General features: G+C 34.4%; 59 protein-coding genes and 2 tRNA genes (2 of these 61 cut by a window edge). 38 read left to right on the plus strand and 23 right to left on the minus strand.

Features of this window, described 5'->3' with window-relative positions; all coding sequences use genetic code 11:
* The 7 genes from fbp to LI_RS02065 all read right to left on the minus strand — a co-directional run.
* On the minus strand, nucleotides 1-873 hold the 5' portion of the coding sequence (fbp, locus tag LI_RS02035; RefSeq protein WP_011526454.1) for a class 1 fructose-bisphosphatase. The gene continues 135 nt to the left of window position 1, outside the view; 873 of the gene's 1,008 nt are visible here — the first part of the coding sequence; it begins with the start codon at nucleotides 871-873; the stop codon falls past the left edge of the window.
* Between the two features lie 113 nt (nucleotides 874-986).
* On the minus strand, nucleotides 987-1,856 hold the full coding sequence (locus LI_RS02040; RefSeq protein WP_011526455.1) for a hypothetical protein: 870 nt from the start codon (nucleotides 1,854-1,856) through the stop codon (nucleotides 987-989).
* Nucleotides 1,857-1,885: 29 nt separating this feature from the next.
* A complete protein-coding gene (locus tag LI_RS02045; protein ID WP_011526456.1) occupies nucleotides 1,886-2,767 on the minus strand; it encodes a tetratricopeptide repeat protein in 882 nt (293 codons plus the stop codon).
* Between the two features lie 22 nt (nucleotides 2,768-2,789).
* Complete coding sequence (locus LI_RS02050; RefSeq protein ID WP_011526457.1) at nucleotides 2,790-3,101, minus strand: FtsB family cell division protein; 312 nt, start codon at nucleotides 3,099-3,101, stop codon at nucleotides 2,790-2,792.
* 11 nt (nucleotides 3,102-3,112) lie between these two features.
* Entirely contained in the window at nucleotides 3,113-3,655 is a 543-nt protein-coding gene (pgsA, locus tag LI_RS02055) for a CDP-diacylglycerol--glycerol-3-phosphate 3-phosphatidyltransferase (RefSeq protein ID WP_041817078.1), read from the minus strand.
* Between the two features lie 165 nt (nucleotides 3,656-3,820).
* Nucleotides 3,821-4,639, minus strand: coding sequence for an Mrp/NBP35 family ATP-binding protein (locus LI_RS02060; protein WP_011526459.1), 819 nt, complete (start codon nucleotides 4,637-4,639; stop codon nucleotides 3,821-3,823).
* An 80-nt stretch (nucleotides 4,640-4,719) separates the two neighbouring features.
* Entirely contained in the window at nucleotides 4,720-5,400 is a 681-nt protein-coding gene (locus tag LI_RS02065; RefSeq protein ID WP_011526460.1) for a protein-L-isoaspartate(D-aspartate) O-methyltransferase, read from the minus strand.
* A gap of 424 nt (nucleotides 5,401-5,824) precedes the next feature.
* Between LI_RS02065 and LI_RS02070 the strand changes: the two genes are divergently transcribed.
* The 14 genes from LI_RS02070 (at nucleotide 5,825) to LI_RS02135 (ending at nucleotide 20,057) form a co-directional block, all read left to right on the plus strand.
* Nucleotides 5,825-7,138: a M23 family metallopeptidase gene (locus LI_RS02070; protein WP_011526461.1), complete on the plus strand. Its 1,314-nt coding sequence runs from the start codon at nucleotides 5,825-5,827 to the stop codon at nucleotides 7,136-7,138.
* A 248-nt stretch (nucleotides 7,139-7,386) separates the two neighbouring features.
* Nucleotides 7,387-8,262 (plus strand): 30S ribosomal protein S2, encoded by an 876-nt coding sequence (gene rpsB, locus LI_RS02075; RefSeq protein ID WP_011526462.1) that lies wholly within the window; start codon nucleotides 7,387-7,389, stop codon nucleotides 8,260-8,262.
* 25 nt (nucleotides 8,263-8,287) lie between these two features.
* Nucleotides 8,288-9,172: a translation elongation factor Ts gene (gene tsf / locus LI_RS02080; protein WP_011526463.1), complete on the plus strand. Its 885-nt coding sequence runs from the start codon at nucleotides 8,288-8,290 to the stop codon at nucleotides 9,170-9,172.
* 101 nt (nucleotides 9,173-9,273) lie between these two features.
* The gene (locus LI_RS02085; protein WP_011526464.1) at nucleotides 9,274-10,254 is read left to right on the plus strand and encodes an NAD-dependent epimerase/dehydratase family protein; all 981 of its coding nucleotides are present in this window, start codon (nucleotides 9,274-9,276) and stop codon (nucleotides 10,252-10,254) included.
* 3 nt (nucleotides 10,255-10,257) lie between these two features.
* Nucleotides 10,258-11,412: a DegT/DnrJ/EryC1/StrS family aminotransferase gene (locus tag LI_RS02090; protein WP_011526465.1), complete on the plus strand. Its 1,155-nt coding sequence runs from the start codon at nucleotides 10,258-10,260 to the stop codon at nucleotides 11,410-11,412.
* Nucleotides 11,413-11,418: 6 nt separating this feature from the next.
* Nucleotides 11,419-12,222 carry a glycosyltransferase family 2 protein gene (locus tag LI_RS02095; protein ID WP_011526466.1) on the plus strand — a complete coding sequence of 268 codons (804 nt, stop codon included), beginning with the start codon at nucleotides 11,419-11,421 and terminating at the stop codon, nucleotides 12,220-12,222.
* A gap of 20 nt (nucleotides 12,223-12,242) precedes the next feature.
* Entirely contained in the window at nucleotides 12,243-12,959 is a 717-nt protein-coding gene (gene pyrH / locus LI_RS02100; protein WP_011526467.1) for a UMP kinase, read from the plus strand.
* A 3-nt stretch (nucleotides 12,960-12,962) separates the two neighbouring features.
* Nucleotides 12,963-13,529, plus strand: coding sequence for a ribosome recycling factor (gene frr, locus LI_RS02105; RefSeq protein WP_011526468.1), 567 nt, complete (start codon nucleotides 12,963-12,965; stop codon nucleotides 13,527-13,529).
* Nucleotides 13,530-13,564: 35 nt separating this feature from the next.
* Nucleotides 13,565-14,287 carry an isoprenyl transferase gene (locus tag LI_RS02110; RefSeq protein WP_011526469.1) on the plus strand — a complete coding sequence of 241 codons (723 nt, stop codon included), beginning with the start codon at nucleotides 13,565-13,567 and terminating at the stop codon, nucleotides 14,285-14,287.
* A complete protein-coding gene (locus LI_RS02115; RefSeq protein ID WP_011526470.1) occupies nucleotides 14,284-15,081 on the plus strand; it encodes a phosphatidate cytidylyltransferase in 798 nt (265 codons plus the stop codon). Before LI_RS02110 ends, LI_RS02115 begins: the two co-directional genes overlap by 4 nt.
* 62 nt (nucleotides 15,082-15,143) lie before the next feature.
* Nucleotides 15,144-16,352, plus strand: coding sequence for a 1-deoxy-D-xylulose-5-phosphate reductoisomerase (dxr, locus tag LI_RS02120; protein ID WP_011526471.1), 1,209 nt, complete (start codon nucleotides 15,144-15,146; stop codon nucleotides 16,350-16,352).
* Nucleotides 16,352-17,476 (plus strand): RIP metalloprotease RseP, encoded by a 1,125-nt coding sequence (rseP, locus tag LI_RS02125; protein ID WP_011526472.1) that lies wholly within the window; start codon nucleotides 16,352-16,354, stop codon nucleotides 17,474-17,476. The genes dxr and rseP overlap by 1 nt, the downstream gene beginning before the upstream one ends.
* Nucleotides 17,473-18,267, plus strand: a complete 795-nt coding sequence (gene tsaB, locus LI_RS02130; RefSeq protein WP_011526473.1) for a tRNA (adenosine(37)-N6)-threonylcarbamoyltransferase complex dimerization subunit type 1 TsaB — start codon at nucleotides 17,473-17,475, stop codon at nucleotides 18,265-18,267. Before rseP ends, tsaB begins: the two co-directional genes overlap by 4 nt.
* Nucleotides 18,268-19,010: 743 nt before the next feature.
* Complete coding sequence (locus tag LI_RS02135) at nucleotides 19,011-20,057, plus strand: DNA cytosine methyltransferase (protein ID WP_015353729.1); 1,047 nt, start codon at nucleotides 19,011-19,013, stop codon at nucleotides 20,055-20,057.
* A 107-nt stretch (nucleotides 20,058-20,164) separates the two neighbouring features.
* On the opposite strand, the gene LI_RS02140 is transcribed toward LI_RS02135, so the two are convergent.
* The 3 genes from LI_RS02140 to mnmL all read right to left on the minus strand — a co-directional run bounded on the left by LI_RS02140 (nucleotide 20,165) and on the right by mnmL (nucleotide 23,175).
* A tRNA-Lys gene (locus tag LI_RS02140) sits at nucleotides 20,165-20,240 on the minus strand.
* Between the two features lie 190 nt (nucleotides 20,241-20,430).
* Complete coding sequence (locus tag LI_RS02145) at nucleotides 20,431-22,158, minus strand: proline--tRNA ligase (protein ID WP_011526475.1); 1,728 nt, start codon at nucleotides 22,156-22,158, stop codon at nucleotides 20,431-20,433.
* Nucleotides 22,159-22,278: 120 nt separating this feature from the next.
* Nucleotides 22,279-23,175, minus strand: a complete 897-nt coding sequence (gene mnmL / locus LI_RS02150) for a tRNA modification radical SAM protein MnmL/YtqA (RefSeq protein WP_011526476.1) — start codon at nucleotides 23,173-23,175, stop codon at nucleotides 22,279-22,281.
* A gap of 88 nt (nucleotides 23,176-23,263) precedes the next feature.
* On the opposite strand from mnmL, the gene LI_RS02155 reads away from it, so the two are divergent.
* The 18 genes from LI_RS02155 (at nucleotide 23,264) to dxs (ending at nucleotide 40,609) form a co-directional block, all read left to right on the plus strand.
* Nucleotides 23,264-24,304 (plus strand): rod shape-determining protein, encoded by a 1,041-nt coding sequence (locus LI_RS02155; protein WP_011526477.1) that lies wholly within the window; start codon nucleotides 23,264-23,266, stop codon nucleotides 24,302-24,304.
* Between the two features lie 113 nt (nucleotides 24,305-24,417).
* Nucleotides 24,418-25,299 carry a rod shape-determining protein MreC gene (mreC, locus tag LI_RS02160; protein WP_011526478.1) on the plus strand — a complete coding sequence of 294 codons (882 nt, stop codon included), beginning with the start codon at nucleotides 24,418-24,420 and terminating at the stop codon, nucleotides 25,297-25,299.
* Nucleotides 25,296-25,766, plus strand: a complete 471-nt coding sequence (locus LI_RS02165) for a hypothetical protein (RefSeq protein ID WP_011526479.1) — start codon at nucleotides 25,296-25,298, stop codon at nucleotides 25,764-25,766. The genes mreC and LI_RS02165 overlap by 4 nt, the downstream gene beginning before the upstream one ends.
* Complete coding sequence (gene mrdA, locus LI_RS02170; protein WP_011526480.1) at nucleotides 25,750-27,543, plus strand: penicillin-binding protein 2; 1,794 nt, start codon at nucleotides 25,750-25,752, stop codon at nucleotides 27,541-27,543. Before LI_RS02165 ends, mrdA begins: the two co-directional genes overlap by 17 nt.
* A gap of 24 nt (nucleotides 27,544-27,567) precedes the next feature.
* Entirely contained in the window at nucleotides 27,568-28,683 is a 1,116-nt protein-coding gene (gene rodA / locus LI_RS02175) for a rod shape-determining protein RodA (protein ID WP_011526481.1), read from the plus strand.
* A gap of 24 nt (nucleotides 28,684-28,707) precedes the next feature.
* The gene (locus tag LI_RS02180; protein ID WP_011526482.1) at nucleotides 28,708-29,055 is read left to right on the plus strand and encodes a bactofilin family protein; all 348 of its coding nucleotides are present in this window, start codon (nucleotides 28,708-28,710) and stop codon (nucleotides 29,053-29,055) included.
* A gap of 94 nt (nucleotides 29,056-29,149) precedes the next feature.
* Nucleotides 29,150-29,572: an ATP synthase F0 subunit B gene (locus LI_RS02185; protein ID WP_011526483.1), complete on the plus strand. Its 423-nt coding sequence runs from the start codon at nucleotides 29,150-29,152 to the stop codon at nucleotides 29,570-29,572.
* Nucleotides 29,573-29,592: 20 nt separating this feature from the next.
* Nucleotides 29,593-30,168: a F0F1 ATP synthase subunit B family protein gene (locus tag LI_RS02190; protein ID WP_015353730.1), complete on the plus strand. Its 576-nt coding sequence runs from the start codon at nucleotides 29,593-29,595 to the stop codon at nucleotides 30,166-30,168.
* Nucleotides 30,165-30,731, plus strand: a complete 567-nt coding sequence (gene atpH, locus LI_RS02195) for an ATP synthase F1 subunit delta (protein WP_011526485.1) — start codon at nucleotides 30,165-30,167, stop codon at nucleotides 30,729-30,731. The genes LI_RS02190 and atpH overlap by 4 nt, the downstream gene beginning before the upstream one ends.
* Nucleotides 30,721-32,241, plus strand: coding sequence for a F0F1 ATP synthase subunit alpha (gene atpA, locus LI_RS02200; RefSeq protein WP_011526486.1), 1,521 nt, complete (start codon nucleotides 30,721-30,723; stop codon nucleotides 32,239-32,241). Before atpH ends, atpA begins: the two co-directional genes overlap by 11 nt.
* A 4-nt stretch (nucleotides 32,242-32,245) precedes the next feature.
* Nucleotides 32,246-33,115, plus strand: coding sequence for a F0F1 ATP synthase subunit gamma (locus LI_RS02205; protein WP_011526487.1), 870 nt, complete (start codon nucleotides 32,246-32,248; stop codon nucleotides 33,113-33,115).
* A 23-nt stretch (nucleotides 33,116-33,138) separates the two neighbouring features.
* Nucleotides 33,139-34,554 (plus strand): F0F1 ATP synthase subunit beta, encoded by a 1,416-nt coding sequence (atpD, locus tag LI_RS02210; protein ID WP_011526488.1) that lies wholly within the window; start codon nucleotides 33,139-33,141, stop codon nucleotides 34,552-34,554.
* 10 nt (nucleotides 34,555-34,564) lie between these two features.
* The gene (locus LI_RS02215; protein ID WP_011526489.1) at nucleotides 34,565-34,966 is read left to right on the plus strand and encodes a F0F1 ATP synthase subunit epsilon; all 402 of its coding nucleotides are present in this window, start codon (nucleotides 34,565-34,567) and stop codon (nucleotides 34,964-34,966) included.
* Nucleotides 34,967-35,101: 135 nt separating this feature from the next.
* On the plus strand, nucleotides 35,102-36,544 hold the full coding sequence (gene xseA / locus LI_RS02220; RefSeq protein WP_011526490.1) for an exodeoxyribonuclease VII large subunit: 1,443 nt from the start codon (nucleotides 35,102-35,104) through the stop codon (nucleotides 36,542-36,544).
* 24 nt (nucleotides 36,545-36,568) lie between these two features.
* On the plus strand, nucleotides 36,569-37,438 hold the full coding sequence (locus LI_RS02225; protein WP_011526491.1) for a M23 family metallopeptidase: 870 nt from the start codon (nucleotides 36,569-36,571) through the stop codon (nucleotides 37,436-37,438).
* Nucleotides 37,439-37,453: 15 nt separating this feature from the next.
* Entirely contained in the window at nucleotides 37,454-37,723 is a 270-nt protein-coding gene (xseB, locus tag LI_RS02230; RefSeq protein ID WP_015353731.1) for an exodeoxyribonuclease VII small subunit, read from the plus strand.
* Entirely contained in the window at nucleotides 37,720-38,622 is a 903-nt protein-coding gene (locus tag LI_RS02235; protein WP_011526492.1) for a polyprenyl synthetase family protein, read from the plus strand. The genes xseB and LI_RS02235 overlap by 4 nt, the downstream gene beginning before the upstream one ends.
* A gap of 73 nt (nucleotides 38,623-38,695) precedes the next feature.
* On the plus strand, nucleotides 38,696-40,609 hold the full coding sequence (gene dxs / locus LI_RS02240; protein ID WP_011526493.1) for a 1-deoxy-D-xylulose-5-phosphate synthase: 1,914 nt from the start codon (nucleotides 38,696-38,698) through the stop codon (nucleotides 40,607-40,609).
* Nucleotides 40,610-40,631: 22 nt separating this feature from the next.
* On the opposite strand, the gene tilS is transcribed toward dxs, so the two are convergent.
* Nucleotides 40,632-41,657 carry a tRNA lysidine(34) synthetase TilS gene (gene tilS, locus LI_RS02245; protein ID WP_011526494.1) on the minus strand — a complete coding sequence of 342 codons (1,026 nt, stop codon included), beginning with the start codon at nucleotides 41,655-41,657 and terminating at the stop codon, nucleotides 40,632-40,634.
* Nucleotides 41,658-41,784: 127 nt separating this feature from the next.
* On the opposite strand from tilS, the gene LI_RS02250 reads away from it, so the two are divergent.
* Nucleotides 41,785-41,876, plus strand: a tRNA-Ser gene (locus tag LI_RS02250).
* Between the two features lie 52 nt (nucleotides 41,877-41,928).
* Here LI_RS02250 and LI_RS07510 read toward each other — a convergent pair.
* The 11 genes from LI_RS07510 to LI_RS02300 form a co-directional block, all read right to left on the minus strand.
* On the minus strand, nucleotides 41,929-42,084 hold the full coding sequence (locus LI_RS07510) for a hypothetical protein (protein WP_155800196.1): 156 nt from the start codon (nucleotides 42,082-42,084) through the stop codon (nucleotides 41,929-41,931).
* Nucleotides 42,085-42,415: 331 nt separating this feature from the next.
* Nucleotides 42,416-42,730 carry a ribose-phosphate diphosphokinase gene (locus LI_RS02255; protein ID WP_041817040.1) on the minus strand — a complete coding sequence of 105 codons (315 nt, stop codon included), beginning with the start codon at nucleotides 42,728-42,730 and terminating at the stop codon, nucleotides 42,416-42,418.
* A 338-nt stretch (nucleotides 42,731-43,068) separates the two neighbouring features.
* Nucleotides 43,069-43,848, minus strand: coding sequence for a tryptophan synthase subunit alpha (gene trpA, locus LI_RS02260; RefSeq protein WP_011526495.1), 780 nt, complete (start codon nucleotides 43,846-43,848; stop codon nucleotides 43,069-43,071).
* Nucleotides 43,849-43,858: 10 nt separating this feature from the next.
* Nucleotides 43,859-45,028 carry a tryptophan synthase subunit beta gene (trpB, locus tag LI_RS02265; protein ID WP_011526496.1) on the minus strand — a complete coding sequence of 390 codons (1,170 nt, stop codon included), beginning with the start codon at nucleotides 45,026-45,028 and terminating at the stop codon, nucleotides 43,859-43,861.
* Nucleotides 45,018-45,581 (minus strand): phosphoribosylanthranilate isomerase, encoded by a 564-nt coding sequence (locus LI_RS02270; protein WP_015353732.1) that lies wholly within the window; start codon nucleotides 45,579-45,581, stop codon nucleotides 45,018-45,020. Before LI_RS02270 ends, trpB begins: the two co-directional genes overlap by 11 nt.
* 31 nt (nucleotides 45,582-45,612) lie before the next feature.
* Nucleotides 45,613-46,335, minus strand: a complete 723-nt coding sequence (locus LI_RS02275) for an indole-3-glycerol-phosphate synthase (protein ID WP_011526498.1) — start codon at nucleotides 46,333-46,335, stop codon at nucleotides 45,613-45,615.
* Nucleotides 46,336-46,388: 53 nt separating this feature from the next.
* A complete protein-coding gene (gene trpD, locus LI_RS02280) occupies nucleotides 46,389-47,375 on the minus strand; it encodes an anthranilate phosphoribosyltransferase (protein ID WP_011526499.1) in 987 nt (328 codons plus the stop codon).
* Entirely contained in the window at nucleotides 47,372-48,508 is a 1,137-nt protein-coding gene (locus tag LI_RS02285) for an aminotransferase class V-fold PLP-dependent enzyme (protein WP_011526500.1), read from the minus strand. Before LI_RS02285 ends, trpD begins: the two co-directional genes overlap by 4 nt.
* Before the next feature lie 2 nt (nucleotides 48,509-48,510).
* The gene (locus LI_RS02290) at nucleotides 48,511-49,329 is read right to left on the minus strand and encodes an ABC transporter permease (protein ID WP_011526501.1); all 819 of its coding nucleotides are present in this window, start codon (nucleotides 49,327-49,329) and stop codon (nucleotides 48,511-48,513) included.
* The gene (locus LI_RS02295) at nucleotides 49,319-50,053 is read right to left on the minus strand and encodes an ATP-binding cassette domain-containing protein (protein ID WP_011526502.1); all 735 of its coding nucleotides are present in this window, start codon (nucleotides 50,051-50,053) and stop codon (nucleotides 49,319-49,321) included. Before LI_RS02295 ends, LI_RS02290 begins: the two co-directional genes overlap by 11 nt.
* A gap of 3 nt (nucleotides 50,054-50,056) precedes the next feature.
* Nucleotides 50,057-51,028: an ABC transporter substrate-binding protein gene (locus LI_RS02300; RefSeq protein ID WP_011526503.1), complete on the minus strand. Its 972-nt coding sequence runs from the start codon at nucleotides 51,026-51,028 to the stop codon at nucleotides 50,057-50,059.
* Nucleotides 51,029-52,714: 1,686 nt separating this feature from the next.
* Between LI_RS02300 and LI_RS02305 the strand changes: the two genes are divergently transcribed.
* Nucleotides 52,715-53,551 carry an SDR family oxidoreductase gene (locus LI_RS02305; protein WP_011526504.1) on the plus strand — a complete coding sequence of 279 codons (837 nt, stop codon included), beginning with the start codon at nucleotides 52,715-52,717 and terminating at the stop codon, nucleotides 53,549-53,551.
* Nucleotides 53,552-53,597: 46 nt separating this feature from the next.
* Here the strand turns inward: LI_RS02305 and bioB are convergent, their stop codons facing one another.
* Complete coding sequence (gene bioB / locus LI_RS02310; protein WP_015353734.1) at nucleotides 53,598-54,548, minus strand: biotin synthase BioB; 951 nt, start codon at nucleotides 54,546-54,548, stop codon at nucleotides 53,598-53,600.
* 34 nt (nucleotides 54,549-54,582) lie between these two features.
* Between bioB and LI_RS02315 the strand changes: the two genes are divergently transcribed.
* The 4 genes in view from LI_RS02315 to bioD are tightly spaced (at most 19 nt apart) and all read left to right on the plus strand, a layout consistent with a single transcriptional unit that may run on beyond the window.
* The gene (locus LI_RS02315; RefSeq protein ID WP_011526506.1) at nucleotides 54,583-55,728 is read left to right on the plus strand and encodes an aminotransferase class I/II-fold pyridoxal phosphate-dependent enzyme; all 1,146 of its coding nucleotides are present in this window, start codon (nucleotides 54,583-54,585) and stop codon (nucleotides 55,726-55,728) included.
* Nucleotides 55,725-56,363, plus strand: a complete 639-nt coding sequence (locus LI_RS02320) for a hypothetical protein (protein ID WP_011526507.1) — start codon at nucleotides 55,725-55,727, stop codon at nucleotides 56,361-56,363. The genes LI_RS02315 and LI_RS02320 overlap by 4 nt, the downstream gene beginning before the upstream one ends.
* Before the next feature lie 19 nt (nucleotides 56,364-56,382).
* Nucleotides 56,383-57,126 carry a methyltransferase domain-containing protein gene (locus tag LI_RS02325; RefSeq protein ID WP_011526508.1) on the plus strand — a complete coding sequence of 248 codons (744 nt, stop codon included), beginning with the start codon at nucleotides 56,383-56,385 and terminating at the stop codon, nucleotides 57,124-57,126.
* Nucleotides 57,126-57,671, plus strand: partial view of a dethiobiotin synthase gene (gene bioD / locus LI_RS02330; protein WP_011526509.1) — the 5' portion only. Its footprint extends 66 nt past the window's final position; the window shows 546 of its 612 coding nt (coding positions 1-546); the start codon lies at nucleotides 57,126-57,128; the stop codon falls past the right edge of the window. The genes LI_RS02325 and bioD overlap by 1 nt, the downstream gene beginning before the upstream one ends.

Raw genomic sequence — 57,671 nt, forward strand, 5'->3', positions numbered from 1 at the left:
AGCATTTTCAGCTACAAAAGCAAGTGGTGAAGCTTCACATAAATAGCGTAGCTTTCCATGCATTTTCCCCTTACGATTATCAGATGGATACATGAAGACTCCACCATAAAGAAGCGTTCTATGAAAATCTGCGACTAAAGAGCCAACATATCTTGCTGATCGTACTTTTTCTTTAGAAGATGGCTGCTTAAAATACATTACAGCTTCACGAGTGGGTGTATCCCAATAATCCCAATAACCTTCGTTTACTGAATATATAAAACCTTCGTCTGGTATTTTAATATCAGTATGTGAAAGTAAAAATTCACCAACACTAGGATCTAATGTAAATCCATGAACACCTTGTCCAGCAGTATAAACAAGCATTGTTGATGTACCATATAAAAAATATCCAGCAGCAATTTGTTCTGAACCTGGCTGTAATACTTCATCAAGTTCAACATCTCCAGTTTTACCAGGCTTACGACGTAATATAGAAAAAATAGTCCCAACATTAATATTTACATCAATGTTAGAAGAGCCATCTAAAGGATCAAATATAAGGATATAATCACCACGAGGGAATGCAGCTGAAACTTTGATCAACTCTGCGTGTTCCTCAGAAGCCATAGCACATAAGACACCTGAGCGTTCCATTCTATACAGAAGGACTTTATCTGCAAATTCATCTAACTTTTGTACTTTCTCTCCCTGTATATTAATATCACCTGTCCCCCCAAGTACATCAAGTAATCCTGCTTTATTTACACTTCGAGAAATAATTTTAGCTGATAAAATTAAGTCATGAAATAAAGATGTAAAATGTCCTGTTGCTTGAGGAGCCCTCTGCTGCTGCAAAAGGAGATGTTCGGTCACAGTAACTTCAGAAGACATGTCTTCTCCTAATAAAGACGACAAATTAAATTACACATACAGATTATGTAATGGAATACTACCTATTACGTAACAGAACAACCCCCTGCTTACTCATATTTTAACTGAATTAGCTATGGATTTTCTGAGTTTTCTAATAACGTATTTTGAGCCTCTATTTCTGTATTTTCTTGCAAATCAACAAGGAAACACTGATTAGTTTCTTCAAAAAACTTTCCAGATACAGGTGTTGCAAAAACTATTTCTTGATTACCTATAAAGTGAGATAACCAAAAAAATTCTCCATTTTGGTTAGATACCCTACCACTAACCGAATTTTTTAGTAATGATTCCCAATTTTCTTTAGCAAGGGGGGTATCTTCAAATGAAAACTGCCCTGACCATAATACAGCTTCTGGAGAAAAGATAACTAGAGCCTTACTATATGGTGAATATAATGATAACTTCTCTATGTCAAAATATACAACAAAAAGTGCTTTCATATCTGAGTCAACATATACAGGTACAGAAAAAAATACTTTGGGTCCAATACTTGTTTCTTGAACTGCTGCTCGAATATCACGCAACATCTTTCCTCTTGGCTTAGCCTCTATAATTTTGGCTAAATCAGATTTTTCTAATAGATTCTCTGGCTCTTGTGCTATTAGTTCTCCGTTTGGTTCAATAAGAACAACTCCAGATAACCAAGGAAATGTATTTAATAATGCTATAATACTTTCATCAGATGGGGGTTTGTCTGAGTTTTGAAGGTACCGTTGAAGAGCTTCAAGCTGTGTATCAATACCCATCATTCTTGAAGCTAGAATAACATCTTTTTCATCTAACTTATCAGTATCTGAGTAATTAATACAAGCTGGTTTATTAATATAGCTACCATAGAACTTTTTTGTCCTTTTCCATGAATTTGAAACACTCTGAATACCACAACCTGTGATAATAATTGTTAGTCCCAGACAAAGAACTATAAAAATATTACGGGACATTAATAACTCCTGATCCCTAGAATATAAATTTAACCTTTTGCTCTTTTTTCAAGACGTGTTACTAAGGCCTCTAACATAGCAATAACTTCAGCCTGATGATTGATATTATAACTGTTCGTAGTAGAACTACTAAAACTAGACGCATTCCTAGCCTGTGCTAACATTTCACTAAGCTCTACTTTTCTTGCATGTAAAGAAACTATCTCTTCATGATTAGTAGCTTGAGACTCTAATTCTTGATAAATTTTTATTGCACTTACAATATCTCCTTGTTCAGCAAGGACTTCTGCCATTGAACGTGTACAAACTGGAAAAGAATCATCCTTAGATTTAGATACTACTGCCATATCCTCCGGACGATCAAAAAAAAGCTCTTCACTATCACCGACTTCTTCTATGTCAACTATATCATTACTAGACTGAACTATACCAGATGACTGTGAGCTTGTCTGTAGTGAGGCAAATGACTGTTTAGTGTTAGAATAATGTGAAAACTCTGTTGATTTTCTTTCAGATAATCCTTTTAAACCATAAGATAAAAATTCTTTTAGCGTCAAATCTGGGTATAATACAAGAGCTGATATTAAACCCATATAAAGACCAAAGTCACCTCCAACCTGTGCACCAGATTGTCCCCATGCTGCCCAAAAATCAGGATATTGATTAAAAAGATTAGCAATTAAAATGCTTTCAGATGAGCAACCTTCCATATCTCCAATACTATATAGAAGATGTATTAAAAAAAGTCTTGCTTCAAGAAAATCTGGATGATGTTCAAGACCATGTCTTAGTGTCTCAAGTGCTTTTGTAACATCTCCAGACTCAAATAAAAGCTTTGCAAGAGGGAAAAAAACTCTAGAGCTTGGTTCTTGTTCTAATATTTCCTGAAACCATTCGATTTTGGGGGTCATTTAGGTGACTCCTAGGACCTAATTAATCTTTTTTTATTGTAATTAAATATAATATTTCATTATCTTTTACAAAATTTAGATGTTGCCTTATCATCTTTTCAATATAACTGGGATTACTATGCAATAATTGTATCTCATGACTTAACCTTGCAATAGTATCATCATATTTCTGTAACTCTTGAGTAATAGATTTATGTTGCAAAATCAATTCCCGATAAGAAATAAGACTGTGAGCACCCCAAACTAGTCTAACTACAAGTATAATATTTAATAAGATAGCTATCGATAATACTCCAAGCTTTAAAAAAGCTGATCTACTAGATACACTATACACACTTGTTATCCTTATTTATATTGCCAATTTTTATAAAAACTATAGAAATACTTTACTCCTGAAAGTACAGTGAGAATAAGGGCTATGTAAAGTAAAAAAAGTCCTATCTTATAAAAATCTATACCAAATAAGGAATAGTGTAAAAGAAGAGGAACAATAGCGACCATTTGAAGAATTGTTTTAATTTTTCCATAATTATCTGCTGCAATAATAATTCCTTCATCTGCTGCAATAGCTCTTAGGCCTGTAACAGCAAGTTCACGACCAATGATAATAATAGTTACCCATGCAGGAACCCAATCTAACTTCACAAACATAATAAGAATAGAACAAATAAGAAGTTTATCAGCTAATGGGTCAAGAAATTTACCAAAACTTGTCACCATATTTTCTTTACGAGCTATATGACCATCAAGATAATCTGTAACAGAAGCAATACAGAAAAGTAATGTAGCTAAAAAACAAGTTATTGGACCTTCAAAATAAAGTAATACTATTATGGGAATAACAAAAACAGTCCTGACTAAAGTAATAGAGTTTGCTAGATTAAGTATTATCTTCATCCAAATCATCCTCTTTCACATTGCTCTGATGTTTTAGCAAAACTTTTTCCTCAATCTTCGTTATCTTAACTCTACTAATATACTAGCAACTATTAACAACATATTATAATAATTAAGTTATTACCTACTGTTACTAATACAAAAACAGCTTTAATATTAAATGAGCCTTAATGCGTTTAATGTAGCTTCTGTAAGCTGCAAAAATTTTTCTTTAGCTTCTGAATGTTCTTCCATACAAACGACTGGCTTCCCACAGTCAGCTGCAACTACTGTTAAAGGATCAAGAGATATTTGACCTAATAAAAGAAGATTTTCCTTATCAGCAAGTTGAACACCACCATCTTTTTTAAAAATTTCAATTTCATGACCACAGTTAGGACAAGAAAGACCACTCATATTTTCTACAATACCTAAAATAGGTGCTTTAATTTGACGTAAAAAATCCAAAGCTTTTCTTACATCTGCCAAAGATATTTCTTGTGGAGTTGTAACAACAATACACTTTGCGTCTGGAATGGAATTAAGGACAGCCATATGCTCATCTCCTGTTCCTGGAGGGGAATCAATAAGAAGAAAATCAAGATTTCCCCAATAAACTCCACTTAAAAACTGCCTAATAGCTCCTACTTTTTTAGGTCCTTTCCAAACAATAGCTGTATCTTCTTTTTCTAAAAAAGAATCCATTGAAACTACACATAGCTTATCATTATAAAAAACAGGAATCATACGTCCTTGCTCATCAACTTCAACATGTCCTGAAAGACCTAATAAACGTGGGATGCTAGGACCATGAAGATCAACATCCAAAATACCAACACGGAAACCTTTTTGCATAAGAGAAACAGCAAGGTTTACTGTTACAGAGCTCTTACCAACACCACCTTTTCCACTCATAATAAAAAGTTTATGCTGAATAGTATCTATATTTTTTTTTAATTGCTTATCTTGCATAGCAGGTGAAAGAGGAATATTCATAGATAGTTATCCTTTAATTTAAGGATGTTAATAGTGTATGGATTCAATATATAAAAAAATAGAATTCCACTAGTATATATTTACCAACCATAATCTCCCACAAGGTCAACAAAAGCAACATTACCAATAACTGTTGATGTAACAGTGTTATTCTTTTTGGTTATACACATCAACTCTTGTTCTCGTGGGTTTTGACCGACAGGAATAACCATAACTCCTGGATCTCCTAGTTGATTAAGTAATGGTAAGGGGATATTTGGACCACCAGCAGTAACAATAATTCTATCAAAGGGAGCATGTTCCTCCCACCCTAAGGTCCCATCAGAAAGGCAAGTTCTAATTTTTCTATATCCTAACAAAAAAAATAATTCTTTTGTTTGAAAATACAACTCCCTAACACGTTCTAGACTAAATACCTCAAGACCTATATTGGCTAAGATAGCTGTCTGATAACCAGAACCAGTACCGATCTCAAGGACACTTAAACCTGGAGTCGGCTCAAGGAGGCTAGTCATAATAGCAACGATATATGGACGAGAAATAGTTTGCCCATAACCTATAGGGAGGGGATAGTCGTCATATGCACGACTTTGTAATGCTTCAGGAACAAATAAGTGTCGATGTACATTACGCATTGCTGTAAGAACATAAGAGTTAGTAATTCCTCTTTGTTCAAGTTGTGTAATAACCATACGCTCACGCTGACGCCTCAAATCGCTAGCCAAAGGAAAATTATTTTTTGATGTATGGTATCTCAACATTTATCCAAACTTTTTTGAAAAGAACCTAAACTAAATAGTACAATATCAACCTTTAATACCTAACTCAATAGTTAATTATAGTAGAATATTAATGCTATCTATATTTTCCTTATTGTTTTTATAGAATCACTATCCATTCTTTTATAATTTTTTTTTTACTATGTTAGTATATAGAGTTATCTTAACCAAATCTCTTTTCTAACTATCACTTAACAAAATGTTGCTTATTATAATATTTATTACTAACCAGTTACATAACCTATGTTACTTGCTGATTTGTTTTACTCTCATCATTTTTATTTTTTAACTTCACATAATCTTATATGAACACACTGATAGTTGCTTTTCTAAAAATAATACCATAAAAATTTTAAAGGAAATAACAGCCAGTTACTAAGTCTTATTTAATCTTTTGAGAGTGTATATGTCCAAGACAAAACTTCTTGTTATAACTATAGGAATAGCCAGTATTATTCTTGCCGCTGCTACTTACATTTTTTTCAAAAACACAGATCCACCTATTATATCTATGATTCAACCTACACAATATATTTCTCCAAGACAACCACTAACACTTACTATTACAAGTAAATACTCGCCTCTCAAACTTATTCAAATTATAGTGAAACAAAATGAATACACAAAAACACTTATCAATCAACCTATCATCAATGGACACCTTATAGAAACAGTTGATATAGACTTTAAAAAATCAGGCCTCCAAGATGGACCTTTTGAATTAATAGTTAAAGCACAAGACTCGTCCTACTCAAACTTTGGGAAAGGGAATATTTCTAACAAAACATGGGATATGAACTTTGACTCTCAACCACCACAAATTACAATCCATAGTCCTACCCCATCACTCCATAAAGGAAGTGCTACAGCTATTGCTTTCACTGTATCTAAGCCAGTAGCAGTTATAGGGGTTCAACTTGAAGAAAAATTTTTTCCAGCATTTCAGCAGGCTAATGGAACGTATTATTGCTTCTTTCCATTCCCAATTGAGTTTTCTCCAAAAACATTTAATCCAAAACTTTTTGCACAGGATCTTGCAGGTAATAAATCTTATATATCTGTTCATGTTCACTCATTAGAGCGCTCTTTCAAAATAGATACATTAACAATCACTGATACATTCTTAGATAAAAAAATGCCTAACTTTGAACAAAATTTTCCTGATACTCAAACACAAGTTGAACGCTATATTAAAGTGAATAGTATACTACGAATCGAAAATGAAAAAAAACTTATTGAAATTAGTAAAAAAACATCCCCTATGATGTTATGGTCAGGGAAATTCCATACACTCCCACGTGCAGCTGTTAAAGCTACCTTTGGTGAAAATCGAACATATATGTATCAAAATCAGAAGATTGATCAACAATTTCATATGGGGCTTGACCTTGCCTCAACAGCAAATGCTCCTATCCCTGCTGCAAATGATGGTATAGTGGTCTATACAGGCGACTTGGGAATATATGGGAACATTGTTATTATTGATCATGGATTAGGATTACAGACACTATACTCTCACTTAAGTAAAATTACAGCAAAAGAAGGTGACGTTGTAAAAAAGGGTGATCTAATAGGCTATACTGGCATGACAGGACTAGCTGGAGGTGATCATCTACACTTTGGTTTTCTTGTTGGAGGCATTCAAGTAAACCCTATTGATTGGCTTGATCCAAAGTGGATTAAAAATACTATTATAACCCGACTCAATAATAATGTATAACCTTTATAGAACATTATTCTATAAGTAAAACTAAAGCTTTTCTATAGATAAGATTAGTTGAAAAAAAGTCCTAATAATTATTGACATATTGTCTTGACATATCTTTGTTGTTCATTTTACTAGTTAACGGCTTTCTAAACTTCGTAAATAAACACACACTAACAGCGGTCTGGGGTGCCCCTATCTAAGAGGTAGTAAAGACCTGGGTTATTGTGGAAGTAAACCCCTTAACGTTTCAGGAGAATCTTATGGCTTATGTTAGCATGAAACAAATGCTAGAAACTGGTGTCCACTTTGGTCATCAAACTCGACGTTGGAATCCTAAAATGCGTCCTTATATTTTTGGAGCCCGTAATGGTATTCATATCATAGATCTTCAACAGACTGTAAAACTTTACCGTGCTGCTCATGATAAAATTGTAGAAACTGTTGCTGCAGGTGGAAGTGTTCTCTTTGTTGGGACTAAACGTCAAGCACAAGAAGCTATTGCAACTGAAGCTACTCGAGCAGGACAATATTATGTAGCTAATCGTTGGATGGGCGGAACTCTTACTAACTTCTCTACAATACAAAAAAGTATTGAACGTCTTAACCGTCTTGAAACTATGTTCTCTGATGGCTCTGTTAACAGATACCAAAAAAAAGAAATATTAACTCTCAACCGTGAAATGGATAAACTTGAGTTAACACTTGGTGGTATTAAAAATATGGAACGTCTACCACAACTCATTTTTATCATTGATCCTCATCGAGAAAATATTGCTGTAAAAGAAGGTCGTAAACTAGGAATTCCTATTATGGCTGTAACCGATACAAACTGTGATCCAGATCTTATTGACTATATTATTCCTGGAAATGATGATGCAATACGAGCTATAAAACTTTTTGTTACAGCTATGGCTGACGCCTGTATTGAGGGTGAAGCTTTACAAAAAGATACTAAGAATAAAAATCTTGAGGAAGAATTAAAACAAATAGCTACGGCTGAATGTAATAAAGAATCTACCTCTATAGAGCAAGAGCTTATTATAGCTTCTGAACAAACAGAAACAAAAGAAAATAATATTGAAGAATCAGTATCAGAAGTAGTTATTACTAATGAGTCTGAACTCATCACAGAATAATTTTATAATGCCCTGGAGATAGATTATGAGTATCAGTGCATCAATGGTGAAAACCTTACGTGAAAGAACTGGCGCAGGAATGATGGATTGTAAGCAGGCTCTTGAAGAAGCAAATGGAGATATGGAAAAAGCTATCGACTGGTTACGTCAACGAGGCCTCTCAAAAGCTTCAAAAAAAGCTGGAAGAGCAACAACAGAAGGTTTAATTGGTTGTCAAGTACTTCCTGGCTCAACATCTGCTGTACTTGTTGAGGTAATGTGTGAAACAGATTTTGTCTCTCGAGATGAAGTCTTTAAAAAATTTGTTGATGACATTGTTTCGCAACTTGTGGCAAATTTTCATAATAATGATGTTGATCTGCTTGATCAACCATCTGGAAATAAAAATCTTAGTATTAGAGATCTGTTAAATGAAACTATTGCTACTATAGGAGAAAATATTGTCATTGGCCGATCTATAAAGATGGAGTTAACACCTGGGAAAAATGGTATGATTGGACACTATGTCCATACTAATGGGAAAATTGCTGTTTTAGTAGAACTAGCAACAGAAACAAAAGAAACAGCCTCATCACCTAAGTTCCAAGAGTTAGCAAAGAATATAGCTATGCAAATTGCTGCAACAGCACCTCTTGCTCTTAATTCTGAAAGCCTTGATCCTTTAAAAATTGATCGTGAACGTGAAGTATATCGTCAAAAAGCACTGGAAGAAGGTAAGCCAGAAAACATGATAGAAAAAATTGTAGAGGGAGCTGTAAAAAAATATCTAAAAGAAGTTTGTTTATTGGATCAACCATATATTCGTGATGATAAACTTTCTATAGCTGAACTTATAAAAAAAGTTTCCAATGAAATTGGAGAACCTATATCTATTATAGAGTTTGTTAGGATCCAGCTAGGCGAAGAATAGCTTTAAGAAATAAAAAGGGGGCGTTTGCCCCCCTTTTTATATTATAACTTAGGATAAAAAAATATTTTCTATAGTATTATATAGTTCTAAACAGAGTCTCTATGCATACTTTTTCTAATGCTCACGTCCTTATCACAGGGGGTCTTGGATTTATTGGTTCTAACCTTGCGATTCGTTTAGTAAAAGAAGGAGCTAAAGTAACTATTATTGATAGTCTCATGCCTATGTATGGAGGGACTATGTATAATATTCATGACATTGCAGATAAAGTTAGAATTAATATCTCTGATATACGTGATCCCTATAGCATAAAAGCACTAGTAAAAAATCAAGATATTCTATTTAATCTTGCAGGCCAAACAAGCCATATAGACTCTATGATTGATCCATATACAGACCTTGATATCAACTGCAAAGCACAACTTTCTATCCTTGAAGCCTGTAAAAATAACAATCCTTCTATTCGTATTATTTTTGCAGGAACTAGGCAAATTTATGGAATACCTCAATATCTTCCTGTTGATGAAAAACATCCTGTGTACCCTGTTGATGTTAATGGTATCAACAAAATAGCAGGGGAATGGTATCATATACTGTATAATAATGTATATGGAATCAAAACATGCTCATTACGTCTAACAAATACTATTGGTCCACGGATGCGTATCCGTGATGATCGTCAGACATTTTTAGGGATATGGATTAAAAACGTACTTTGTGGGAAGCCTATTGAAGTGTGGGGAGGAGAACAATTAAGAGACTTTTTGTATGTTGATGATTGTATTGAAGCACTTCTTTTAGCGGCTAAAAATGAAAATACTTTTGGAAAAGTTTTAAATGTAGGAGGAAAAGAACCAGTCTCTTTACAACATGTTGCAGAATTACTTATTGAAGTTGTAGGTGAAGGAAGTTATATAATAAAAGAGTACCCTATGGATAGAAAAAAAATTGATATTGGTAACTATTATACTGATAATACATTGATATCTGATATCCTAAACTGGAAACCTACAACATCTTTACGTACTGCACTAAAAAAGACAATTGCTTATTATAAACCTATTCTTAATGAATACCTTTAATTCATGACTAACACTTACTCTATTCCTCAAGCTAACCCTAGCATTTACTTCCAACAGTATCGTGAAACTATTATAAAAAAAATAGAGGAAGTACTTAATAGTGGTTGTTATATTAACGGAGAGCAAGTTGAACTTTTTGAAAAGCAATTTGCCCAATATTGTAATGTAAAACATGCAGTTGGTGTAGCTAATGGAACCGATGCTATAGAACTTACACTTCGTGCGTTGAATATTGGCCCTGGAGATCTTGTTTTTACTGTTTCACATACAGCCGTGGCTACTGTTGCTGCCATTGAGCGTACAGGTGCCCTCCCTGTCTTAGTAGATATAACACAAAATACATATACAATGTGTCCTGTAAGTCTTGCTGAAACACTTGCAGCTGCTTATAAGGGAAAGTATCCTGGGAAGCCAGCAGCCATTATCCCTGTACATCTTTATGGAGAATGTGCAGATATGAATGAAATACTTCATGTTGCAGGACAGTTACCTGTTATTGAAGATTGCGCACAGGCTCATGGAGCTAAATATAATAATAAAAATGCTGGTAGTATAGGTATTGCAGGAACCTTTAGTTTCTATCCAACAAAAAATCTTGGAACACTTGGTGATGGCGGTTGCATAGTGACTTCTAACACACTCCTAGCAGAACAAATAAAAGCACTTAGAGAATATGGTTGGAAACAACGCTATATAAGTAACTTTCCTGGAATTAACTCTCGTCTTGACGAACTTCATGCAAGTATTCTTAATATATTTCTTCCAGTACTCAATAAATCTAATGAAATCCGTAGAAAAATTGCTAAGATATACCATGCTGAACTGCAAAAATTAAAAAATATACAATTACCATTAGAAAAACCCGATAGAACACATATATATCACTTATATGTTATCCAAGTAGATAATAGGGATATGTTAAAAATATTCTTGAGTAACAAAGGAATTACTACAGGTATTCACTACCCGCAACCCGTTCATAAACAACCAGCATATATCAATAGACTTCCCCTTTCACCACATGGACTACCTGAAACAGATAAAATTTTTCCAAAAATATTGAGCCTTCCTCTCTATCCAGGCCTTTCTGAAAATGATATATTGTATATTACATCAACTATACAAAAATATTTTGATTCATCCTCTCGGAATAACTAAATGAATATGTCTTCAACTAAGGATATTCCTCACTCAAAAATTACCCCTTCTATTACAGGCCTTGTTTTAACATATAATGGAGAAAGACTGCTTGAACATTGCCTTACTTCACTTCAATTTTGTAACCATATCCTTGTAGTAGATTCTTTTAGTTCTGATAGAACAATTGAAATTGCTAAATCTCATAATGTGCAATTTATACAAAATAAATGGAATGGTCCTGTTGCACAATTTACTTATGCTTTTCCCCTTATAAAAACAGAGTGGATCATAACCATTGATCAAGATGAAATATGCTCCCAAGCACTTCAAAATACTATTATAACAGCTATTCAAAATGTATCTCAAAATGTATGTGGTTTTTATGTCCCACGACGTTCATGGTATTATGATCGCTTTCTTAAATATAGTGGTTGGTATCCAGACTATCTTCTTAGAGTCTTTAGAAAAAATGGAATTTATTTTTCCCAACAAGGTGTTCATGAAAAAATACATCCTCATACACATACCAAAAAACTTATAGGGGATATCCTTCATTATCCATATAGTAGTTTTTATCAACACCTCGAAAAGATTAATAGTTACGCTCAATATGGTGCTGAAGATTTAGCTAAACAAAAAAAATCTGGTGGAATTTGTATAGCTATTTCTCATGGATTAGGACGATTTATACGAATATATATCCTAAAAAAAGGATTTCTTGATGGAAAAGCAGGTTTTATCAATGCAATTCATGGAGCATATTATGCATTTCTAAAATATATCAGAATAAATGAAGGAACTTGGGGAGCTCCATATAATCATCAATAGCCTTTAGAGAGAGTTATATTATGTCTCAAATGACATACAAAAGGGTACTACTTAAACTAAGTGGTGAATCACTTGCAGGAAGACAACTTACTGGTATTGATCCAGATACAGTGGCTGTACTTTGTAATGAACTTTCAAGCGTAATTGAATTAGGCCTTCAAATAGCATTAGTCATTGGAGGTGGCAATATTTTTCGTGGACTATCAGCTTCAGCAAAAGGTATGGATCGTTCATCAGCTGATTATATGGGAATGCTTGCTACTGTATTAAATGCCTTAGCTATTCAAGATACACTAGAAAAAAAAGGACACCCTACACGTGTTCTTTCTGCTATTGCTATGCAAGAAGTGTGTGAACCCTATGTAAGACGGCGTGCAATGCGTCATCTTGAAAAAGGAAGAGTTATTATTTGTGCTGCAGGTACTGGGAACCCATATTTTACTACAGACACAGCTGCTGCACTAAGATGTATGGAGCTTAAATGTGATGCTCTTATTAAAGCAACAAGAGTAGATGGTGTATATGACAAAGATCCTTTAAAATTTGATGACGCTGAAATGTTCAAACATCTAACCTATGAAGAAACATTACGTCGTCATATCAAAATAATGGATTCTACAGCTATCACATTAGCACAAGAAAATAATATCCCTATTATTGTTTGCAATATGTTTAATGGAAGCATTAAACGTGCTATACTTGGTCAAAATCCAGGAACTACTGTTGAAGGAGAATAAGAAATGGATACAGATAAAGATAAAATATTTCTAGATAGTCAAGAGCGTATGGTAAAAGCAATTACTTCCCTTGAAAAAGAATTTACAAAACTTCGTACAGGAAGGGCTTCCACCTCTATTGTAGATACTATCAAAGTTGATTATTATGGAACCCCAACACCTATAAATCAGTTAGCATCTATTGCTATCCCTGATAGTAGCAGCATCACTATTCAACCATGGGATAAAACTGCATTTAACCCTATTGAAAAGGCTATCCTTAAATCAGAATTAGGTCTTACTCCTATCAATGATGGAAAAATTATTCGTATCACTTTACCACCATTAACAGAAGATCGACGCAAAGATTTAGTAAAACTTGCTCGTAAATATGGAGAAGATACAAAAATTGCTATTAGAAACATTCGTCGTGATGCTAATGAACAACTTAAAAGACTTGAAAAGAATAAGTTTATATCTGAAGATGAATTAAAGGGATTTACTGAAGATATACAAAAAATGACAGATAACTATATAAAAGAAGTGGAAACTCACTGTAAAACTAAAGAAAAAGAAATTATAGAAATATAAAAATACTTATAAAGTTATAACGCTCCTTTCAACATATGTCTAATCCAATACCAAAACACCTTCCCTCTCATATTGCTATTATTATGGATGGCAATGGTCGATGGGCAAAACAACGTGGTATGAATCGCACAGAGGGTCATAAACAAGGTGCATTAACTGCAAAATCAATTGTAACAACATGCAGAAAAATTGGTATCAAATACTTAACCCTTTATACATTTTCTACAGAAAATTGGGGTAGACCAAAAGATGAAATACATTTTCTCTTTCAATTATTGGTTTCATTTTTAAAACAAGAAGTTCACTTATTAGAAGAAAACGATATTTGTCTTACTGTATATGGTGATCTCACAAAACTCCCTTTACTAGCAAAAAAAGCCTTACAACATGCCATTGCAAGAACTAAACATTGTCAAAGTATGACTGTAAATTTAGCAATTAACTATTCTGGACGCACAGAATTACTATATGCTGTAAAAAAAATGTTAACTGACAGACTTAACGCCAACGATCTTAATGAAGAAATATTCCGCAACTATCTTTACTCTAAACAACAACCTGATCCAGATCTGCTTATAAGAACAAGTGGAGAAAAAAGATTAAGTAACTATTTAATATTTCAAACAGCTTATAGTGAACTTTTTTTTACAAATACACTATGGCCTGACTTCACAGAAGAAGAACTTTATGCCATCTTAAAAGAATATAATGAACGAAACCGCAGATTCGGGCTCACACAGGAGCAACTACAACAATGAATCAAGAAAAAAACTTTCCAAGGATCATTACTGGCGGTCTTCTTTTACTTCTCCTATTTACTATGCTTATCTTATCAGGAGTTTATATTTTTTTACTAACACTTCTATTTACACTCCTTGCAATGTGGGAATTCTATGCCATGTTTTGGCATGGAGATGAAGGCATAGGAGGACGTTTGATCTCCCTTCTTATGGGAGGAATCATTCTCACAACAGGATGGCTTAGCCAGGAAGCATTACTTCCTATCATTGGTATTTCTTTTATTTTTATTACAGTTTACACTCTTATCACTAGTTCACATAGTACTGCTCTTTATTTCAAACAAGTTGGTATTCTTCTTTTTGGTATTTTCTATATACCTATCCTTCTTGTTCCTATTCTTTGGTGTACACCTTTGGAACAATTCTTTCTTATTTGTATTGTAGCTATTTCTGATAGTGCAGCTTACTTTGTTGGTCTTACTTATGGTAACCATAAAATTTGGCCTAAAATTAGCCCCCGAAAAAGTATTGAAGGAAGCGCAGCAGGTCTTATTGCATGCATTATTATATCAAGTATATTAGGAGTTATTACAGGTAAAGCAAATATACTTTCATTTATTATTCTCACTTCTATACTTGGGATTGTAGCACAACTTGGTGACTTTTTTGAATCAGCCCTCAAACGTGCTACACATCTTAAAGATTCAGGTACAATTCTACCTGGGCATGGTGGTATTCTTGATCGTTCAGATAGTTTATTATTTGTCATACCAACATATGCACTTTTAAAAAGTTTTATTGTCTACTTTTGAATAAAATACTATTTTTACCCCTTAACTAATTTTTAGTTAATATTACTGTATGGTGTAGTTTAATGTTTACCTATATAACATCTCTTCCTTCTCCTGAATGGGAAAAAAGTTTTCCAAGAACAATTTCCATTCTTGGTTCAACTGGTTCAATTGGGACAAATGCACTAGATGTTATAAAGTCACATAAAGAACTCTTTCATATTGTTGCATTAGGTGGAGGGAAAAACGTTCAACTACTTGCAAAACAAGCAATACAATGGAAACCCGACTATCTTGCTGTTCAAGACGAAACTTCAAAAGAAGCTCTTATTCCCTTACTACCAATCAACTATAAACCATCTATATTTGTTGGTCAGCAAGGGTATGTAAAACTTGCCTCTCTTCCTGAAGTTACAACGGTTCTTTCTGCTCAAGTTGGTGCCGCAGGACTTCATGGAACAGTTGCAGCAGCAAAAAACGGAAAAGTTATTTGTCTTGCTAATAAGGAAACATTAGTATTAGCAGGAAAACTAATCAAAAATCTATGCTTACAATCTGGAGCAGTCATCTTACCTGTTGACTCTGAACATAATGCTATCTTCCAAGCACTATACACAAGAAATCCTAAAACTGTACAAAACATTATTCTTACTGCATCTGGTGGACCATTTAGAAATAAAAAATATGAATTTTTAAAAAATGTAACACCAGAACAAGCTATTAATCATCCCAACTGGAAAATGGGTACAAAAATTAGCGTTGACTCTGCAACAATGATAAACAAAGGTCTAGAAATAATAGAAGCACACTATCTCTATGGATTACCATCAGAGCAAATTAAAATTGTAGTACACCCACAATCATACGTTCATTCATTAGTAGAATTTACAGATCACTCTCTTATGGCACACCTTGGTACTGCTGATATGCGTATGCCTATTGCTCACTGTCTTGCCTGGCCTAACTATCTTAATGTTGGAGTTGAACCATTTGTTCTTTCTAAAATTGGAACCTTGACATTTGAAGAGCCAGATTTAGATTCTTTTCCATGCATTAACCTTGCAAGAGATGCTCTTGTTGCAGGAACTAGTGCACAGATTATATTAAATGCTGCAAATGAAGTAGCTGTTGATGCATTCCTAAAAAAACAAATTGGATTTATGGATATACCTATTTTGATCTCTAAAGCATTAGAAGCTGACTCTACACCTGAACCAACGACACTTGAGTCAATAGAAGCACTGGATCAACAAACTCGTCATACTATAAGTCAATGGATAGAGGTTCATTAATGGATTTTTTACAAACTTTTGTTTCACAATGGAATAATGCCCTTGCGGTAGTTGTTGTACTTGGTGCCTTAATTTTCTTCCATGAACTTGGACACTTTATGATGGCACGGATATTAGGTATTGGAGTTAAAACATTTTCTTTAGGATTTGGACCAAAAATTTTCACTATAGGAAAAAGAAAAACAAAATACAGCTTATCACTTATTCCTCTTGGAGGATATGTATCTTTAGCAGGAGAAGAAGATGAAGATGAAAATAAAAAAATAGAACAATCATCACAAATAACAGATGAATTATTTTTGCCTACAGAAAAATTTTCTAATCGTCCCCCATGGCACCGATTACTTGTTGTTCTTGCAGGACCTGTTGCAAACATACTCCTTGCTTTTTTCATTTATTGGGGTGTATCATGGGTACAAGGTAGTACATTTCTACTCCCTATTATTGGGACAATCACAGAAAATAGTCCTGCAGAACATGCAGGACTTCTTCCAGGAGATATTATTACACGTGTAGATGGGATGCCTGTTTCCCAATGGGATCAGGTTGCTGAATATATTGCTGAAAGCCAAGGAAATGAAGTTACTATAACGCTTTCTCGAGATGATAAACTCCTTGAGTTTCGCTTAACACCTGAAGAAAAATCACGTACAAATCTCTTTGGAGAAAAAAAGCCTGCATGGTTAATTGGTATCAGTGCACAAGGAGATATAGAAACACGTCCACTATCCTTTCTTGCTGCTTCGGTTACTGGTTTAAAAAAAACATGGTTTTCTATTAGTTTTACATGTGAAAGTCTTTTAAAATTGTTCCAGAAAGTTGTTCCATTGGACAGCATTGGTGGACCTATTCTTATTGCTCAACTAGTAGGTCAACAAGCAAATGCTGGTATCATACCTTTACTCCTCTTAACAGCACTTATAAGTATTAATCTTGGGGTACTTAACTTACTACCAATACCTATCCTTGATGGAGGACATGTTGTATTCCTTCTGTTAGAGATGATATTCCAGCGTCCTATTAGTCCCTTCATCAAAACTGTATCTATGCGTATTGGTATTGTTCTTCTTCTTAGCCTTATGGTCTTTGCCACTTGGAATGATATTATGAGGCTCGTTTCATGAGAGATTTAACTCTCACTTTAGGAATTTCAGAACAACATCTTCATATAGTTTTTATTAAAGATGAAGAAATACAATATATAAAAGAACGTTCTATAACATCTAATGGGACTGAGATATTAGGACCTCTCATCATAGAGTCACTGGAAAAAGCACAGTTTTCTCTACAACAAATTTCTCGAATTGCTTGTATTGCTGGACCAGGAAGTTTTACTGGTTTAAGACTTGCTCTAACCACTGCTATTGCTATGAGACGTGCTTTGTCTATTCCATTAGCAACACTGAATTATCTACATGTGATTGCAGCTAGCGCATGGGCACTCCCAGAGCTGCAGAACATCTCATTACTTCCTAGTTTACTTAGAGTCATTACTTATGCACGTCAAAAGCTTTTATATATACAAGATTTTTTAGTAACTAAAACTTTTCCTATGCCAATAGCAAAGCCACGAATATCTTCTATAGAAGCATCCATTCAAACAAAAGACCCTATACTTTTTATGGGCTCAGGGATACAATACAACTACTCGTTTTTTGCAGAACATGCTCTTATTAATCCAAATATACTATTATTTCAAAAAAAAATCTCCATTTCTCCATATGCATTACTTCAACTAGTAAAAAACATTCCTCATGAAGAATGGAAACATAATGATCCTGAACCACTATATCTTCGGCACTGTGATGCTGTAGACAATTTATCTTCTATTAGTTTAAAACAAGGTAAAAACCCTGAAGATGCTTGTTCAACATTTAAAAAAATTGTTACTCAACCACCTCTATTAGTTACATAAAAATTTTTATTTAATATTTTTTTAGTATTTTTTATAAAAAACTAGCTTAAAAGAAATAAATGATTATTATTTATTTCTGTTTTTAGAATATATTTAGAACTACTCCACTATATACTCTTTAAATAAAAATAATCTTTTTTCTTCCTATCATAACTCTCTACTATTAATAACTACCCCAATTGTTCTTAAAGAAGTAATTATCCTCAAAGTTAACTCAACTGAAAATTTAACAATTTTGTGAAAGAAGATAGTGAGTTAATCCTTACTCATAGTCTTTTTAAAAATCTTTCTAGCTCTTTTGAACTAAGATAGTTAGAAGAATCTATTGCTTATAATAAGAAGAAAAAAGAAATAGAAAATAAGATGTATTCTTTTCAGGGAGAGTAAAAAAACTGATGGTAAAACAATACCTCTGGCAGACTTAACTCATTATAAATATGCTGTTAATATGCCTGTTGGGACTAAAGTATAGTATTAGAACTTTAGAGGATAAGTTAATTACTATCAAAAAGATGGTACAAAAACAACTTCACCTAATTAATCAAGAATAATTTCTTGATGTATCTATAGTAATAACTTTCTAATCTTACTTAATGAAATAATATTTTATATTATTTTTTTAACTATAACAGACTATAGTCTGTTATAGTTAATTCCATTAAACTATACATTTATTTATCATATATTGTTAAATAATACTTACTCTTTTATTTATATTATACTCTAACTATTCTAAAAATGCTATGAATTTGAAAGTATTATCTTTATTCAGTGGTTGTGGTGGGTTAGATTTAGGTGTAGAAGGTGGATTTTTAGTACATAAAGAATGCATTCATGCTACTAGTGATACTCCATGGATTTGTTTACCTAAAAATAGATTTAATGTCATTTTTGCTAATGATATTATGGCACAAAGTAATGTTGTCTGGTCTTCAAATTTCACAGGTACATTTCAACTAAAATCAATAGCAGACTTATTGAACGAAAATTTTCAATTTCCTAAAGCAAATCTTGTGATTGGAGGCTTTCCCTGTCAAGATTTTTCTGTTGCAGGAAAAAGAGAAGGATTAAAAACTCAAAGAGGCTCTTTATACCACTGTATGACTGAAGTCATACAACAAGTTTCTCCAGAAGCATTCATTGCTGAAAATGTATATGGTTTATTTTATATTCCTGGTGTACGTGAAAAAATTACATCTGACTTTGAACAAATTGGATACACCGTCTTTTCTTTCCTTTTATTTTCAAATGAGTATGGAGTACCACAAATAAGAAGACGAGTATTTTTTATTGGTCTCAAAACTGAAGCTCTTAAAAGAAAAGTTTCTATTAATGAGATTATTCCTCCTAAAACTCATCAAAAATTTGTTTCAGTGGGAACAATTTTTAAAGATCTTCAAGAACCAGAATATACTTTGGATAAAGAACAACAAATTTACTCAAAAAGCAAATTCTATGGCTCTCAATGGGAAGGAAATAGAGAGGTTGATTTATCTTTGCCTTCACCAACGCTACGAGCTAGTGGCCCAGAATTCAGAAGATTATCTAAGGAACATGGTGGGAAACATTTAGATGAATTAAAAGATGGAAAAATTGAACGACGGTTAACTGTTAGAGAATATGCAAGAATCCAAACATTTCCTGATGACTTCATTCTTATGTTTAATAAAAATAACGAAGAAATAATTTCAATGACATCTGCCTATAGACTTATTGGAAATGCTGTTCCACCATTACTTGCATACCATGTAAGCAAAAGACTAGATGAGCTCTGGTTTGATATTTTTTAATTCTATGGTTTCTTTTTATCATCTATAGATTAACTAAAATAACATAGCAGATTATTTATGTATAAACCCTATATAGCATGTACTATATAGGGTTTATACATAAATTCTGGTGGGTCGTGCGGGATTCGAACCTGCGACTCTCTGCTTAAAAGGCAGATACTCTACCTGCTGAGTTAACGACCCTTTTTATGAACTGGGTTTTTATAGAAACTCTATCTAAACATGTCAACCCCTGACATTTCTAACTAACTTCATATTTTATCAATAATTATATATAGTTATATATTCATAATAAAATTTCAATAAAAATAAATTGTAACTATAAAGGAACTAATCTAAATTTAGCCCTTGAGTACCAGCTACTATAACAAAGTTAAGATAGTCCCCAAGTTACATAGACAGTATCACGCCAAGAGTAAAAGTCTGTAAAAAATCTTTCTAAAGAAAATGAAGACTTCTCGCCTGTTTTTCTATTTTTTACTTCTATAATACCATTTGCAAGACTTTTAGCTCCAATAATAACTTGTATTGGAAAACCTAACAGATCAGCATCATTAAACTTTATTCCAGGCCGTTCTTCACGATCATCTAAAAAAACCTCTATCCCTTCTGATAAAAAAAATTGATATATTTCTGATGCTTTCATAACCACTGATTCATCTCTAGGATCAAGATTGATCAACATAATTTCAAATGGTGCTAATGGAGGAGGAAATATAATACCATACTTATCGTTATTTTGTTCTATACATGCAGCAATAACACGAGATACGCCTATCCCATAACATCCCATAACCATAAGTTGCTCTTCTCCATTTTCATCAAGAAAAAAAGCATTCATTGATTTAGAATATTTTGTTCCAAGCTTAAAAACATGACCTACTTCAATTCCTTTTGTAAGAGCAATTTCTCTACCACATGAAGGACAACCATCTGCATCTGTAATAAGTCGTATATCAGCAAAAGTAATATTCTGGACATCTCTAGCTAAGTCAACATGAAGAATATGTTTATCGGGTTTATTAGCTCCTACAACCCAATCATTATAAACCATTAATTCATGATCTGCGATAATAGGTCCAGCAGTAAATCCTACAGGTCCAGCAAATCCTACAGGAGCTCCTGTCCACTGATGAACTTGTTCAGGAGTTGCCATAGTTATTACTGTAGCATCCAGCATATTTTTAACTTTGACTTCATTAACCTCTCTATCACCTCTTACTAATACTGCTACAGGCTTATTATCTATTGTGTATAAAATTGTCTTGATAATTTGTTGCTCAGGAATAGTAAGAAATGTGCTTACCGCTTTAATTGTATGTTGACCAGGTGTAACAACCTCTTCCATGCTCTTCTCTAAAGTTAAAGCCTTAGTTTGAGGAGGTAAAGTTGCTGCATGTTCAATATTTGCTGCCCAATCACATTTTCTACAAAAGGCGATAGTATCTTCTCCTGAATCTGCTATTACCATAAATTCATGAGAAAAATTTCCTCCTATGGAACCTGAATCTGCCTCTACTGCTCTAAAATCTAATGCCATACATGTAAAAATAGCTTTATAAGCATCAAACATTGTATGATAACTGATATCAGCTCCTTCATTATCTTGATCAAAAGAATATGCATCTTTCATGAGAAATTCACGAGCCCTCATAAGGCCAAAACGTGGTCGAATTTCATCACGAAACTTTGTCTGAATTTGATAAACATTAATTGGAAGTTGACGATAAGAACGAACTTCTCCTCTAAGTAAATGTGTTACAACTTCTTCATGTGTAGGTCCAAGACAATACTCTCGATCATGCCTATCTTTAATCCTAAGAAGTTCTTTTCCATATTGATCCCAACGGCCTGACTCTTTCCATAAGTCAGCAGGTTGAACCATAGGCATTAAAATTTCTTCCGCACCTATTCTATTCATCTCACTTCTTATAATAGATATCGCTTTATTAAGCGTCTTTAGCCCCAATGGTAACCATGTATAAATACCTGAAGTAAGTTTACGAATCATTCCAGCACGGATTAATAATTTATGACTAAGCAATTCAGCATCACCAGGTGCTTCTTTTAATGTAGGGATATAACACTGCGACCAACGCATAATGACCTCAAATTATTATAATAGTTTAATACAATAAAAATAGTATCTGAAAATGGATAGTTACTTTTCAAACTGTTTCTTAATATGACCTGAACAACAAAAAAGATTTATTTTGTTATATTAAATATTGTGAGTTGAACGTCGAGCTCGAAAACGTTTTTCAATACCACGGACAACAGCACTTTTGTATCGTGCCCATTCTGGTGCTACAAGCTCTTCTGGAAGAGGGTCAGCTACGACTCTATGAATCACAATATCTGGACGTAACCTATATAATGATTCAACAACAAGATCAGAATAGTCTGCTTCAGTTAATGGATAATAGTTACCTGCATTGAACTCTTTTTCAAGTATAGTATTTTTACAAACATAAACATTATGGAATTTGATTCCATGAATAGGTAAACTATTTAGTCTATCTATTGTTTGCAACATATGGGTAGGGGTTTCTCCAGGAAGACCAAACATAACATGTGCACAAACTTGAAGGCCTGCATTTGCAGCTTGAATAATAGCTTGTTCTGAGCATTTAGAAGAATGTCCACGTTTAATCTTTATAAGTGTTTCATCATGAAGACTTTGAACACCAAATTCTACCCATTTTTCTAAATAAGGCATTTCTACAATTAAAGATAATTTTTTATTTGTTAAACAATCAGGTCTAGTACCTACAGAAATACCTGCAACATCCTGTAAACCCTTAATTTGAGCTAAGATAGAAGAAAATTTACTTAATGGTCCGTAGGTATTGGAAAAAGATTGTAGGTAGGCTATAAAACGTATATATTGATTGGAAATAGAAAAGTGTTTGTGCCAATAGTTCCATTGTTCAGTTATAGACATACCGGATAAACCAAGGCCGGATCCTGAGCCAGACACATTACAGAACACACATCCAATGTTGGAATTTGAACGCTCTCTATTTGGACAAGAACTTCCAACATCTAAAGGAATTTTCTGACCACGACATCCAAGTCGCCGACGAAAATGCATTGCAAGATTATTCCATGTGTTCATCTTTCTATTGACAGCAGAAAATTTTTAGAACATCAAGTTCATTAGTTCTAATTAACTATATTAATTACGGTGAAGTGAGCAAGTATTTATGGCAAAAATATTGGATTTTATTCTAGGAGCATTCTCCAACGATCTCGCCATCGACCTTGGTACAGCTAATACATGTGTTTATGTAAAAGGGCAAGGGATAGTCCTTCGTGAACCATCTGTTGTTGCAGTTAAAAAGGAACACCGTGGTAACAACAAAGTTCTTGCTGTAGGTCAAGATGCAAAAAGAATGCTTGGACGTACTCCAGGTAATATTGAAGCTATTCGACCTATGAAAGATGGAGTTATTGCTGACTTTGAAGTAACAGAAGCTATGTTACGACACTTTATCTCAAAGGTACATAACTCTCGCCGACTTGTACGTCCTAGAATTATGATCTGTGTACCTACTGGAATAACTCAAGTAGAAAAGCGTGCTGTAAAAGAATCTGCTCAAAGTGCAGGAGCACGTGAGGTCTACCTTATTGAAGAACCTATGGCTGCTGCTATAGGTGCTCATCTTCCTATTCAAGAACCAACTTCAAATATGGTTGTAGATATTGGAGGTGGAACAACAGAAGTAGCTGTTATTTCACTCTCAGGGATTGTCTATTCACGTTCTGTTCGAGTTGGTGGCGATAAAATGGATGAAGCTATTATGGCCCATGTAAAAAGAAAATATAACCTATTAATAGGTGAATCTTCTGCTGAAGAGATTAAAATTAAAATAGGTTCTGCACACCCTATGGATCCTGAACAACAAATAGAGGTAAGAGGACGAGATCTTGTCACAGGTATCCCACAAAATATTATAATTACGTCTGAAGAAGTCCGTAAAGCTATTTCAGGTCAGGTTGATAGTATAATTCAAGCAGTACGTATTGCTCTTGAACAAACACCTCCTGAACTTGCAGCAGATATTGTAGATAGAGGGATTGTCCTTACAGGAGGAGGAGCTCTATTAAAAGGTTTAGACCAACGGCTACGTGAAGAAACATCACTTCCTATAACTGTTGTTGAAGATCCACTCTCTACTGTTGTTGTAGGTACAGGACTTGCTTTAGATAGTATTAGTTTCTTACGAGAAGTTTGTATTGACTAAAATATCTGCTTATCTCTGTTTCTTTATTTGTAAAAATTATTTACCATAATTAAAGCAGGTTATCATAAAATAAAATATAAACATGTCCTTCACAATCATAGACTGGAAGAATGATGCCCCCTAAGCGTTTATTGCTCATTTCTGCCTTAATTCTGCTTATTTATTTAGGAGGCTACAGTTGGAACCAGCGTACGCACTTCCTAGATACAATAGTAACTAATGTAGGATTAGAAACTTCAGGGTATGTCATTAAGTCTGTTTTGTTTGTACAAGATGCTATTTTAGATGCTTGGAAAAAATATGTAGATCTTGTCAATGTTCGTGAAGAAAATGACAACTTAAAAAAAGAACTTTCTAAAACAAAAAGAGAGCTATTCCTTGCATCAGAGGAGCGAGCAGAACTGGATAGACTCCGTGACCTACTGAAGATTTCTCCTCCTATAGGTTGGACTATACAAGGAACTCGTGTTCTTGCTGGAAGAATGGGCTCCAATGCTGCTCTTGCCACCATAGTCATTGATCGTGGATATCTTACAGGGGCGATACCAGGAACACCTGTAATAACACAAGACGGTATAGTTGGACGTGTATTTCGTGCTGGACCAACGACTTCAACTGTACTCCTTCTTATAGATCCAGGAAGTCGTATTGCTGTTGTAAGTCAAAAAAATAGAGTACAAGGTATTCTTGTCGGCTCTGGAGCAATGTCACCTTTAGAGGTACGTTTTGTTTCACGAAATAGATCTATAGAGCCTGGAGAACTTCTTGTCACTTCAGGCCTAGATGAAGCTTTTCCAAAAGGTATCCCTGTTGCCAAAATATCAAAAGTAACTGACTCAGATATGTCTCCATTTCAAACAGTTGAAGCAACACCTCTAGTGCCTATCCTAAATATTGAAGAATTACTCCTTCTTCAACAACCAGTATACCATAACCAAAACTTTTCCTCTATTGATGATGTACAACAAACTGAAAGTGTGAGTGTGCTAAAATGAAATTCCGCAATACTCTTTGGTGGGTACTCTTTTTCATTATAAGCATATTATTACAAAAAACATTCCCAGGTATTGATACCCTTGTTATAGGACTACTTATATCACTAGAAGAAAGAAGTCCCTTACAAACTTTATGGGTATTACTTACCATTATTATTATCCAAGAAGGATGTGGAACACTTGATTTTGGGGTATCAATTTTATGGTATAGCTGTGTAATTGGACTATTTTTTATCGGGTGTTGGTTATTTGAAACAAAAAACTTTTTATTCATTATTCTATTAAGTATTGCCATAGGAATAACAAAGTTTTTTGTTATTACTTTAATGAGTCATCTACAAAACCTTCCTGACAATACTAGCTTAATCATTAATGAATGTATGCTGCAGGCACTCTATATCCCTATTGCCTGGAAACTTATTTCATTAACACGTTCATGGGTGACTAAATATGAAGCTGAAGCTTGATCCTGAAGGTTATCAACCACCAAGAAGTGGAATTTTACTTTTACAATTCCTTATCGGAGCACTTTTTTTTGTTTTTGTACTTCGTTTTTGGTACTTACAAATTCATAAAGGTACAGAATTTGCTCGGCAAGCACAAAATAACAGACTTCGGAATGAACGTGTCTATGCCTCTAGAGGACTTATTAAAGATAAAAATGGTATATTACTTGCTGAAAACCGTCCAGCTTTTGGTCTTGCATTAGTGAGAGAAGACTGCCCTGATATCACAACAACCCTTGCACAAGTTAGTGTTTGGATGGATACACCCCTTGAGCAACTAATAGCAAAATTTAATCAAGATAAAAGAAAAGTTAAACCATTTGAACCAATCCTGTTGTTTACAGATATTCCTTTTGAACAAGTTGCAAAAATAGAATCTCAGCTTATGCATTGGCCAGGGCTTATAACTGTAGCTCACTCCAAACGCTATTACCCTCAAAGCCATGAATTTGCACATATACTTGGTTATGTTGCTGAAGCTAATGAAAAAGAACTTGCTATGGATAAAGTACTCTCATTAGGAGATACTATAGGAAAACAAGGTCTTGAGTATATCCTTGAACCACGTTTAAGAGGAGAAAAAGGTGAATATAGTGTTGAAGTGGATGTACTAGGAAGAGCTTTAGGAAAAGTATTAGTTAAAGCACCCCAGCATGGTGAGGATATTCAGCTTAGCCTTGATGCACAACTTCAACAAAAAATTGTCTCATTACTAGATACACATGCTGCTTGTGTCATTGTTATAGAACCTCACACAGGAAGACTCCAAGCACTTGTTACGACTCCAGCATATGACAACAATCTTTTTGTACGTGGACTTTCTCAAAAAAATTGGGAAATCCTAAGAGATAATCCACGTCATCCACTACAAAATAGGACTATTCAAAGTACATATCCTCCTGCTTCAATATGGAAACTTCTTATGATAGGATTATTCCTTGAAGAAGGTATTGCCCCTTCAACTCATATAACCTGTACAGGTAGTGTTACTCTTGGAGATCATATATTTCGATGTTGGAAAAAACACGGGCATGGCTCTGTTGATATGAAGCGCTCTCTTACTGACTCCTGTGATGTTTACTTTTATATTCTTGGAGAAAAACTTGGAATTGATAAAATTGAAAATTTTGCCAAAGCCTGTGGATTTGGTTCTCTCACAAAAATTGATCTCCCTTATGAAAAAGTAGGACTTGTTCCTTCACGCTCTTGGAAGCGTAGCCGGTTTGGTGATAATTGGTACAAAGGGGAAACACTAAATACATCTATTGGACAAGGATACACCTTAACAACTCCATTACAGATAGCTGTTTTTGTTTCATCTCTTATTAATGGTGGTAACTTAATGAAACCATTACTGCTTTCAGAAGATAAACCACAAGTTTTAGGGAAAATCCCATTCTCTGAAGAAACACTAGCTTTTATTAATAATACTATGAGACTTACTGTTGAAAAAGGCACAGCAAGAGTTCTAAGACGTAATGACGCTATCATTGGTGGTAAAACAGGTACAGCTCAAGTTGTTAAGCTTAAAATGGTTGGAGAACGAAGACTCAAAGCAGATGAAGTAAGTTACATGGAGAGAGATCATGCATGGATTGCCTCATGGGGGAAAAAAGATGATCAAGAGGTTGTCGTTGTTGTTATGATCGAACATGGTGGAATGGGGAGCTCAACAGCTGGTCCAATTGCTCGCAAAGTTTATGATATTCTTTTTTCAACAAAACAAGAGCATAGTTAACTCTATATAAGGAAAATTATCTATATGGAGCCAATAGATCGTAGACTCATTACACATATAAACTGGGGGTTATTAGCCTACACAGGAATACTTTTTTTCATTGGAACAAGTAATCTTTATTCAGCAAGTGGTATCCGCTTAGAAAATGGAATCACACTTTCCCCATTTTACCAACGTCAAATTGTATGGGGAGGATTTGGTTTACTTGCCATGATTGTATCTATGAGTTTTGATTATAGAAAACTACAAAGTCTTGCCCTTCCTTTTTTTCTTTTTACACTTTTTCTTCTAATACTTACACCTATTCTTGGAAAAACTATTTATGGTGCTAAAAGATGGATACCACTTGGTTTATTCAACTTACAACCTAGTGAGTTAGCAAAACTAGCGGTTCTAATTATGGGAGCAAGAATGCTTTCACTTGATGGAGCACCTCTTTCATGGGCTCAACTAATAAAAATGTTAATTATTGGAGTTATTCCTGCAGGCCTTATTGCTCTACAACCAGATTTAGGGACTGCACTCACAGTTTTTGCTATTCTTGGAGGCATGGTTTGCTATCATGGTCTTCAACCTCATGTACTGCGTATTTGTCTTATTATTATTCCATTATTAATTCCTCTTAGCTGGTTTTTCCTTCATGATTACCAAAAACAACGTATTGTTACTTTTTTAGATCCTACTAAAGATCCTCGAGGATCTGGATACCACATTATTCAATCACAGATAGCTATTGGTTCAGGACAATTCTCAGGAAAAGGTTTTCTTCAAGGAACTCAAAGCCAACTTCGCTTTTTACCTGAGAAACATACAGACTTTGCTATTGCTGTATTTGGAGAGGAGTGGGGATTTTTAGGCTGTATAACTCTTATGGGATTGTTTTGTCTTTTCCTATTAGGTATTTTTAACACAGTAAAAGGTGCAAAAGATCGTTTTGGAAGTACATTAGCTGCCGGAATTTTTATGTATTTTTTCTGGCAATTCTTTGTTAATATTGGTATGGTTCTTGGTCTTATGCCAGTAGTTGGTATTCCATTACCATTTCTAAGTTATGGCGGTAGTGCAACGCTTGTAAACTTTATTTTAATAGGCCTTGTACTTAATATTTCAATGCGTAGGTTTGTATTCAAAAGTTATTAATAAAACTAGGGTGGAGAATTTACTGTGAGTAAAGAAGAAATCAATGCATTTCTTGGTTCTGGAACCACTTATCAAGGAAATCTTATTTTCCAAAATGCTGTTCGTATTGATGGATCCTTTAAAGGTGAAATACAATCTGAAGGTTCCTTAATCGTAGGAAAAGAAGGCTCAATAGAAGGAACTCTTGATGTTGGAGAACTCATTCTCAGTGGCTTTTTTATGGGCGAAGTCCGTGCAACAAGAAAAGTGACAGTCCATAAAACAGGAAGGCTTCAAGGAACACTAGTGTCCCCTGCCTTGATTGTTGAAGAAGGAGCCATTATTGATGGTCAGGTTGTAATGCAATCACCTATGCCAGAACTATCTGAATAATATATAAAAATTAAATCTACTTCTTTGACAGAAAAGTATCTTTCAGCTAAGAATTTGGTAATTTAGATAACTATTTTCATCTAAGGAGTATTACGTGATAGAGCTTAATATTACGTTACTCATTCAATTAATTAATTTTCTAATAGCCCTTATTGGGATTAACTATATTCTTGTCCAACCTATTAGAAATAGTATATACCAACGCCAACAAGTATTCTCATCAAAAGAGGTATACATTAGTGAACTTACACACCAAGTAAATAAAGACCTTCTTCAGTATGAATTTATAATTACAAAAACTAAAGAAGAAGCTATCTCCTACTATAAACATGAACAAGAAAATACTGAACGTTTGAAAAATACTATGTTAAATGAAGCACAAGAAGAAGCAAAAAAACAAACTAAAGAAACACAAATTACAATAATGACTGAAGCACAAGACGCAAAACAATTACTAGAAAAAGAAATCGTTCCTTTTGCTCATAATATTGTAACGAATTTACTAAAGAATGTATAACTTCTAAAAGGAGTTACTCTTTGAACACCTTCTTCTCCTTTATTCTTTCTAAAGATGGTATTATTACAATTGCAGGGATTATACTATTTAGTATTCTTATTCACTTTAAAGATCCTTATCATCCCTGGATAAATCTTTTAGGGAGATTTGGAAATCTTAGTATATTTCTTTATATTCTCTGGCGTGCAGCAGGTAAAAAAATTATTCAATTTTTTTCTCAACAAAAAAACAATATTATTCATAAACTTCAAACACTTGAATTACAAAAAAATGAGGTAGAAAAAAACTTAGCTGCTATACAAGCACAAATGGCTCTCCTTAATGCAAAACAAGAAGCTATTCGTGAAGAAAGCCGTATTCAAGCCGAAAAACTCAAAAAATATATGTTTGATGAAACACAAAAAGAAATTGAACATATTCATAAACAAACACAGCAAATTATAGAAACAGAATCAAAAGAAATAGCTTATAACCTAAGATCACAACTTGCAGATCAAATAGTAAGTAAAGCTGAAAAAGAATTAAAACATCAATTGGATATGGCTAGTCACTTCAAACTAATTGATAATGCTTTAACAAAGGTAGTACTCTCTTGATTGGAGATATCATTGCACAACGATACGCTCAGGCTTTATTTGATCTTGGGAAAGAGCAAAGTCTTCATGAAGTGGAACTGTATGATACAGCACTTTCACAAATTGAAGAATTACTTATGACTTCAAATGAGTTAACCTATTTTCTTCATGCCCCTATATTTACAATATATGAAAAACAAGGCGTTCTATTAAAATTATTAGAACTAATTGATGCAGCACAACCTATCAAAAATTTTTGTTTGCTTCTTGCAGAGAAAGAACGTTTACCTCTTCTTACGCAAATTATTAATAGCTTTAAAGTACTTCTTGATAATGCCAAAAACATTGTTCATGGCCAACTTATAACAGCTATTACTTTAGATGAAAAAAAACAATCTGAACTTCTTATCTCACTAGAAAAACAAACAAATAGAAAACTTGAATTACTGTTTCAAGTAAATCCTGACATTCTTGGTGGCATTGTTCTTCATATTGGAGACAAGGTTTTTGATGCCAGCCTCCGTACTCAATTAGAATGTATAAGAAATACTATCAAGAAAGGTGAAACGAATCATGCATATTAAAGCCGATGAGATTAGTACAATCATCAAAGAACAAATCCAAAATTACAGTCAACGTATTGAAACTACAGAAGTAGGAACAGTATTATCTGTAGGTGATGGAATTGCACGTGTATATGGTGTGCAAGACGTCATGTCAATGGAGTTGTTAGAGTTCCCTGGTAATCTATTAGGTATGGTTCTTAACCTTGAACAAGATAATGTTGGAGTTGCACTTCTTGGTGATGACACAGGTGTTGAAGAAGGGTCAACAGTCAAACGGACTGGACGAATCTTTTCTGTTCCTGTTGGAGATGCTGTAACTGGCCGTGTTCTTAATCCATTAGGTCAACCTCTTGATGGTTTAGGTCCTCTCAATGCAACTGAAAAAAAGCCTGTAGAAGTAAAAGCACCAAGTATTATTGACCGTAAAAGCATTTATGAACCATTAGTTACAGGAATTAAAGCCATTGATGCAATGACTCCTATTGGCCGTGGACAACGTGAACTTATTATTGGTGACCGCCAAACAGGAAAAACATCTATTTGTATTGATGCTATTCTTGCCCAAAAAGAGTCTGGAGTACACTGTTTTTATGTAGCTATTGGACAAAAAGCTTCAACAGTTGCACTTGTTGCAGACACACTACGTAAACATGGTGCAATGGAATATACAACTATCATTGCTGCAACAGCCTCTGATCCTGCACCTTTACAATATATTTCCCCATATTCAGGTTGTACAATGGCAGAGTATTATAGAGATCATGGACAACATGCTTTAATTGTATATGATGATCTATCAAAACAAGCTGTAGCTTATCGACAAATGTCTCTTTTACTTCGCCGTCCACCAGGACGTGAAGCTTTTCCTGGTGATGTTTTCTATCTTCACTCTAGACTTCTTGAACGGGCAGCTAAGCTTAGCGATGAACTTGGTGGAGGTTCACTTACAGCACTTCCTATCATTGAAACTCAAGCTGGAGATGTTTCTGCATATATTCCAACAAATGTCATTTCTATTACTGATGGACAAGTATATCTAGAGCCAAATTTATTTAATGCTGGTGTGCGTCCAGCAATTAACGTCGGTCTCTCAGTATCCCGCGTTGGTGGTGCAGCTCAAACAAAAGCAATGAAACAAGTTTCAGGTACAATGCGTCTTGATCTTGCTCAATATAGAGAACTAGCAGCTTTTGCACAATTCAGTTCAGATCTTGACAAAGAAACACAAACAAAACTTGAACGTGGTGCACGGCTTGTAGAACTATTAAAACAACCACAATATCAGCCCATGCAACTTCCTGAACAAGTAATCGTTATGTTTGCTGCAACAAAAGGCTTTATGGATGATATACCTATTGATCACATCCAAAATTTTAGCAAAACACTTATTGAATATATACAAACTATGAATCCAAAGATTCTTGAGAATATCTCCACCCAACAGGCACTAAACGAAGAGTTAGATCAACAGCTTACAACAGCAATTACAGAATGCAAAAAAACCTTTTTACCTATGAATAAAAGGTAATTATATGGCATCACTGAAAGACGTAAAAATAAAAATTGCTGGTGTTCGTAAAACAAAACAAATCACAAAAGCTATGAATATGGTTGCATCTGCAAAACTTCGTGGTGCTCAAATAAAAATAGAACACTTTCGTCCTTATGCAGAAAAATTTCAAGACGTCATTAGTAATCTTGCAACTCGTTCAGATGAAACAGTGCATAAACTTCTTGAAAAACGGACTAATGGTACATCCTGTATTTTTATTCTTATAACATCTGATCGTGGCCTTTGTGGTATTTTTAATACCATGCTTATTATAAAAGCACTTGAACTTGCAAAACAAAAAACAACAAAAGGGAAAAAAGTTAGTTTTATCTGTATTGGAAGAAAAGGAAGAGATGCTATCAAAAAAACACACTATCCTATTCTTTCAGATTATAGTGATAAATTCACACGTGACTATCAACTTGCATCTCACATAAGTGAAAAAGTGATTGATGGTTATCTAACTGTCAATATGGATGAAGTAGTACTTATCTATGGACAGTTTATTAATGCAATGAGACAAATTGTAGGTTTCTCTACTTTATTACCAATCCATCCAAAACCATTAGATAAAGAACAACTAGAAAAATATAGTGAATATATCTACGAGCCAGGAGTAGCAATACTTTTATCAGAATTACTACCAAAATTTGTAACTACTCAAATCTATAGAGGATTCCTGGACACAGATGCAAGTGAAAATGCTGCAAGAATGACAGCTATGGATAATGCTACACGAAACTGCGATGAATTAATAGGAAATTTAACACGTCTCTATAATAAAACACGCCAAGCATCAATTACAAGTGAACTTATTGATATTGTAAGTGGTGCAGAAGCTCTGAAATAAAAGGCAAGGGAGCATCTAAGGTCATGAGTGAAAATATCGGAAAAATTGTTCAAGTAATTGGAGCTGTTGTAGATGTAAGTTTTCCAAATGGAAAACTTCCTCCTATTCTTACTGCATTAGAAATACATAATCCTAATAGTATTGATGCTCCAAAACTTATTTGTGAAGTTGCCCAACACCTTGGTGATGATATAGTCAGAACAATTGCCATGGATGCAACAGAAGGCCTTAAACGTGGGATGGATGTTTTAGATACTGGCCATCCTATTATGGCCCCTGTAGGAAAAGCTTCCCTTGGCCGTATTATGAATGTTGTTGGTCAGCCAATTGATGGACTTGGAGTTATTGATACAAAAACATACCTTCCTATTCATAGAAAACCACCAAGTTTTCTAGATCAAAATACATCAGTTGAACCACTTGAAACAGGAATCAAAGTTATTGACCTTCTTGTCCCTTTCCCAAAAGGTGGGAAAATGGGACTCTTTGGGGGTGCTGGAGTTGGTAAAACAGTTATTTTAATGGAAATGATTAACAACATTGCTAGACAACATGGAGGAATTTCTGTCTTTGCTGGGGTTGGAGAACGAACAAGAGAAGGAAATGATCTTTATCATGAAATGAAAGAAGCTGGGGTACTTGAAAAAGCTATATTAGTATATGGCCAAATGAATGAGCCTCCAGGAGCACGTTCACGTGTTGCTTTAACTGCATTAACTTGTGCTGAATACTTCCGTGATGAAGAACATCAAGATGTCCTTCTTTTTATTGATAATATCTTTCGTTTTATCCAAGCTGGATCAGAAGTTTCAGCACTACTTGGTCGAATGCCCTCTGCTGTTGGTTATCAGCCTACCTTGGGCACTGATCTTGGATCTCTTGAAGAACGCATTACATCTACACATAATGGATCAATAACCTCTGTCCAAGCTGTGTATGTTCCTGCTGACGACTTAACAGATCCTGCGCCTGCAACAACGTTTTCGCACCTTGATGGTACGCTTGTATTATCTCGTCAAATTGCAGAACTAGGTATTTATCCAGCTGTAGATCCCCTAGATTCAACATCACGTATTCTTGAACCAAACTTTGTTGGGGAAGAACACTATACAGTTGCTCGTGGCGTACAAAAAATACTTCAAAAATATAAAGAACTCCAGGATATTATTGCTATATTAGGTATGGATGAATTGTCTGATGAAGACAAACTAGTTGTAAGTCGTGCAAGACGTATTCAGCGTTTTCTGTCACAACCATTTCATGTTGCAGAAACTTTCACTGGAACAGCAGGAGAATATGTAAAGCTTGAAGATACCATTAAAGGTTTTAAAGGTATTCTTGCAGGAGAATACGATCATCTCTCTGAAAGTGACTTTTATATGGTTGGTAATATTGATTCTGCCGTAGCTAAATATGAAAAACGAAAAGAATCAAAATAGGAGTTAACACATGGAGCAATCACTCCATCTTGAAATTATCTCCCCAGATCATACCATTGTTAGTGATCGAGTTACATATGTTAACTTACCTGGAGTTAATGGTGAACTAGGTATCTTACCAGGACACATCCCTTTAATGGCTGCATTAGACATTGGAAAACTTCACTATCAACAAGATTCAAAAAATTATTATGTTTTTATTTCCGCTGGATTTGCTGAAGTCTCTAATAATAAAGTAACAGTTCTTACTGAAGCTGCAGAAAAAGCCAGTGAAATTGATGTGGCTCGTGCACAAGCAGCTAAAGAGCGTGCTAAAGCTCGTCTCTTAAAAGCTGAAGAAGATATTGATATGGCACGAGCAGAAGCTGCTATGCATCGTGCTATTATACGATTAAATATTTCCAGCCTTTAGTAACAAAAGGACTTTTATAATTTACTAAGTAAATATAGTACAATTAATTTAAGATAGTATATTTTATATAGCAAACATGAAAAAACATTTTTTCTATATAAAAAGACTTTCTATTATATTAGCACAGGATAAAATATGGCTGAAATCTTAAGTGTTCAAGAGCTAACATATAAAATAAAATATGCTGTTGAGACACTATTACCCTATGTTTGGGTTAAAGGAGAAGTAACAAACTACTCCTGCCCAACATCTGGTCATATTTACTTTTCTTTAAAAGACAACGAGTCATATCTCCATTGTGTTTGGTTTAACTCTATGCAGCGAGAGACAGAAACATTTGATCCTCTTACAGGAGAAGTCTTTCAAAATGGTCCTCGTTTATCCCTTGCTAAAACAATTACTAATGGTCAAAAAATTATTTGTGCTGGGACAATTGGTGTCTATCCACCTAAAGGTGGCTATCAACTACTTGTAGACTTTGCTCAGTCAGAAGGAGTTGGAGAATGGTATAGTGCTTTAGAAAAACGTAAAAATGAATTACAACAACAAGGATATTTTGATCTTAGTAGGAAACAAATAATTCCACATAATCCTAAAAAAATTGTTGTTATTACATCTCCAGCTGGTGCAGCTATTCAAGACTTCCTACGTATAGCTAAAGAGCGAGGAACAGAAAAGTATATTCGTATTTATCCTGTCACAGTACAAGGAGAAGAATCTATCCATCAAATAGCCCAAGCTATTCATACAGAAAATAATTCCAACTGGGCTGAAGTTATTGTTCTTATACGTGGAGGAGGAGCTTCTCAAGATCTTATGGTATTTAATGATCAACAGTTAATAGATGCTATCTACACATCAAAAATTCCTATACTTGCAGGTATTGGACATGAGTCTGATATCTCTTTTGCTGAACTTACCGCTGATCTTAGAGCTGCAACACCAAGTCATGCTGCACAATTACTATGGTCAGAACGAACACAGTTAAAACAACAAGTACATGATATGGAAATAGCACTTACTAAAGCTGCTCATTTTCAATTACAGAAAATTCAATATGTATTCAATAAATTGAATACTACCTTACAATGGCTTTCACCTTTAAAAAAACTTGAACGTAATGAGTTACAGCTTAACTCTATCTATGAAAAACTAAATGCTATCTTTAATTACAAATTGAAATTAAAAAATCTTGACCTTATACAATATACACAACTCCCCTCATATTCTATTGTAAAAAAAATATCATATTATAAAGAACAACTATCTTTTTTACAAAGAAAACTTTATAGGTATATCCATTCAATTTTATTAACAAAAAAACAAAATACTAATAATAACAAACAATTACTAATAAATAATTTCTTTCAAAAATATCAACAACTACTATATAACTATGAAAAACTTCATGTTACTCTTAAAATGTTAAACCCTCATCTTTTACTAAAGAGAGGTTATGCCCTTATATATCTTCCTAATGGTCAAATCCTTCATAGTATACAAGAAGCTCCAGAGCAAACAATACTTACAATAAAACTTCCTGATGGATTACTCTCTGTGAAAGTTATTTCAGCATGATACTAAATTGGAGTATAATATATTATGAGATACTTGCAACAACATGTTTACTATATATTATTTTTTCTCCTACCTTTTTGTATAGTTACAAAAGTTTCAGCAAACTCGTCACTTCAAATTCAAATCCCTAATAAAGTCCAACAAGGAACTGCTATTTTAGTCTCTGTTATTTCTCCTATTCCTGAGTCAAATGCTATCTTCCTATGGCTTAATAAAAGTATAACTGTCCCATTTAAAAAGAAAGGACGACATTGGGAAGCGCAAACACTCCTTCCTATCACTGTTGATATGGCAAAAAGTGAAATCTTAGCTGTTCGAACAAGTAATAACTATATTCAACAATCTATCCATATAGAACCTGTTCACTGGCCAAAACAATATATTAGTCTAGGGAAAAAGAAACAAAAGTTTGTTACTCCATCTAAAAAGCTTGTAGCTCGCCTTGAGCATGAACGTAAAATGATAAAAGAAGCTTTATCAAATATATCCTGTAAGCAATACTGGTCAAAACCTTTTGTACGACCAGTTAAAGGAATCATTACAAGCCCATTTGGAGGTCAGCGTATATTTAATGGGAAACCTTGCTCATATCATCAAGGTGTAGACTTACGTGGTGCCATAGGTACACCAATAAAAGCTATGGCTGCAGGTAAAGTCACCCTTTCAGCAGACTTATATTATTTTGGTAAAGCTGTTTTCATTGATCATGGACAAGGTATTTATACTCTCTATGGTCATATGTCACGACGTGACGTCCAAGTAGGAGATATGATCAAGGCAGGCCAAAAAATAGGTCTTGTAGGAGCAACAGGAAGAACAACAGGGCCACATCTCCACTTTGGATTAAAAATTCTTGGACACCCAGTTGATCCTATATCACTCTTTCCTGAATAATGATATGGTATAGTTATGACAGTAAAAAAGCATCCATCAAATAAAAAAAATGAGTGTAGTTTTGAAGAAGCTCTTCAGCGATTACAGGAAATTGTTAATAAACTTGAAGATGCAACTCTTCCACTTGAAATAAGCATTCAGCTTTATAAAGAAGGTATTACACTATCTCGTCTATGTAAAACACAGTTAGAAAAAGCACAGCATGAAGTAAAAATTCTCACTGATGATGGGACATTTGAACCTTTTGAACTGCCTAATCTAAACTTTGTTGGAGATATTGAATGAACTTTCTCCATCACAACTATCAAAGTATATTAAAACAACGTGTTACACTTATTGAAGATTTTCTTAAAACATGTATTCAAGAAAATAATATCTCTTCTACCCTTCAACACGCTATGAACTATAGTTTACTTGCAGGAGGAAAAAGACTAAGAGCTGTATTATGTATTTCTTCAGCAGCACTTTTTGATCTTAGCCCTACCTCTATTTTACCTTTTGCTGCTGGCATTGAAATGATACATACTTACTCACTAATTCATGACGATTTGCCTGCAATGGATGATGATGATTTTCGTAGAGGTAAGCCTTCTTGTCATAAAGCCTTTAATGAAGCTTTAGCTATTCTTGCAGGGGACGCACTATTAACAGATGCTTTTACCTTCATGAGTACATTAAACTCTATAGTACCATCTAACAATATATTAGTTGCCATTCATGAAATAGCTCAAGCAGCTGGAAGTAATGGAATGGTAAAAGGACAGTCGATGGATATAGAGCATACTGGTGTATCCGATGTGTCTTTTAATACACTATGCATAATACATGAATATAAAACTGGAGCCCTATTTCGTGCATCATGTACTACAGGCGCTATGTTAGCTGGAGCAAATGAATCTGCAATTTATGCTTTAAAATGTTATGGGGAAGCACTAGGTGCAGCTTTCCAAATAACTGATGATATCCTAAATGTTACTGCAGATAGTATAACCCTTGGAAAACCAACTAGAAGTGATCAGGAAAAAGGGAAAATAACATATCCTTCCCTACTAGGACTTGAAAAAAGTAAAAAATTAGCTGAAGAAAAAATACATCTTGCAATATCTAGTCTAGATACTTTTACTGGCGATGAAGTTTTATTTCTTAAAGAGGTTGCAAATAGTCTTTTAACAAGAACTCACTAATTTTTGTTTTTTATTAAAACATCACTATATAAAAAATAATCAATAGACTAGAAGAAAATCTTAAAGGTTTTATATGACACACCCTCCTGACACTATAGTAAAATCTATCCTTTCTCATATATCAAACCCTTGTGATATACAAAAACTATCCCTTCAAGATAAACTCACTCTAGCAGAAGAACTCCGTAGTATTATTATAAAAACTGTCTCTAATAATGGGGGCCATCTCGCTCCCTCTCTTGGAGTAATTGAATTAACCCTAGCTCTGTTAGCTACATTTAATCCTGCAGAAGATAAACTGCTATGGGATGTTGGCCATCAAACATATGCTTGGAAACTGCTTACAGGCCGTGCACATAACTTTTCTACGTTACGTAAATTAAATGGTCTCAGTGGATTTCCTAAGATAACAGAAAGCCAATATGATCACTTTGGTGCAGGGCATGCAGCAACATCTATTTCTGCAGCTCTTGGTATGGCTATGGCTAGAGACCTACAAGGCCTTAAACATCATGTTATTGCTATTATTGGAGATGGATCCTTAACAGCTGGTATGGCTTTTGAAGGCCTCAACCAAGCTGGTGCTATGGGAAGAAGACTCATTGTAGTTCTGAATGATAATGAAATGTCTATCTCCAAGAATGTTGGTGCTCTTTCACTTTTTCTCAGTAGAAATATGGAGCGAGGTTGGGTAAGAAGAGTTCGCCATGAAATTAAAGATTGGCTTAAATCAATTCCTAGTATTGGTGACGAAGTAGCAGAATATGCTAGTCGTACTCACAGGAGTCTTAAAACAGTTTTTACACCAGGTATTCTTTTTGAAGCATTTCGTTTCAACTATATTGGTCCAGTGAATGGACATGATATAGAATCAATTGAAAAACATTTAGCTATGGCAGCTTCTATCGACGATCAGCCTGTCCTCCTCCATGTTCTTACCAAAAAAGGAAAAGGTTATGAACCAGCAGAAAAAAATCCTGCTAGTTATCATGGATTAGGAGCCTTTGATATCCAAACTGGAATTCCTAAATCAAATTCTCAAAATTCACCACCTACGTATACTGAAGTTTTTGGGAAAACACTTTGTGAACTTGCAGAAAAAGATAAACGTATTGTTACTATTACTGCAGCCATGGCCAGTGGTACTGGGACATCACTATTTAAAGCAAAATTTCCCACTCACTTTACTGACGTAGGTATATGTGAACAGCATGCTGTAACCTTTGCTGCTGGATTAGCATCTCAAGGATATAAACCATTTGTTGCTATTTATTCTACTTTTGCTCAGCGTGCTTATGATCAAATTATACATGATGTCTGTATCCAAAAGCTACCAGTCACTTTCTGCCTTGATCGTGCAGGGATTGTTGGTGAAGATGGAGCTACTCATCATGGAGCTTTTGATATATCCTTTCTAAGATGTATACCAAATATTTCAATTTTAGCTCCTCGAGATGAAGCAGAACTCCAATCTGCTATTTACACAGCACTCTCTTTTAATAGTCCATTGGCTATACGTTATCCTAAAGGTAATGGTGTAGGAGTAACTTTACCTAATGAGTCAACTCCTCTTCCTTTTGAAGGAGAATTATTAAAAGAAGGGCATGATGCTATTATCATAGCTATAGGAAGTATGGTTATGCCTGCGTATAGTGCAGCACAACAACTTCAAGAAGAGAAAAATCTTTCTATTGCTGTTTTTGACAGTCGATGGATTTCTCCATTGCCTCAACACCAACTTATTGAATTAGCTAATACATTTAACAATATTCTTTTAATAGAAGAAAATGCTCTTGCTGGAGGATTTTCTTCTGCTGTTGTAGAACTTTTTGCAGACAACCAATGTCTCCATGGTCAACGTATACAACGAATAGGTATACCTAATTACTTTATTGATCATGGTTCTCAAAAAGAGCTCAAACAATGTTTATTGCTAACCGTTGATGGAATCAAAAAAATGCTTTTACAAATGTTACAACCAGAATAACAATAGTAATAAATTCAAGTTACTATGTATTCTTTATAGTTGCTGTAAAAATAACTTTATCTTGTTCTAATTTTACTAAAACATTTCCAGGAAATTGAAAAAATTTTTTTCTTTCACCTTTCATTAATGTATTATCTAATAAAAATAAGGTGCTTGCTCGACCTTGACCAATATTAAGTCTACGGATAGCTTCAATATACACACGAAGTCTTAAAGATTTTGGTAAAGTTATTAATTCTGATCTTGGTATCCAAAAATATTCTGGTGAACCTTCTATCTTGGAAAAAACATCTGTAATCATTTTATCCCAAAACTCTTCATCCTCCTTAGCTAATGACCATAGCATATGAGCAACATTGGAAAATTTTGGATTTTCCTCTTCAAATAATGGTAAAATAGTATGCCGAATTCTATTTCTTTTAAACGTTATATCCTTATTGGAATTGTCCTCTACCCAACTAATATTTTGTGAGGAAAGAAAAGATACTAACAATGTTCGCCGAGTAGTAAGTAATGGCCGTAGTAAATAACGCTTTTTATCCACTGCTTTCATTCCTGCAAGACCTGGCCAACCAGTCCCACGCAATAATCGGAGTAATATATCTTCTGACAAGTCATTTAAATGATGACCTGTAGCTATCCACTGTGCACCATATTCTTTCCTTACTTGTTCTAAAAAACAATACCGTTCTTGTCTTGCCGTTTCCTCAATACCTTTTTTATATTTTATTGCTAACCCAGAAATATCAACTCTAGAAATAATACAACGGCGATCTAATGCAGCAGCAAAAGACTTAACATGATTAGCATCATCTTTGCTCTCTGCTCGTAACTGGTGATCCATATGTGCAAAGACGACATCTATACCTAAACAATGTAATATTAATGCAAGAGCCATGGAGTCTACTCCACCAGAACAACCAACAATAACAGTACCCTGTATATTCTGAGAAAGATTTTCTTCCAAAAATCTTTTAATGGATAAACAAAGACGAGCATGTTCTGAAGGGAGATCCTGAAGAGAAGTAGGAAGTTTCCTATGTATCATCTTTATATCTCTCTTATAAAAACAATTATTTTATTAGATAAAATATCTAGAATATATTTAATAGATATCTCATAAAAAATTATTCCTTGCCAGCACTGAATATTTAAGATAAACACCTTCATCTATTGGAGAGGTGTCCGAGATGGCCTAAGGAGCACGATTGGAAATCGTGTGTGCGCTAATCCCGCACCGGGAGTTCGAATCTCCCCCTCTCCGCCATCTTCTTTAAAATAGAACTTTTTTTACATCTTATTTCCTAGTACAAGTAGGTTTAACACCCCAGCAATTGTGGGCTTTCTAAGGTTTTTCCAGCATTAGACTTGTGCTCACTTTCTCCATTTGCCATTTTACCAAAAAAAATATCCCTTTTATCCTCTCCATCTCCGATACATGCAAACACTCCTGTCGAAAGTATACCTATTCTCAATGCTTTGTTTTGCCTAATTTTAAGAGGAGTACTGTTTCTTAAACCTTCAGTTTAGAGAGCAGAAAACAGAGTAACAAGCAAGATACAAAACAATCATTTATTGCATCTCAACAAAGCCTTAACTATAAGCTAACTTATTTGAATTACATTAATAACGGAAGGTAAATTTTGATGATTTATGGTATCTGTTACAAACAATTCAGCAAATCCTGCTTGGCTTATTCTATCTATGCAGTCTTCAGAAAATATAGCATAGGTAATACAAGCGCCTACTTAGTTTTCACCACTTTATATTAATATCTTCAATGTGTTACATAGAGTATAGCCAACACTATCTACTAATCTCATCTACAATAATGCAATCTTTCTCAGTGATATCGCCTATCATATTTGACATAATACACTTCCCATCAGAGTTACATGCCTTGTTAATCATTGAAAGACCAGTCCCAGACTTCAAGGCCAACATCATGGCTCTTAGCAAGCCACCAACATCAGGGGATGCAACAATACAATTATTACTTACCTGAAATTCATTATCAAAAAGATCTGTTGGATCAAAATTCTTAACCCCAATTTTAAAAAACCTTTGGATTGTTTTGAGTACATATCTACGTAGCCACTTTGTCGATGCTGCTAGTTTCAATAAGCCTCACAACTAAACTTGCTGATATCAGGCCATATTCTTATGATGGCCTATTTGCTTACCTAGCCGAAATATGGAATTCTAATAACTACTATTAAAACCGTCTCTTTTTGCCGTATCTGCAGTAATAACAGCTCCATCAGATGATCATTTACAGGTCTAGTTGAGCAGATCTAGTTGAGATTATTGTATAATTACATCTCTGCCATATTGATCCTTGTTTACTTAAACTTTCAACTCTTGATCAACAAGCTTCTTAGTGTTGACAATAATAGTCGCATCCAAGTTTACCTGTTACCTACTTAAAAAGGATTGAATGGCTGCTTCGCCTAGGATTATCATAACTTACCTCCATGTATAATATCCGCAAATTCTCTTGCTTTATCTTCGAATACACCTACCCCGGAGGTTTCAAGTATTGAAACCAGTTTACTCCCTATAATCACACCATCAGCAATTTGACTCACGTATCTGGCCTGGTCTATGGATGATATGCCAAATCCTACTGCTATTTTTGTATTAGGTAAGGCCTTACATAAACTATACAACTCCTCTTCTAAAGTATTCGATAAATCTTGTTGGATACCTGTTACAGAAAGTCTTGAGATATAATAAATAAAACTTGGCTGGAGCGTTATATAAATCGGTAGCCTTGCTAGATCTGTTGTGGGCGATACAAGCAACACAATTTCTAACCCAACCTCTTGAAGCATAGCATAAAAATCCTCTCCTTCTTCTGGAGGAAGGTCTATAATTAGCACTCCATTTACCCCAGCTGCTTTAGCTTGGTGAAGAAATTTATCGTAGCCGAAAGCCAAGATAGGATTAAGGTAAGTAAAAAGTATGATTGGCGTTTTGCAACCCATCCCCCTTATTACTTGTACTTGTTTTAATACTTCACCAAAGTTCATACCATTTCCCATAGCTACCTCAGCGGCTCTTTGATTTACAGGGCCATCAGCAATAGGATCAGAAAATGGCACCCCAAGCTCTATTATGTCAGCACCAGCTCGTGCAAGGGCCATAATAGCTTTTGTTGACACTTCTAAATTAGGGTGTCCACCCATAATAAATGGGATAAATATAGACTTGTAGTTGTCAAATGCTGCTTTTATCATTTTTATCCTCCTAATAGGTTGCTAAGGTTTCTACATCCTTATCCCCTCTACCAGAAAGGACTATGAGCATTATGTAACTTTGCGGTAAAAATGGAGCTACTTTAATAGCATAAGCTATAGCATGCGCACTTTCTAATGCTGGAATAATTCCCTCTAGCTTTGCAAGTGTAAAAGCCGCATTCAAGGCTTCTTGGTCTGTTGCATAAGTATATTGAACACGTTCTATATCATGCAAATAAGCATGTTCCGGCCCTACACTTGGGTAATCAAGTCCTGCCGAAATGCTATGCGTATTACTAACATTCCCATGGTCGTCTTGCAAAAGATAGCTCTTAGTCCCTTGTAACACACCTGGTTTGCCACCATTAAATCTGGCCGCATGCTCTCCAAGACACAGACTAATACCACCAGCTTCAACTCCAGTCATTTTTACTTGCAAATCTTGTAAAAATGGATGAAATAGACCTATAGAATTACTACCTCCACCAACACATGCAACTAATTCATCTGGTAACTCATCAATCATTTCCAATAGTTGCTTCCTTGCTTCAATTCCGATGATTCTTTGAAAATCTCGCACTATTGTAGGATAAGGATGTGGACCTAGTGCTGACCCTAGAACATAGTAGCTATCTTTAATATTGCTAACCCAATCGCGCATTGCTTCAGATGTTGCATCCTTAAGAGTTTGAGAACCATTATGCACTGCCTGCACTTCCGCCCCCAATATTTGCATCCGTACTACATTAAGGTGCTGCCGCTCCATATCAATAGCTCCCATATAAACAACACATTCCATACCAAGTAGACTTGCTATGGTTGCAGTTGCAACGCCATGTTGCCCTGCGCCAGTTTCTGCTATCAACCTACGCTTTCCCATGTGTTTTGCAAGTAACCCTTGGCCAACCGTATTATTGATTTTATGCGCACCTGTGTGAGTCAAATCCTCTCTCTTTAGATATATTGTTGCACCACCAAGGTGCTGTGTTAGACGTTTTGCAAAGTATAGTGGCGTTGGCCTTCCTACAAAGTGAGTGAGCAAATCTTGTAGTTCTTGCTTAAAAGCTACTTCGTGTTGAAGCTTTAGATACGCAGCTTCCAATTCTGCAAGTGGCGCTATTAATGTCTCAGGAGCATAAGCACCACCATATTCACCGAAGTATCCTTTTTTATTTGACATTTTTACACCTCATTAAAAATTCTTTTATAGCTAGCGGATTTTTGATTCCAGGCCGTTCTTCAACCCCACTTGCTACATCAACCGCAAATGGTTGCACATGTTTTATTGCTGCATCAACATTCAAATTATTTAATCCACCGGCTAAAATAAGCTTGTAGTCGGTAAGTTCTCTGGCCAAGTCCCAATTAGCAAGCCTACCAGTACCACCAAGTAAACCATCTTGTCGTTTTGGGGCATCAAGTAATATAAACCCATACTCTTGTAATATTGAAGATTCAGGTAACTCATCTTTAGATGATGCTTGCAAGGCTAGTATGATTCGCTTTTTATCCAAAGGTAATTTGAAATGTAGTTGATATATTTGGATCAGATCAAGAAACTCTAAAGCATCTAACATCTCATCTTGAGAATAATCGATCAAAATTCCTACTTTTATAACATGTATTGGTAATTGCGAAGTAATTTCTCTTGCTTTTTCCAATGAAACATAACGTGGGGAATTTTTATAAAAATTAAATCCAATCGCCCATGCGCCATTGTTTGCTGCAAACAATGCATCTTCTAGATTAGTGATTCCACAAATTTTAGCTTTTATTACACACCTCAGATATCAATTTTTGTAGTTCGACTCCAGGATTCTCATATTTCATCAAGGACGAACCAATTAGAAATCCATCAAATCCAATATCCATCATCTCTCGAATTTGAGTGGCATTATCTATCCCACTTTCACATATAGCATAACAATCATTTGGTATATACTTTATCAAGTTCCAAGCGGTATCCAAACTGATTTCTAATGTTTGTAAATTCCGATTATTAATCCCAATAATTTGAGGAGAAAGCTGCAAAGCTTGTTCTAACTCAAAACCATCATGCACTTCTATAATCGGTGTAAGGCCTAAATCTAAAGAATAATCATAAAGCTCTTTTAATAAATCTTTATTCAAGAAGGCCACAATAAGCAATACGGCATTAGCACCATATAAAAGCCCTTGTGCAATCTGTTTTTTGCTTAAAACAAAGTCTTTGAGTAATATATAAGAATTAAGATGAGCACCTCTGATATCTTTAATGAAAGATATGCTGCCTTGGAAATAGTCAGGTTCAGCTAATACTGAAAGAGCAGCAGCACCTGAATTAAGATAATCTCCGGCAATATCGACATGGTTTAGTTTACCTTGATATATCTGCCCACAAGAAGGACTTGAAAATTTTACCTCACTAATAATGATAGGTTTTGAAGAGGTGGTGAATATCTTGCAGAAATCTAGTGTATTTGGCATTTCTACGAGGCTATCAGGCATTAATTCAACTCTTCTTGTAACATGTGACCTAATTTTTTCTAAAAAATTTACGCTCAAATTGAACCTCTCATTTTATTTAATAAGGTAGTAACTTTCCCCTGTTCTATTGCGTCTTTAGTAAGCAATATACCTTCTGCAATACTAGAAGATTTTCCAGCAACATATAATCCAGCTGCAGCATTGAGAAGTACAATATCTAACTTAGGACCATTAATTGTACCAGATAATATGTCACAAATAAGGGTTGCATTTTTGGCAGCATCCCCTCCTCTTACATCAGAAAGTTGTGCTTTAGAAAAACCAAAATCCTCAGGATTGAGGCTATATTCTTTTATATCTGTACCATTAAGCTCAATTATATGAGTGTTACTGCTTATACTGAACTCATCTAAGCCATCATCTGAATGTACAACTAGCGCATGATTAACCCCTTGAGTTGCTAGTACTTCTGCTACTTTTTGTACTAAATCCCTTCGATATACACCTATGACACATCTTTTTGGTCGCATAGGATTAAGCAAAGGGCCTAGTATATTAAAAATGGTTGGGAATCCAAGTTTTTGACGCAATGCTCCATATTTTTTAAGTTCCTTATTAAATAAAGGAGCCCATAAATATGTGTAGTTTATCTGTTGCAAACTTTTTAAACTTTCTTCCACAGTCTGAGCTATTCGGATACCTAGAGCTTGTATAACATCCTGGCTTCCAACTTTGCTTGTAGCACTCCTGCCACCATGTTTTGCAACCATAATGCCGCAGCTTGCAATTACAAAGCTTGCAGCTGTAGAGATATTAAATGTGCCCTTACTATCGCCTCCAGTGCCAACAATATCTACAACTTCAAGGTCATGTGTTATCTTGGCTGAATGCTTGCTAAAATATTGCAATGCACCAAGTGTTTCTTCAGCTGTTTCTTTTTTAGCTTGGAGCAATGTTAAAACAGCAGACTGTTTTTCTGGTTCATATTCAGCAAATTCAGTAAATAACTCATAAGCTTCTTCCTGAGTTAAATTTTTTAAGTGTAATAATTTTTTCATCATGTTACCTTCTGCATTTGGTTATATTCTGGCTTTAAATACAAAGACCTTTCCATAATGAATTGAATTTGCTCAATACAAGACTCAATATTGCGGAGTGAAATATACAACGGATTCACACATAGGCGTATTAAATCTGGCGCGCGGTAATCACAGATAAACCCTGCATCTATAAGTGCACGCGAGAATGCATATCCATGCTTATGCATGAAAGCAACATGCCCACCTCTATTTTGTGGAGCATAGACTTCTATACCATGACTCTTTAATGATTTTATAAGGATATTACTATATTCCTTGGCTATAGAATAAGATTTAACTATTACCTCCTTATCAAATATTTCCAAGGCAGCTTCTAAGGCTTTCATACTTAATATAGCAGGAGTTCCGCTCATAAACTTTCGTACACCAAAAGAGGTGTATTCTTTTTCAAAAGAAAATGGCTGATTATGTCCTATCCACCCTTGAATCGGGCTTTGCATGTGTTCATGATACATTCTATTTGCATATATAAATGCTGGGCTTCCAGGGCCTCCGCTTAGATATTTATATGTACAACCTACGGCAAAATCAGTGCTACTTTCTTCTAAATCCACTGGAACTATCCCTATGCTGTGAGACAAGTCCCATACGGTTAGAACACCATATTTGTGTGCATATTCATTAATTGTTTTCATGTCTAACACAGAAGAGTCTCTGTAATTAACATGAGTTAACATAAGTACTGCCACTGTCTCATCTATATTTTTGTATATTTCATTAGATTTTATATACTTTACCTCAGATATCCCTTGTGCAATATATAAATCAGCTGGGAAATTATCATCAGTAGTGAGAATAATGTTACGTCCATTTTGTAGACTCATAGCTACTTTTAATGCCTTAAAAAGATTTAGCACTGTAGAATCACATACAATAACCTCATCAAATTTTGCACCTACAAGTGCAGCTATTTTGGCTCCTAACGCATATGATAAATCAATCCAACCACTTTTATTCCAACTACTAACCCCATATGAAGCAAAATCTTGTAGCGTGCTACAAACTGCATCTGAAGTTGTTTTAAGGCTGGGCCCTAAAGAATGTCCACACATATAAACTTTGCATTCAGGTAAAATAAACTTATCTACTAACATCTTTACTTCCCTTTTTGTATAGCAAGCACAATCAACACTATACTTCCTGTAAAGAATTTTAAGTCTGATGGAGCAAGGCCCAAAGATAGAGCTACTCCCTGAATTTGTTGATAAATAAGTGATCCAATGATAGGAGCTGCTAACTGCTTTGGTATCGTGCTATTACCCACTATTGATTCTCCAATCATCAGGCTGGCCAAGCCATGGATCACTATACCAACTCCCATACCTATATCCATGAATTGCTGCATCTGCACCATTAAGCTGCCTGCAAGACCAAACATAGACCCAGCAATGAATAAACCTAGGCTTGTATACTTATTTATACTAATCTTATGGTTTATAGCGAATTTAGGATTGCTACCTACTGTTCGAAAACGTAGGCCAAAATCAGTGTGTAAAAATAAGGCAAAAGGTACAATACAAAACATACCAACAATAATCAGCGATATAAAATCAAAATGTATGCCATCCATATCAAACAATGCTATATTTGGCTTGCCCATAATCCTAAGATTAATGCTATAAGCCATGGTACTGAGTATAATTCCAGCAAGTAAACTATTAACCTTCAGTCTTAAAGCAACTTGCGATGTGCCCACTGCCAGTAATCCTCCAGCCATAATACCAGCCATCATAGCTAATATTTGCGGCATATTTGCAACCATTAAGCTTGCACATACCGCCCCTCCAAGTGGGTAAGCTCCTTCTGCTGTTAAATCTGGAAAATTGAGGAAACGAAATGGAATCATAATACCAAAGGCAATAATTGCTAATATTAACCCTTGTAATACTCCGGTGTAGAGAAGCTCAATTGACATTTCCACCTCCAGATACTAGAAGCTGATCTTCATATTGATGGAACATCGTAAGCAACCCCTGCACAGTCATGGCCTTCTTTTGAGCCCCATGAATGTCTAACACTATTTTGCCTTGGTGGAGCATAATAAGGCGATTACCATATTTTATAGCATCATCCATTTTATGCGTGATCATTATAGTAGTGAGTCCATGATTTATAGCTTGTTGATGAGTATATTCCATAAGCAAAGTTTGCATTTTAGGATCAAGCGCTGATGTATGCTCATCTAACAGCAAAATTTGTCGACCAGAAATGATTGCCATTAGGGTTGCAATCATCTGCCTTTGTCCACCAGATAACATTTTTAGAGGTTGATTGATATAATCCTCCAAACCACCATCTAACTCTTTTAGTTTTTGAAGGATTTGATCTTTATATCTTTTATAAAACAACAATTTTGGTTTTATTATTTCACTTAAAGCAATATTCTCAAGCAGTGTCATTTCAGGCACAGTGCCTAAATTTACATCTTGTACAACTTGTGCCACGTCACCACTTAGCTTTATTGCACCAGAATCAGCCTGATATTCTGAGCTTATCAACTTAAGTAAAGTAGATTTACCGCATCCGTTAGCCCCAATAAAAACACAAAAATCTCCACGTTCTAAATATAGACTTATATCATTTATTACAGGCCTAAAAAGTCCTGGGAATGACTTTGTAACTTTTATAATATTAATCATAAGTCACTCCACAATTTCTATATTAGAAGGAATGGCAATACCTAATTCTATTGCAAGTTTTTTATTGATCACGCCATGGTGATCCTGAGCACTTGGGTAAATTGGTACTAATTCGCTAATTTTTTCCCCATGTAATATCGCACTTACTAATTTTCCTGTATTTCTACCAACCGCATAGTAATCTACCCCAAGACCAGCTATTACCAATCCATCTCGCACAGCTTGAATATCAGCATTGAACACTGGTATACGCATTTTGTGTGCTTCTACTGCAATTGCTGGTAGTGTTGGCTGTATTGGCCCGCTTACGCCTACATATATTAGATCTACTTTACCTTTAAATCCTTGCATCCTAATAGGCACCTCTCTTGCTTGTTCAACTGGTATGGCAACAACAGACATGTCGTACTCTGAAGCTGCTGATTGCATCATCTTCACCAATGAGGTGTCATTGCTATCAGAAGTTGCATATAATAAACCTATGCTTTTAGCGTTAGGTAATAAAAATTTTGCAAACTGAAGTAGGCTGTTAAGGTCTTGCATATCAGAACTACCCGTCATATTATCATCTGATTTATTGTACTCTTGGAGTAAACCAACACCTACAGGATCTGTGACTGAGCTATAAATTAAAGGAAGGTTTTTGATTTTACCTTTAGCAAATTGGGCAATGGGGGTAGATATCACTACCATAGCTTTTGGGTGATGAGCTCTTAGGCTTGCTATTGTTTGTGGTATGAGAGCGTGATCAAAGCCGACATCTGCAATTTCATAGCGGATAGTTTGGTTCTCGGTAAAGCCTTCTACTTGCATCTGCTCTTTGAAACCAGCTATAACAGCATCAAGCGATGTATGTGGCCCATAATTAGCTATTGCTACAACAGGCAGCTTATTGTTTACCTTATTATTATAAGTAATAAATGCTATTACTAAAGTTATAACTACAGCAATAAAATAGAAGAAATTTTTCTTCATGTGTACTCCATGTCAATATTTGAGTTTTATAGATGAAGGTGCATTAGATTAATTCTAATGCAGCTCAATTACATATAAGAAAGTAACTATTAAATATATTGGCCGAACGGCCATGACATAGAGAAAATAGAGGATGATTGAGATAGATATTCTAAAATGAGGGATAACATGTTATAAACCATAGAATAAAAAATTGACAACGTAACGCCCACAAACAACTTAGCGCCAACGCCATCGCCCAACTATCAAATTTTTTATTACTAAGTTTAACAACATTGTTTTTGTTCCATTATAAAATAAATTTATAATAAAAATTATAATTAAACTAAAATGAACGAACTGTCAAGCACATAATATTTTTTTAGTGTGTAATGATAGCCACTCTGTTTAAATTAACTTACAACTAAATAATTTGCTTTGTTCATGCCAAAGATTTGGAATGTTTTACATGAGATCGGAAGGTTTCATATGGCAGGGTTGATGCCCTAAAGGAATAGCTTTTTTAAGTTTTAGTACAAGGAAATTAAACCTGAAAATCAGCTGTATATATTTAGCTGTGACTTTATTTGCATCACATAAATCTACATGATTTGATATTTACCCAATTTAAGCTGACGCTGCCATAGTTGAACATAGATTTGACTATTATGATATAATAGCCGGATTCTGAGTCGTTAATTGAGTTTAGCCTTTAGGCACCAGTACCACTTTCTACTACCTTACTTTTAAGATGAATGGGCATGAATACTGATAATTCATTTTACCATAGATATACCTCTATTCCTTCATGCAGTAATAAACTCTGTAGCCTATCTGTATAGATGTGTACACCAATGCCATCCTATCACATAAAAACTGTTTTGAGCAGCAAACAAATGGTGCAATATTGCTTAATGAGAAAGAGCAAATCCTAAATCACGTCAACCTACTGCAACATTACAAAGGCTTCATCTATGGAGTTTATCCCTTCAGAGACTTTATAGCAGTAACTTCAGGGCATTCAATAAGCTGCCGTACATGGTTTTATGATGAGAAATACAGCTTTTGCCATGTAAAATGGTTGATGAAGGTATAATAACAATAAAGTTTATCCTTCTTTTTGGTGTAGGTTAGTGTCATGGACACATCACAAACCTAACAACGACTTCTTTGTTAATAAGATAATGACATTTGAAAGATTTTCACAACTCCGGCTAGATCATGATTGATGCAGATATATAACAACAAATACGATATCGGAGCTTGATGCTTGAAAACAGCAAATTTGGTTCTCTACTTTCTAATTACTCAGGAATAAATCCTTACAAAGTCGCAAGTCAATCTTTGATATGAGGGGAGTTATAGGCCACAGGAATGTTTGCTTGATGCAGTTTTTTCATAACCACACAGGCAATTTCGATAGATTCTAGTTCTTAGTTTGATATGATGTAAGCTTAATATATCTCTACCTTTTATTATTTATTATACCGATAAATTATTGTGGTAAACTGATCTACCCCAATCTGACTTTATTATATCATACCAATTTATATCAGTGTTCATTTTCTTACTTACAATCATCTCGACTAAGCACAAAAAATATAATAAGATAACATTAGACATTGTGCTAACTATTTCTATAATAAATATTTTAACTACTTTACTAAATATAGTATCATAGTATTAATCTTACCTATAGTTATTATTATGAATATGATAAAACACTGCTTAATACTTATTATTTTTTTAGTAACTACATTACATACCCATCTATATGCTCACCAGGCAAATAGGACTATACTTATTACAGCATCCACTGGTGCTATTGGAGAAGCTATATCTACTCTACTAGCTTCAGAAGGATATAACTTAGTTATTGCTGGTAGAAATAGCAATAAACTTATAACCCTTCAAAAAAAATTACAAACAAAGCATAAAGATATTTCTGTTCAAACAGTTATTATTGATTTTTCAAATATTGAATCTATAGAAACTGCTGTAAACCAAGTTCAACAGCTTCATGGTATTGTTCTCATTGGTCCAAGACCATCTTTAAAGAAAGAAGATATCCCTAGTAAAGAAGAATGGAATAAAGCATTTAATGAAACTTTTATTAATCCACTTGAAGTACTTCGACATTTTAACCCAAAAATAGCAGATAAAAGTAGCATAGTTATTATTTCAGGTAATACTTCTAAAAACTATTTCCCACAATTTCCTAATACAAATGTTATACGTGTTGCTTGGGTTGCTGAAGTAAAAAATCTTATATACTTTTTTGCAAAACGACATATCCGTGTAAATCTTGTCTCTCCTGGAATTATCTTAACAGAACATCATAAAAAAGTTATCCAACAAAAAGCAATAACACATAACATATCTTTTAAAGAACAACTTACCAGAGAGGTCTCTTCTATTCCTCTAAAAACATATGGAACAACTGAAGATGTTGCTCAACTAGTATCATTTTTACTTTCCAATAAATCTAAACACTTGAATGGAGCAAATATTACCCTTGATGGTGGAGAAGCTACTTCTTATTAAATCAATAATACAGTACGTTACTCTTTTCGCCTTTAATATATTAGTATTAATGACATATGGTCTGAACTTTTTCTAATCCAATCTTCTGGAATAAAAGATCATCTTGTTCTGGTTGTGGTCCATCAGTTGTAAGAAGTCTTCCTCCATAAAATATAGAGTTTGCCCCTCCCATAAAGCATAGCGTTTGTAATTCATCAGACATTTGTTCACGTCCTGCTGCAAGTCGAATATAAGATTTTGGCATCAAAATTCTTGTAAGAGCTATTATTCTTACAAAATCAAATGGATCAATATCACTTTGAGGGTTAAGAGGTGTACCTGCAACTTTGACAAACCTATTAATAGGGACAGATTCAGGCTGTTCTTCTAATGTTGCAAGTAATAGCAACATGGAGATACGATCATCAATAGTTTCACCTAACCCTATTATACCACCAGAACAAAGTTTAATACCAAATTTTCTTACAGCCTTTAATGTAGCAAGACGATCATCAAAGGTATGTGTTGTAGCAATGTGCTCATAAAACTCAGGTGATGTATTCATATTATGGTTATAAAAATCAAGCCCTGCCTTTTTTAGCATAGCAATTTGATGTTCTTTTAAAAAACCTAAGGTTACGCATGTCTCTAAACCTAATTTTTTTACTTCTTCAATCATCTGACAGACAATTTTCAAATCCTTATCTAAAGGACTACGCCAAGCAGCTCCCATACAAAACCGAGTACTACCAAGTTCTTTTGCTTTTTTTGCTTCTGAAATTAAAGTATCAATATCCACTAAAGGTTCTTTTTGAAGATCAGTTTTATAGTGAGAAGATTGAGAACAATAACCACAATTTTCTGGACAGTTGCCTGTTTTTATGTTCAAAAGCATACTAATCTGAATCTTATTAGGATCAAAATATTTTCTATGTATTGTTTGAGCTTTATATAAAAGTTCAAGCAAAGGAAGATTAAAAATTTGCTTTGCTTCTTTAAATGTCCAATCATTACGCATAATAAAAAATAACCCCATTATTAAAAAAACAAAAATGTATTACAGATATAAACAATATATATCTCATCTTCATGATACAAAAAAATATCGTAGCTTACCAGTCATTCATAAAAATTACAAAAAAGATATCCTTGATTTTTCTACAAATGACTATCTACAATTAGCTTATCACCCTAACCTTATTAATGCTGCAATTATGACAGGTAGTACCTATGGAGTAGGATCCACAGGCTCTAGACTTCTTTCAGGAAATAATGAACTATTTGAACGTCTAGAAACTACTATTGCACAAGATAAACATACTGAAACAGCTATGCTGTTTATATCTGGTTTTCAAACAAATGTAAGTGTATTATCAGCATTATTAGATCACCATGTATTAAAAATGCAACCTCTTGTATTTTTTGATAAGTTAAACCATGCAAGCCTCTATCAAGCTGTTTTTTTAAGTAAAGCTGAACTTCTTCGTTATTATCACAATAATATGGAACACCTATCATCCCTTTTAAAAAAATATAAAGATGATAATAGACCTAAATTTATTGTTACAGAAACACTCTTTGGCATGGATGGAGACATAGCACCCCTTACAGATATTGTTTCACTTTCATCGCAATATCAAACATTTTTGTACTTAGACGAAGCTCATGCTACAGGTCTTACAGGTATTCATGGATATGGCCTATCAACAACAGTAAATCTCAGTCATATACCACATATAGTTATGGGTACTTTTAGTAAAGCACTTGGATGTAGTGGCGGATACATAGCTTGTAAGCAACTTATTAAGGATTACCTAATAAATAAAGCTACTGGCTTTATTTATTCCACAGCAGGCTCTCCTATGGTTTTAGGAGCAGCACAAGAAGCATGGAATCTTATAAGAACACTAGATAACCAACGTGCACACCTCAACTCTTTAAGTAAAGAATTACGAGATGGGTGTAACCAACTAGGATTTAATATAGGAACTAGTTCTTCACATATTATTCCTCTTATTTTAGGCTCAGAAGAAGATGCATCTCATGTTCATAAGAAACTTTTAGAACACCATATCCTTACCTCTTATATCAGACCTCCAACTGTTCCTCCAAAGACGTCTCGTATTCGTATTGCTCTTAATGTTGGTCATAATAAAGCAGATATAGAGCGTCTACTACAACTACTTTCGACCTTATGAAAAAATATTTTATATTTTGTCACGGCTTTGGTTATAATAAAAACTTTTGGAAGCCGCTTTTACCCTTTTTTACTAATGAAAAATGTTTAGTATTAGATCTAGGCTATTATGGAAATCATTCTTTATTAACAAGTGATATTAGAAATAAAAAACTCATAGGTATTGGACATTCATTAGGTTTATTAAAACTTTTACAATTAAGTATAAACTTTGAGTATCTTATTGGATTAAACAGCTTTATAAACTTTCTTGGTAATGATACTCAACTAGCTCTAACAAGAAAAACTGAACTCCAAAGGTTGACCAAACATTTTCTCGTCTCTCCCCTAAAAACTCTATATAACTTTCACAAACGATGTGGTGTACCTATTAAAAAAAATATATTAACTACCTTTAATTTTTATACATTATATGAAGATCTTACACTCCTTTCATCTTTATCAACAATCCCATATAATCAAAAAGGACTTATTATAGGCTCTCAAAATGATCCTATTGTTCCTCCGCAGCTCATCTATGATAATTTTAAAATATATCCTAATATGACTATAAAAATAATACCTAGTGGTGGACATGGACTAGGATTTCTATATCCTCAAAGGATATATCAATATATTAAAGACGTTTTAATGTAGAATAAAAATTAATTAGGTAATGATAAAACAAAAAATACAATCCAGCTTCGACGTTGCTAGTGATACTTATGACACAGTAGCCCATATCCAAAAAGAAAGTGCATATATTTTAGTAAAAAATCTACATAATACAATATCTACATTCTATCCTAAAACAATTTTAGACTTAGGAACTGGTACAGGTTATATCCCCGAGATATTATTATCATATTATCCTTATGCTTCTTTTATGCTTAATGATATTGCTCCAAAAATGATTAATAAGGTTCAACAAAAATTTAATAAAACTAGCAATATTTCCTTTTACATAGGAGATATGGAATCTATACAAATTAAACCATATGATCTTATTATCAGTAACTTTGCATTTCAATGGATCGAAAAATTAGAAACTATGCTAAAAAAGTTATATAATAATTCAAAAGTATTAGCATTTTCTTGTTTACTTGATGGTACATTTAAAGAATGGAAACAAATCTTACAATCTTATAATATCCCATCACCCTTAAAACAATATCCACAACAACCAGTATTGTATAAATGTATATCAGCACTTGGTAGTACCACTCATTACCTTGAAACAAAATGTTTTCAGCTACCATTTACTGGTGCACGTTCTTTTGTAAACTATTTAAAGCACCTTGGTGCAGCTGTAAGTAATAAACCTCTTCCCACCCAAAAAGTAAAAAATCTTATTACAAACTATAATGAATCATTTCATGTAACATACAATGTTTTTTTTGGAATCATGGAGAGAAAATAGTGCAATTTTTTATTATAGGAACTGATACAAATGTCGGAAAAACAATAGTGTCAAGTTGGTTATGCCTGCATACAGCATATGACTACTTTAAAATGATACAAACAGGATCAATTAATGGTACCGACAGTGATATATTAAAAAAATTGACATACAGTAAAATACATAAAGAAGCTTACTGTTATAAAGAACCACTATCTCCACACTTAGCTGCAAAGCTTGAACAAGACGAAATCAACATTAATAATATTATACTACCAAATGCTTCTAATCTAGTTATTGAAGGTGCAGGAGGACTACTTGTTCCTATTAATCAGCAATATTTGCTTCTTGATATCATTAGTTACCTTATGTTACCTGTTATACTAGTCACACATTCACGGCTAGGTACAATTAACCATACACTCCTTACATTACAAGCACTCAAATCAAAAGGGATAGAGGTAGTAGGAGTAATTGTAAATGGTAAGCCTAACCAAGATAACTGTGATGCAATAACTTGGTATGGCAAAACAACAATACTTGCTCAATTTCCCTTCTTATCTACA

Source organism: Lawsonia intracellularis PHE/MN1-00, from assembly GCF_000055945.1.
Classification (GTDB): Bacteria; Desulfobacterota; Desulfovibrionia; order Desulfovibrionales; family Desulfovibrionaceae; genus Bilophila; species Bilophila intracellularis.

Excerpts from the sequence above, each read along its gene's own strand:
- xseA (WP_011526490.1), top strand. The coding sequence starts at position 35,102 with ATGGCTGAAATCTTAAGTGTTCAAGAGCTAACATATAAAATAAAATAT.
- LI_RS02145 (WP_011526475.1), bottom strand. The coding sequence starts at position 22,158 with ATGCGTTGGTCGCAGTGTTATATCCCTACATTAAAAGAAGCACCTGGT.
- LI_RS02315 (WP_011526506.1), top strand. The coding sequence starts at position 54,583 with ATGTATTACAGATATAAACAATATATATCTCATCTTCATGATACAAAA.
- trpD (WP_011526499.1), bottom strand. The coding sequence starts at position 47,375 with ATGATGAAAAAATTATTACACTTAAAAAATTTAACTCAGGAAGAAGCT.
- LI_RS02090 (WP_011526465.1), top strand. The coding sequence starts at position 10,258 with ATGACTAACACTTACTCTATTCCTCAAGCTAACCCTAGCATTTACTTC.
- LI_RS02115 (WP_011526470.1), top strand. The coding sequence starts at position 14,284 with ATGAATCAAGAAAAAAACTTTCCAAGGATCATTACTGGCGGTCTTCTT.
- LI_RS02300 (WP_011526503.1), bottom strand. The coding sequence starts at position 51,028 with ATGAAGAAAAATTTCTTCTATTTTATTGCTGTAGTTATAACTTTAGTA.
- dxr (WP_011526471.1), top strand. The coding sequence starts at position 15,144 with ATGTTTACCTATATAACATCTCTTCCTTCTCCTGAATGGGAAAAAAGT.
- LI_RS02205 (WP_011526487.1), top strand. The coding sequence starts at position 32,246 with ATGGCATCACTGAAAGACGTAAAAATAAAAATTGCTGGTGTTCGTAAA.
- LI_RS02325 (WP_011526508.1), top strand. The coding sequence starts at position 56,383 with ATGATAAAACAAAAAATACAATCCAGCTTCGACGTTGCTAGTGATACT.
- rseP (WP_011526472.1), top strand. The coding sequence starts at position 16,352 with ATGGATTTTTTACAAACTTTTGTTTCACAATGGAATAATGCCCTTGCG.
- LI_RS02110 (WP_011526469.1), top strand. The coding sequence starts at position 13,565 with ATGTCTAATCCAATACCAAAACACCTTCCCTCTCATATTGCTATTATT.
- LI_RS02290 (WP_011526501.1), bottom strand. The coding sequence starts at position 49,329 with ATGTCAATTGAGCTTCTCTACACCGGAGTATTACAAGGGTTAATATTA.
- LI_RS02215 (WP_011526489.1), top strand. The coding sequence starts at position 34,565 with ATGGAGCAATCACTCCATCTTGAAATTATCTCCCCAGATCATACCATT.
- rpsB (WP_011526462.1), top strand. The coding sequence starts at position 7,387 with ATGGCTTATGTTAGCATGAAACAAATGCTAGAAACTGGTGTCCACTTT.
- LI_RS02095 (WP_011526466.1), top strand. The coding sequence starts at position 11,419 with ATGTCTTCAACTAAGGATATTCCTCACTCAAAAATTACCCCTTCTATT.
- LI_RS02165 (WP_011526479.1), top strand. The coding sequence starts at position 25,296 with ATGAAATTCCGCAATACTCTTTGGTGGGTACTCTTTTTCATTATAAGC.
- LI_RS02320 (WP_011526507.1), top strand. The coding sequence starts at position 55,725 with ATGAAAAAATATTTTATATTTTGTCACGGCTTTGGTTATAATAAAAAC.
- tsf (WP_011526463.1), top strand. The coding sequence starts at position 8,288 with ATGAGTATCAGTGCATCAATGGTGAAAACCTTACGTGAAAGAACTGGC.
- LI_RS02065 (WP_011526460.1), bottom strand. The coding sequence starts at position 5,400 with ATGTTGAGATACCATACATCAAAAAATAATTTTCCTTTGGCTAGCGAT.
- LI_RS02235 (WP_011526492.1), top strand. The coding sequence starts at position 37,720 with ATGAACTTTCTCCATCACAACTATCAAAGTATATTAAAACAACGTGTT.
- LI_RS02155 (WP_011526477.1), top strand. The coding sequence starts at position 23,264 with ATGGCAAAAATATTGGATTTTATTCTAGGAGCATTCTCCAACGATCTC.
- pyrH (WP_011526467.1), top strand. The coding sequence starts at position 12,243 with ATGTCTCAAATGACATACAAAAGGGTACTACTTAAACTAAGTGGTGAA.
- LI_RS02070 (WP_011526461.1), top strand. The coding sequence starts at position 5,825 with ATGTCCAAGACAAAACTTCTTGTTATAACTATAGGAATAGCCAGTATT.
- xseB (WP_015353731.1), top strand. The coding sequence starts at position 37,454 with ATGACAGTAAAAAAGCATCCATCAAATAAAAAAAATGAGTGTAGTTTT.
- tsaB (WP_011526473.1), top strand. The coding sequence starts at position 17,473 with ATGAGAGATTTAACTCTCACTTTAGGAATTTCAGAACAACATCTTCAT.
- mnmL (WP_011526476.1), bottom strand. The coding sequence starts at position 23,175 with ATGAACACATGGAATAATCTTGCAATGCATTTTCGTCGGCGACTTGGA.
- rodA (WP_011526481.1), top strand. The coding sequence starts at position 27,568 with ATGGAGCCAATAGATCGTAGACTCATTACACATATAAACTGGGGGTTA.
- trpA (WP_011526495.1), bottom strand. The coding sequence starts at position 43,848 with ATGATAAAAGCAGCATTTGACAACTACAAGTCTATATTTATCCCATTT.
- frr (WP_011526468.1), top strand. The coding sequence starts at position 12,963 with ATGGATACAGATAAAGATAAAATATTTCTAGATAGTCAAGAGCGTATG.
- LI_RS02045 (WP_011526456.1), bottom strand. The coding sequence starts at position 2,767 with ATGACCCCCAAAATCGAATGGTTTCAGGAAATATTAGAACAAGAACCA.
- LI_RS02135 (WP_015353729.1), top strand. The coding sequence starts at position 19,011 with ATGAATTTGAAAGTATTATCTTTATTCAGTGGTTGTGGTGGGTTAGAT.
- mreC (WP_011526478.1), top strand. The coding sequence starts at position 24,418 with ATGCCCCCTAAGCGTTTATTGCTCATTTCTGCCTTAATTCTGCTTATT.
- LI_RS02060 (WP_011526459.1), bottom strand. The coding sequence starts at position 4,639 with ATGAATATTCCTCTTTCACCTGCTATGCAAGATAAGCAATTAAAAAAA.
- atpD (WP_011526488.1), top strand. The coding sequence starts at position 33,139 with ATGAGTGAAAATATCGGAAAAATTGTTCAAGTAATTGGAGCTGTTGTA.
- LI_RS02305 (WP_011526504.1), top strand. The coding sequence starts at position 52,715 with ATGAATATGATAAAACACTGCTTAATACTTATTATTTTTTTAGTAACT.
- LI_RS02225 (WP_011526491.1), top strand. The coding sequence starts at position 36,569 with ATGAGATACTTGCAACAACATGTTTACTATATATTATTTTTTCTCCTA.
- dxs (WP_011526493.1), top strand. The coding sequence starts at position 38,696 with ATGACACACCCTCCTGACACTATAGTAAAATCTATCCTTTCTCATATA.
- mrdA (WP_011526480.1), top strand. The coding sequence starts at position 25,750 with ATGAAGCTGAAGCTTGATCCTGAAGGTTATCAACCACCAAGAAGTGGA.
- tilS (WP_011526494.1), bottom strand. The coding sequence starts at position 41,657 with ATGATACATAGGAAACTTCCTACTTCTCTTCAGGATCTCCCTTCAGAA.
- LI_RS02295 (WP_011526502.1), bottom strand. The coding sequence starts at position 50,053 with ATGATTAATATTATAAAAGTTACAAAGTCATTCCCAGGACTTTTTAGG.
- atpA (WP_011526486.1), top strand. The coding sequence starts at position 30,721 with ATGCATATTAAAGCCGATGAGATTAGTACAATCATCAAAGAACAAATC.
- LI_RS02275 (WP_011526498.1), bottom strand. The coding sequence starts at position 46,335 with ATGCCTGATAGCCTCGTAGAAATGCCAAATACACTAGATTTCTGCAAG.
- trpB (WP_011526496.1), bottom strand. The coding sequence starts at position 45,028 with ATGTCAAATAAAAAAGGATACTTCGGTGAATATGGTGGTGCTTATGCT.
- bioB (WP_015353734.1), bottom strand. The coding sequence starts at position 54,548 with ATGCGTAATGATTGGACATTTAAAGAAGCAAAGCAAATTTTTAATCTT.
- LI_RS02085 (WP_011526464.1), top strand. The coding sequence starts at position 9,274 with ATGCATACTTTTTCTAATGCTCACGTCCTTATCACAGGGGGTCTTGGA.
- LI_RS02285 (WP_011526500.1), bottom strand. The coding sequence starts at position 48,508 with ATGTTAGTAGATAAGTTTATTTTACCTGAATGCAAAGTTTATATGTGT.
- LI_RS02040 (WP_011526455.1), bottom strand. The coding sequence starts at position 1,856 with ATGTCCCGTAATATTTTTATAGTTCTTTGTCTGGGACTAACAATTATT.